The sequence below is a fragment of the Streptomyces sp. Je 1-79 genome (assembly GCF_025195125.1).
Lineage (GTDB): Bacteria > Actinomycetota > Actinomycetes > Streptomycetales > Streptomycetaceae > Streptomyces.
In genome coordinates, this window is sequence record NZ_JAMGSL010000010.1 from 184,334 (window position 1) to 239,187 (window position 54,854).

60 protein-coding genes and 4 tRNA genes (1 of these 64 cut by a window edge) are annotated in these 54,854 nt (G+C 69.4%); 40 read left to right on the forward strand and 24 right to left on the reverse strand.

Annotated elements, in window-relative coordinates; translation table 11 throughout:
* The first annotated feature begins 121 nt into the window (after positions 1 to 121).
* Together M5362_RS22105 and M5362_RS22110 are read left to right on the forward strand one after the other, a co-directional pair.
* Positions 122 to 412: a hypothetical protein gene (locus tag M5362_RS22105; RefSeq protein ID WP_260229420.1), complete on the forward strand. Its 291-nt coding sequence runs from the start codon at positions 122 to 124 to the stop codon at positions 410 to 412.
* Positions 413 to 477: 65 nt separating this feature from the next.
* Positions 478 to 840 carry a DUF5361 domain-containing protein gene (locus M5362_RS22110; RefSeq protein WP_260229421.1) on the forward strand — a complete coding sequence of 121 codons (363 nt, stop codon included), beginning with the start codon at positions 478 to 480 and terminating at the stop codon, positions 838 to 840.
* A 21-nt stretch (positions 841 to 861) separates the two neighbouring features.
* Here the strand turns inward: M5362_RS22110 and M5362_RS22115 are convergent, their stop codons facing one another.
* Positions 862 to 1,200, reverse strand: a complete 339-nt coding sequence (locus tag M5362_RS22115) for a hypothetical protein (protein ID WP_260229422.1) — start codon at positions 1,198 to 1,200, stop codon at positions 862 to 864.
* Positions 1,201 to 1,361: 161 nt separating this feature from the next.
* On the opposite strand from M5362_RS22115, the gene M5362_RS33035 reads away from it, so the two are divergent.
* The 11 genes from M5362_RS33035 (at position 1,362) to M5362_RS22170 (ending at position 11,859) form a co-directional block, all read left to right on the forward strand.
* On the forward strand, positions 1,362 to 2,129 hold the full coding sequence (locus M5362_RS33035; RefSeq protein WP_261366272.1) for a hypothetical protein: 768 nt from the start codon (positions 1,362 to 1,364) through the stop codon (positions 2,127 to 2,129).
* A 21-nt stretch (positions 2,130 to 2,150) separates the two neighbouring features.
* A complete protein-coding gene (locus tag M5362_RS22125; RefSeq protein ID WP_260229423.1) occupies positions 2,151 to 3,350 on the forward strand; it encodes a phage tail protein in 1,200 nt (399 codons plus the stop codon).
* Entirely contained in the window at positions 3,347 to 4,636 is a 1,290-nt protein-coding gene (locus M5362_RS22130) for a tape-measure protein (RefSeq protein ID WP_260229424.1), read from the forward strand. The genes M5362_RS22125 and M5362_RS22130 overlap by 4 nt, the downstream gene beginning before the upstream one ends.
* Positions 4,637 to 4,659: 23 nt before the next feature.
* Positions 4,660 to 5,595, forward strand: coding sequence for a phage tail family protein (locus M5362_RS22135; RefSeq protein ID WP_260229425.1), 936 nt, complete (start codon positions 4,660 to 4,662; stop codon positions 5,593 to 5,595).
* A gap of 49 nt (positions 5,596 to 5,644) precedes the next feature.
* On the forward strand, positions 5,645 to 6,847 hold the full coding sequence (locus tag M5362_RS22140) for a hypothetical protein (protein WP_260229426.1): 1,203 nt from the start codon (positions 5,645 to 5,647) through the stop codon (positions 6,845 to 6,847).
* An 8-nt stretch (positions 6,848 to 6,855) separates the two neighbouring features.
* The gene (locus M5362_RS22145; protein ID WP_260229427.1) at positions 6,856 to 7,962 is read left to right on the forward strand and encodes a hypothetical protein; all 1,107 of its coding nucleotides are present in this window, start codon (positions 6,856 to 6,858) and stop codon (positions 7,960 to 7,962) included.
* Between the two features lie 3 nt (positions 7,963 to 7,965).
* Positions 7,966 to 8,685: a hypothetical protein gene (locus tag M5362_RS22150; RefSeq protein WP_260229428.1), complete on the forward strand. Its 720-nt coding sequence runs from the start codon at positions 7,966 to 7,968 to the stop codon at positions 8,683 to 8,685.
* Positions 8,686 to 8,856: 171 nt separating this feature from the next.
* Positions 8,857 to 10,302 carry a phage tail protein gene (locus M5362_RS22155; protein WP_260229429.1) on the forward strand — a complete coding sequence of 482 codons (1,446 nt, stop codon included), beginning with the start codon at positions 8,857 to 8,859 and terminating at the stop codon, positions 10,300 to 10,302.
* 109 nt (positions 10,303 to 10,411) lie between these two features.
* Positions 10,412 to 11,362 carry a peptidoglycan-binding protein gene (locus M5362_RS22160; protein WP_260229430.1) on the forward strand — a complete coding sequence of 317 codons (951 nt, stop codon included), beginning with the start codon at positions 10,412 to 10,414 and terminating at the stop codon, positions 11,360 to 11,362.
* Between the two features lie 13 nt (positions 11,363 to 11,375).
* Positions 11,376 to 11,609 (forward strand): hypothetical protein, encoded by a 234-nt coding sequence (locus M5362_RS22165; RefSeq protein WP_260229431.1) that lies wholly within the window; start codon positions 11,376 to 11,378, stop codon positions 11,607 to 11,609.
* Positions 11,596 to 11,859 carry a hypothetical protein gene (locus tag M5362_RS22170; protein WP_260229432.1) on the forward strand — a complete coding sequence of 88 codons (264 nt, stop codon included), beginning with the start codon at positions 11,596 to 11,598 and terminating at the stop codon, positions 11,857 to 11,859. The genes M5362_RS22165 and M5362_RS22170 overlap by 14 nt, the downstream gene beginning before the upstream one ends.
* Positions 11,860 to 12,149: 290 nt before the next feature.
* Here M5362_RS22170 and M5362_RS22175 read toward each other — a convergent pair whose 3' ends face one another.
* From M5362_RS22175 to M5362_RS22215, 9 genes are all read right to left on the reverse strand, one after another.
* Positions 12,150 to 16,049 carry a DNA-directed RNA polymerase subunit beta' gene (locus tag M5362_RS22175; protein WP_260229433.1) on the reverse strand — a complete coding sequence of 1,300 codons (3,900 nt, stop codon included), beginning with the start codon at positions 16,047 to 16,049 and terminating at the stop codon, positions 12,150 to 12,152.
* Between the two features lie 107 nt (positions 16,050 to 16,156).
* Positions 16,157 to 19,639, reverse strand: a complete 3,483-nt coding sequence (rpoB, locus tag M5362_RS22180) for a DNA-directed RNA polymerase subunit beta (RefSeq protein WP_260229434.1) — start codon at positions 19,637 to 19,639, stop codon at positions 16,157 to 16,159.
* Positions 19,640 to 20,182: 543 nt separating this feature from the next.
* Positions 20,183 to 20,563 carry a 50S ribosomal protein L7/L12 gene (gene rplL / locus M5362_RS22185; protein WP_260229435.1) on the reverse strand — a complete coding sequence of 127 codons (381 nt, stop codon included), beginning with the start codon at positions 20,561 to 20,563 and terminating at the stop codon, positions 20,183 to 20,185.
* A 111-nt stretch (positions 20,564 to 20,674) separates the two neighbouring features.
* Complete coding sequence (gene rplJ / locus M5362_RS22190) at positions 20,675 to 21,205, reverse strand: 50S ribosomal protein L10 (RefSeq protein WP_260229436.1); 531 nt, start codon at positions 21,203 to 21,205, stop codon at positions 20,675 to 20,677.
* A 389-nt stretch (positions 21,206 to 21,594) separates the two neighbouring features.
* The gene (rplA, locus tag M5362_RS22195) at positions 21,595 to 22,323 is read right to left on the reverse strand and encodes a 50S ribosomal protein L1 (protein ID WP_260229437.1); all 729 of its coding nucleotides are present in this window, start codon (positions 22,321 to 22,323) and stop codon (positions 21,595 to 21,597) included.
* Positions 22,324 to 22,401: 78 nt separating this feature from the next.
* Positions 22,402 to 22,836: a 50S ribosomal protein L11 gene (gene rplK / locus M5362_RS22200; protein ID WP_260229438.1), complete on the reverse strand. Its 435-nt coding sequence runs from the start codon at positions 22,834 to 22,836 to the stop codon at positions 22,402 to 22,404.
* Positions 22,837 to 23,012: 176 nt separating this feature from the next.
* Positions 23,013 to 23,930, reverse strand: coding sequence for a transcription termination/antitermination protein NusG (nusG, locus tag M5362_RS22205; protein WP_260229439.1), 918 nt, complete (start codon positions 23,928 to 23,930; stop codon positions 23,013 to 23,015).
* A 43-nt stretch (positions 23,931 to 23,973) separates the two neighbouring features.
* Complete coding sequence (gene secE, locus M5362_RS22210) at positions 23,974 to 24,261, reverse strand: preprotein translocase subunit SecE (protein ID WP_137993978.1); 288 nt, start codon at positions 24,259 to 24,261, stop codon at positions 23,974 to 23,976.
* A 103-nt stretch (positions 24,262 to 24,364) separates the two neighbouring features.
* Positions 24,365 to 24,437 (reverse strand) — tRNA-Trp (locus tag M5362_RS22215).
* 203 nt (positions 24,438 to 24,640) lie between these two features.
* Between M5362_RS22215 and M5362_RS22220 the strand changes: the two genes are divergently transcribed.
* Positions 24,641 to 25,867, forward strand: coding sequence for a pyridoxal phosphate-dependent aminotransferase (locus M5362_RS22220; protein WP_260229440.1), 1,227 nt, complete (start codon positions 24,641 to 24,643; stop codon positions 25,865 to 25,867).
* A 121-nt stretch (positions 25,868 to 25,988) separates the two neighbouring features.
* Positions 25,989 to 27,032 (forward strand): adenosine deaminase, encoded by a 1,044-nt coding sequence (locus M5362_RS22225; protein ID WP_260229442.1) that lies wholly within the window; start codon positions 25,989 to 25,991, stop codon positions 27,030 to 27,032.
* Here the strand turns inward: M5362_RS22225 and M5362_RS22230 are convergent.
* Positions 26,977 to 27,696, reverse strand: coding sequence for a hypothetical protein (locus tag M5362_RS22230; protein ID WP_260229445.1), 720 nt, complete (start codon positions 27,694 to 27,696; stop codon positions 26,977 to 26,979). The genes M5362_RS22225 and M5362_RS22230 overlap by 56 nt on opposite strands.
* 72 nt (positions 27,697 to 27,768) lie before the next feature.
* Positions 27,769 to 28,374, reverse strand: a complete 606-nt coding sequence (locus tag M5362_RS22235; RefSeq protein ID WP_260229447.1) for a TetR/AcrR family transcriptional regulator — start codon at positions 28,372 to 28,374, stop codon at positions 27,769 to 27,771.
* Between the two features lie 88 nt (positions 28,375 to 28,462).
* Here M5362_RS22235 and M5362_RS22240 point away from each other — a divergent pair, with 88 nt between their 5' ends.
* Positions 28,463 to 29,095 carry an NAD(P)-dependent oxidoreductase gene (locus tag M5362_RS22240; protein WP_260229448.1) on the forward strand — a complete coding sequence of 211 codons (633 nt, stop codon included), beginning with the start codon at positions 28,463 to 28,465 and terminating at the stop codon, positions 29,093 to 29,095.
* A gap of 97 nt (positions 29,096 to 29,192) precedes the next feature.
* Here the strand turns inward: M5362_RS22240 and M5362_RS22245 are convergent, their stop codons facing one another.
* The 8 genes from M5362_RS22245 to M5362_RS22280 form a co-directional block, all read right to left on the reverse strand.
* On the reverse strand, positions 29,193 to 30,251 hold the full coding sequence (locus tag M5362_RS22245) for a UDP-N-acetylmuramate dehydrogenase (protein ID WP_260229449.1): 1,059 nt from the start codon (positions 30,249 to 30,251) through the stop codon (positions 29,193 to 29,195).
* A 262-nt stretch (positions 30,252 to 30,513) separates the two neighbouring features.
* The gene (locus tag M5362_RS22250) at positions 30,514 to 31,947 is read right to left on the reverse strand and encodes an MFS transporter (RefSeq protein WP_260229450.1); all 1,434 of its coding nucleotides are present in this window, start codon (positions 31,945 to 31,947) and stop codon (positions 30,514 to 30,516) included.
* Between the two features lie 90 nt (positions 31,948 to 32,037).
* A complete protein-coding gene (locus tag M5362_RS22255; RefSeq protein WP_260229451.1) occupies positions 32,038 to 32,607 on the reverse strand; it encodes a TetR/AcrR family transcriptional regulator in 570 nt (189 codons plus the stop codon).
* Positions 32,608 to 32,727: 120 nt separating this feature from the next.
* Positions 32,728 to 33,156, reverse strand: coding sequence for a MaoC family dehydratase (locus M5362_RS22260; RefSeq protein ID WP_260229452.1), 429 nt, complete (start codon positions 33,154 to 33,156; stop codon positions 32,728 to 32,730).
* 3 nt (positions 33,157 to 33,159) lie between these two features.
* On the reverse strand, positions 33,160 to 33,612 hold the full coding sequence (locus M5362_RS22265) for a MaoC family dehydratase N-terminal domain-containing protein (RefSeq protein ID WP_260229453.1): 453 nt from the start codon (positions 33,610 to 33,612) through the stop codon (positions 33,160 to 33,162).
* A gap of 82 nt (positions 33,613 to 33,694) precedes the next feature.
* Positions 33,695 to 33,859 (reverse strand): 50S ribosomal protein L33, encoded by a 165-nt coding sequence (gene rpmG / locus M5362_RS22270; protein ID WP_003956487.1) that lies wholly within the window; start codon positions 33,857 to 33,859, stop codon positions 33,695 to 33,697.
* 85 nt (positions 33,860 to 33,944) lie between these two features.
* Positions 33,945 to 34,017: transfer RNA gene (locus tag M5362_RS22275), tRNA-Met, on the reverse strand.
* 44 nt (positions 34,018 to 34,061) lie between these two features.
* Positions 34,062 to 34,134, reverse strand: a tRNA-Thr gene (locus tag M5362_RS22280).
* Between the two features lie 310 nt (positions 34,135 to 34,444).
* On the opposite strand from M5362_RS22280, the gene M5362_RS22285 reads away from it, so the two are divergent.
* From M5362_RS22285 to M5362_RS22315, 7 genes are all read left to right on the forward strand, one after another.
* Positions 34,445 to 35,722: an amidohydrolase family protein gene (locus M5362_RS22285; protein WP_260229454.1), complete on the forward strand. Its 1,278-nt coding sequence runs from the start codon at positions 34,445 to 34,447 to the stop codon at positions 35,720 to 35,722.
* A gap of 2 nt (positions 35,723 to 35,724) precedes the next feature.
* Positions 35,725 to 36,381, forward strand: a complete 657-nt coding sequence (locus M5362_RS22290) for an NAD(P)H-binding protein (protein WP_260229455.1) — start codon at positions 35,725 to 35,727, stop codon at positions 36,379 to 36,381.
* A gap of 373 nt (positions 36,382 to 36,754) precedes the next feature.
* A complete protein-coding gene (locus tag M5362_RS22295; RefSeq protein WP_260229456.1) occupies positions 36,755 to 37,396 on the forward strand; it encodes a DUF4433 domain-containing protein in 642 nt (213 codons plus the stop codon).
* Positions 37,397 to 37,437: 41 nt separating this feature from the next.
* A complete protein-coding gene (locus M5362_RS22300; protein ID WP_260229457.1) occupies positions 37,438 to 38,517 on the forward strand; it encodes a macro domain-containing protein in 1,080 nt (359 codons plus the stop codon).
* A 224-nt stretch (positions 38,518 to 38,741) separates the two neighbouring features.
* Positions 38,742 to 39,662, forward strand: a complete 921-nt coding sequence (locus M5362_RS22305) for a DUF4365 domain-containing protein (protein ID WP_260229458.1) — start codon at positions 38,742 to 38,744, stop codon at positions 39,660 to 39,662.
* Positions 39,663 to 39,801: 139 nt separating this feature from the next.
* A complete protein-coding gene (locus M5362_RS22310) occupies positions 39,802 to 40,245 on the forward strand; it encodes a winged helix-turn-helix domain-containing protein (protein WP_260229460.1) in 444 nt (147 codons plus the stop codon).
* Between the two features lie 17 nt (positions 40,246 to 40,262).
* Entirely contained in the window at positions 40,263 to 40,826 is a 564-nt protein-coding gene (locus tag M5362_RS22315) for an HD domain-containing protein (protein WP_260229461.1), read from the forward strand.
* Here the strand turns inward: M5362_RS22315 and M5362_RS22320 are convergent.
* Both M5362_RS22320 and M5362_RS22325 read right to left on the reverse strand, forming a co-directional pair.
* Positions 40,814 to 41,287 (reverse strand): NUDIX domain-containing protein, encoded by a 474-nt coding sequence (locus tag M5362_RS22320; RefSeq protein WP_260229462.1) that lies wholly within the window; start codon positions 41,285 to 41,287, stop codon positions 40,814 to 40,816. The two genes, M5362_RS22315 and M5362_RS22320, sit on opposite strands and share 13 nt — an antisense overlap.
* Entirely contained in the window at positions 41,284 to 42,054 is a 771-nt protein-coding gene (locus M5362_RS22325; RefSeq protein ID WP_260229463.1) for an XRE family transcriptional regulator, read from the reverse strand. Before M5362_RS22325 ends, M5362_RS22320 begins: the two co-directional genes overlap by 4 nt.
* Before the next feature lie 651 nt (positions 42,055 to 42,705).
* On the opposite strand from M5362_RS22325, the gene M5362_RS22330 reads away from it, so the two are divergent.
* Together M5362_RS22330 and M5362_RS22335 are read left to right on the forward strand one after the other, a co-directional pair.
* Positions 42,706 to 42,972 carry a DUF6284 family protein gene (locus tag M5362_RS22330; protein ID WP_260229464.1) on the forward strand — a complete coding sequence of 89 codons (267 nt, stop codon included), beginning with the start codon at positions 42,706 to 42,708 and terminating at the stop codon, positions 42,970 to 42,972.
* Positions 42,969 to 43,829 (forward strand): protein spdB, encoded by an 861-nt coding sequence (locus tag M5362_RS22335; protein ID WP_260229465.1) that lies wholly within the window; start codon positions 42,969 to 42,971, stop codon positions 43,827 to 43,829. Before M5362_RS22330 ends, M5362_RS22335 begins: the two co-directional genes overlap by 4 nt.
* Positions 43,830 to 43,836: 7 nt before the next feature.
* Here the strand turns inward: M5362_RS22335 and M5362_RS22340 are convergent, their stop codons facing one another.
* Positions 43,837 to 43,998, reverse strand: coding sequence for a hypothetical protein (locus tag M5362_RS22340; RefSeq protein ID WP_260229466.1), 162 nt, complete (start codon positions 43,996 to 43,998; stop codon positions 43,837 to 43,839).
* A 39-nt stretch (positions 43,999 to 44,037) separates the two neighbouring features.
* On the opposite strand from M5362_RS22340, the gene M5362_RS22345 reads away from it, so the two are divergent.
* The 12 genes from M5362_RS22345 to M5362_RS22400 all read left to right on the forward strand — a co-directional run bounded on the left by M5362_RS22345 (position 44,038) and on the right by M5362_RS22400 (position 52,928).
* Positions 44,038 to 44,418, forward strand: coding sequence for a DUF6251 family protein (locus M5362_RS22345; RefSeq protein ID WP_260229468.1), 381 nt, complete (start codon positions 44,038 to 44,040; stop codon positions 44,416 to 44,418).
* Positions 44,419 to 44,420: 2 nt separating this feature from the next.
* Positions 44,421 to 44,612, forward strand: a complete 192-nt coding sequence (locus tag M5362_RS22350) for a hypothetical protein (RefSeq protein ID WP_260229559.1) — start codon at positions 44,421 to 44,423, stop codon at positions 44,610 to 44,612.
* A 75-nt stretch (positions 44,613 to 44,687) separates the two neighbouring features.
* Positions 44,688 to 44,849, forward strand: coding sequence for a hypothetical protein (locus M5362_RS22355; protein WP_260229469.1), 162 nt, complete (start codon positions 44,688 to 44,690; stop codon positions 44,847 to 44,849).
* 41 nt (positions 44,850 to 44,890) lie between these two features.
* Positions 44,891 to 45,322 (forward strand): NUDIX hydrolase, encoded by a 432-nt coding sequence (locus M5362_RS22360; protein WP_260229470.1) that lies wholly within the window; start codon positions 44,891 to 44,893, stop codon positions 45,320 to 45,322.
* Entirely contained in the window at positions 45,312 to 45,488 is a 177-nt protein-coding gene (locus M5362_RS22365; RefSeq protein WP_260229471.1) for a DUF6257 family protein, read from the forward strand. The genes M5362_RS22360 and M5362_RS22365 overlap by 11 nt, the downstream gene beginning before the upstream one ends.
* 89 nt (positions 45,489 to 45,577) lie before the next feature.
* Complete coding sequence (locus tag M5362_RS22370) at positions 45,578 to 47,653, forward strand: cell division protein FtsK (RefSeq protein WP_260229472.1); 2,076 nt, start codon at positions 45,578 to 45,580, stop codon at positions 47,651 to 47,653.
* Positions 47,654 to 47,801: 148 nt separating this feature from the next.
* Positions 47,802 to 48,047: a hypothetical protein gene (locus M5362_RS22375; protein WP_260229473.1), complete on the forward strand. Its 246-nt coding sequence runs from the start codon at positions 47,802 to 47,804 to the stop codon at positions 48,045 to 48,047.
* A gap of 163 nt (positions 48,048 to 48,210) precedes the next feature.
* Complete coding sequence (locus M5362_RS22380) at positions 48,211 to 48,399, forward strand: hypothetical protein (protein ID WP_260229474.1); 189 nt, start codon at positions 48,211 to 48,213, stop codon at positions 48,397 to 48,399.
* 88 nt (positions 48,400 to 48,487) lie between these two features.
* Positions 48,488 to 49,360, forward strand: a complete 873-nt coding sequence (locus M5362_RS22385) for a DNA primase (protein WP_260229476.1) — start codon at positions 48,488 to 48,490, stop codon at positions 49,358 to 49,360.
* A 3-nt stretch (positions 49,361 to 49,363) separates the two neighbouring features.
* Positions 49,364 to 50,842 carry an ATP-binding protein gene (locus tag M5362_RS22390; RefSeq protein WP_260229477.1) on the forward strand — a complete coding sequence of 493 codons (1,479 nt, stop codon included), beginning with the start codon at positions 49,364 to 49,366 and terminating at the stop codon, positions 50,840 to 50,842.
* A 497-nt stretch (positions 50,843 to 51,339) separates the two neighbouring features.
* The gene (locus M5362_RS22395; RefSeq protein WP_260229478.1) at positions 51,340 to 51,546 is read left to right on the forward strand and encodes an AlpA family transcriptional regulator; all 207 of its coding nucleotides are present in this window, start codon (positions 51,340 to 51,342) and stop codon (positions 51,544 to 51,546) included.
* Positions 51,543 to 52,928, forward strand: a complete 1,386-nt coding sequence (locus M5362_RS22400) for a tyrosine-type recombinase/integrase (RefSeq protein ID WP_260229479.1) — start codon at positions 51,543 to 51,545, stop codon at positions 52,926 to 52,928. Before M5362_RS22395 ends, M5362_RS22400 begins: the two co-directional genes overlap by 4 nt.
* Before the next feature lie 179 nt (positions 52,929 to 53,107).
* Here M5362_RS22400 and M5362_RS22405 read toward each other — a convergent pair.
* Positions 53,108 to 53,189 (reverse strand) — tRNA-Tyr (locus M5362_RS22405).
* A 182-nt stretch (positions 53,190 to 53,371) separates the two neighbouring features.
* Between M5362_RS22405 and M5362_RS22410 the strand changes: the two genes are divergently transcribed.
* The 3 genes from M5362_RS22410 to M5362_RS22420 all read left to right on the forward strand — a co-directional run.
* Positions 53,372 to 53,863 (forward strand): YajQ family cyclic di-GMP-binding protein, encoded by a 492-nt coding sequence (locus M5362_RS22410; protein ID WP_260229481.1) that lies wholly within the window; start codon positions 53,372 to 53,374, stop codon positions 53,861 to 53,863.
* Positions 53,864 to 53,955: 92 nt separating this feature from the next.
* A complete protein-coding gene (locus M5362_RS22415) occupies positions 53,956 to 54,450 on the forward strand; it encodes a methylated-DNA--[protein]-cysteine S-methyltransferase (protein WP_260229482.1) in 495 nt (164 codons plus the stop codon).
* Positions 54,450 to 54,854: the 5' portion of an alpha-ketoglutarate-dependent dioxygenase AlkB gene (locus tag M5362_RS22420; RefSeq protein ID WP_260229483.1), read on the forward strand. It continues 222 nt past the right edge of the window; only the first 405 of its 627 coding nucleotides appear in the window; it begins with the start codon at positions 54,450 to 54,452; its stop codon lies beyond the right edge, outside the window. Before M5362_RS22415 ends, M5362_RS22420 begins: the two co-directional genes overlap by 1 nt.

Genomic DNA, 54,854 nt, shown 5'->3' on the forward strand with positions numbered 1-54,854 from the left:
CCCGGCGTACGCCCTCCCCGCGAAACCCCGGGCGCCGGGCGGGAGCGGCCCGCCCGCTCCCGCCCGGCGCACACCCCCACACACCTTCTCGTACTTCCTACGTTTCTACGGAGAGACACCCATGGCCTCGTTCAACGTCAACGCCGCCCGCGCCCAGCGCATGGAGGCCCTCGGCAAGTCCTGGTCCTTCGACCTGGACGACGACACCTTCGAGCTCCCCACCGAACTCACGCGCGCGACGGCCAAGGCGCTGCGCGGCCTCGCCGACGACGACGTGGACGGGCTGCTGAAGCTGCTCATGGGCGAGAAGCAGTTCGCCCGCTTCGAGCAGCACAGCGTCACGATGCAGGACATCGCGGCGATCCTGAACGCCTACGGCCAGGAGACGGGGCTGGCCCTGGGGGAAGGCTGAGCCTCGACGAGTTCGTCGAGGAACACGCCGAGGCACTCGAGGCCGACCTGCTCCGTCACTACGGAGTGGACCTCCTGGACTGGCACCGCGACCGGCTCTCGGCCCGCCGACTGGCGGTGCTGATCAAGCACATGCCGCGGGACAGCGCACTGCTGAGCGAGACGGACGGCGAGGCAGCCGAGTGGAGCACGACGGACTACCTGCTGGCCGCGGTGGTGGACCACCTGGCGGTTTCCAACTGGATGTTCTCGACCGTCAATTCGGGCGAGGACTCCGAGCCCATGGACCCGCCGAAGCCGGTGCCTCGCCCTGGAGACAGGGCGAACGCCGCCATGGCCGCCACCGAGACGTCGGCCGCACCGGAGCCGCCCGCCGACGCCGGGTCGGAGCCGCTCAGCCCTGCTGAGCTGGCGCGCTTCTTCAGCTGACGTAGCGCGTTCGTCCCCGGGTCAGCCGACGACGAACGTCAGCACCGCGGCGGTGCCCGCTGCCAGAGCAAGTCCGGCCTGGCAGAAGTATCCGAACTGCGGCCCCTTCGACGCGAGGTACTGGGCGGGGACCACCGCGGACGGCTTCGCCGGGTCGACCACCACCGGGAAGACCTGGCCGAGCTCCGGGGCCGGCGTCGGGCTGCTGACCGTCGCCCGGCGCCGCCGCCCGTCGCCGTCCTGATAGCTGCAACGGATGTGGACGACGTTGGCGCCTTCCCGGCGGATGCGTTCCTCGCAGACCGCGTCGGTCGTGACGCCCCGCCGCCTCAGTCGGCGGTCACGCAGTTGGTGCGGCATCGACAGGAGGCTGAGCACGACGAGCGGGACGCAGATGAGCCACAAGAAGGCCGAGATGTCCGCAACGCGGATCGCCAGTTGCACAGAACCCCCCAGGTTGCACGGCTACCACAGAAGTCCGCGCAGTCTACAACTCACCCCGCACAGAGGAGGAATCCGAGGTGGCCGAGGACTACATCACCCCGAAAGAGCTGGAGACGGCCCTCGAGGCGGAGCGGAAGAAGGCGGAGGAGGGCGAGAAGAAGAAGAAACTCGCCAGTACCGCCGACGTCACGGCCGCGATCGAGGCCTACGACAAGAAGAAGGACGAGGAAGACAAAAAAGAGTGGGTCAAGGAGTGGGACCACTGGGTCGCGACAGAACTCAACTCCATCAAGAGCGAGTTCACCGTCTTCAAGATGGAATGGGTCCCCATTCTCGCGACGCTGCCCTCGCTGTTCAGCTTCGAAGAGCTTCTCATGCAGAAGTACAACCTGACGTACCACAACGGTTTTCTGCAGACCGAGGGCATGGTCGAACGGCGGCAGGAGCGGGCCTACAACCGGGCGCGGGACGAAGCGTACGCGGAGAACGAGCGCCGCAACGCGGAGGAGTCCAGGCGTAACCAGCCGCCGGCGGACGGCACCCCGCCGCCCGGCACCCGGCCGCCCGGCACGCAGCCCCCCGGGGACGGCACCCGCCCTCCCGGCACCACGCCCCCTGGCGGCCGGCCGACCCCCACCCCGCCCCCGCGCCCCCAGCCACCCCCCAACCAGCCGCCCGCCCCCGGCCCGCGCACACGGACCCCCGCGCCCCGCCCCGACCCCGTCGCGCCCGTAGGGAACTCCTTGAACCAGGCCCGGCCCGAGATCCGGGGCGGCACCGGTGATCTCAACGGCCTCCAGCAGGGCCTGCGCGGGGCTTCCAACGCCGCCGACGGCGGCTCCTGACACGCAGAAAGCGGGTGGCTCATGTCTCTCGTACGCTCTCTCGGCAGAGCATCCAGTTCCCTGAAGGATTTCCAGTCCAAGTCCACCGCCACCGACCGGGCGATGAACGGCCTCCGTTCGAGCGCGACCCGGGGCGAACAGGGCCTCAAGAACATCCGGACCGCCGCGCAGGGCTCCACACGCGAACTGAACAACCTCAAGTCGGCGGCGGACAAGGCGGACAAGTCTCTCAGCAAGGCGGGGAAGACCGGCACCACCGCCGGAACCCAGGTCGGCAATTTCAAGAAGGGCGCCGACAACGCCTCCAAGGGCATGAACGGCCTCAACAAGTCCATGAAGGGCAACTTCATCGCCCGGCTCATGGAACTGTTCATGCCGCTCATCGAGAAGGTGGTCGACATGGCCACCCGCTCGAAGACGATGCAGAAGGTGCTCAAGACCGCCTTCGACGCCATCAAGAAGGTCATCAGCTCGGTCATGAAGGTCGTCGGACCGATCATGACGAAGGCCGGCGCGCTGATCAAGAAGGTCTGGGACGGCATCAAGAGAGCCATCTCGGTCGTTGTCTCCGCCGTACAGACGGTCATCACGAAGTACTTCAACGCCTGGAAGAAGATCATCACCACGGTAATGAACGCCGTGAAGTCGGTCATCTCCGGCGTCTGGAACGGCATCAAGCGCATCATCATGCCGGTCGTGAACTGGATCAAGGACGTCGTCCCGCGGGCTTTCAGCGCCGTCAAGGACAAGCTCTCCAGCATCTGGGGCGGCCTCAAGGACATCGCCGGCCGGGCCTTCGACAAGATCAAGGGCGCCGTGAAGGGCCCGATCAACGCCGTGATCGGCCTGATCAACAGCGCGATCGGCAAACTGAACGGCATCAAGGTCTCGATCCCCGGCTGGGTCCCGCTCGTCGGCGGCAAGACCTTCGGCGTCAACCTGCCGAAGATCCCGCAGCTCGCCCAGGGCGGCGTCGTCCAGCCCCGCCGCGGCGGCGTGCACGCCATCGTCGCCGAGGCCGGTGAGGCCGAGGCCGTCCTGCCGCTGTCCAAGCTGGACCGGCTGCTGCGGCACACCGCCCGCGCGAGCCGCGCCCAGGCGATGAACGCGGGCGCAGGTGCCACCCACGGATTCCAGATCGAGAACTACTACGAAGCGGCCGGCAACGACCTCCAGCAGACCGCGCACGCCCTGCTGTTCCTGTCCAAGGCCCGCGGATGAGTGCCGCTCTGGCCGCACAGGCCAACGGGATCATGATGCAGATCCGGGGTCTCCCCGGAGCGATGAAGGGCTTCCGCGGCCAGGTCCAGGCCACCAACCGTGTCCTGGACAAGCTGCGCGGCGGCCTCACCCAGAGCGCCTCCGCCGTCGACCGGATCAAGAACGCCGCCACCCCGGCCGCCACGCAGGTCCAGCAGGTCAAGGCCCGCACCGACGCCTCCGCCCAGTCCTTGGCCCGGGTCGGCCGCACCGCCACCACCACCGCCCCCCGGCTCAAGTCCGTCGGCACCAAGGCCAAAGGCAGCTCCGCGCCCCTGAAGTCGATCGCCTCCGGCGGGTCGGTCTTCGGCACCGTCGCCGGCCTCCTCGGCAAGGCCTCCGGCGCCCTCTCCCGGATCATGGGCGTCCTCGGCAAGGGGCTCTCCGTCGCCGCCGGTGTCATGACCGGCGTCAACGTGGCCATGCGCGCCAACCCGCTCGGCTTCCTCGCCGGGCTGATCGTCCCGCTGCTGGCCGCGCTCATCACGTACGCCATGAACACCGAGACCGGTCAGCGGATCATGAAACAGGTCTTCGACCAGGTCCAGAAGACCTTCCAGGACATCTTCAAGTTCCTCGGACCGGTCGTCAGCGCGTACGGAACCGTGGTCGCCCAGTACTTCAAGGCCGTCCAGACCATCATCGACGCCGCCCTGAAGGTCATCGGCGCCGCCGTCTCCGGTGACTTCGGCAAGGCCAGGGACGCCATCTCCGGTGCCACCAGGGCCCTCAGCGATCTCGTCCGACGCCCCTGGAACTCCTTCAGGACCGCGATCCAGCCCACGCTGGACTGGATCACCAAGAAGATCCCCGACATGTTCACCCGGGTGAAGGACGCCACGTCCCGCACCCTCGGCGGCATCGGCGACTTCATGTCCACCGGGCTCCAGACCCTGGCGGGCGTCATCACCGGACCGATCAAGGGGCTCATCGCCTTCGCCAACTGGGTCATCGACGGCCTGAACAGCCTCAGTTTCTCCCTCCTCGGCAAGAAGTTCGGCGTCGATCTCTCCAAGATCCCGCAGCTCGCCGAGGGTGGCGTCGTCCACCCCTCGCCCGGCGGCGGGGCCTCCGCCGTACGCCCGCTCTCCTCACTGGAGCGGCTCCGACCGGCCGAGGCCGGCCACCGCGCCGCGGCCGCCCCGCACGGGGAGCGCGCCCGGCTGCACACCTATCGCGAACCGGCGGGCCGCAGCGCCCACGCCATCGCCGAGGACCTGCTGTTCCTGCACAGGACCGCAGCCTGACGAAAGGGAGGTGACGGCCCGTCATGGCCGAGACCACCATCGCATACACGGACGAGACGGCACCCGGCTCACTGATCACCCGCGACGGGCAGATCCAGTGGGCCGGACTGCTGATGGGGCCCGGTACTCCGTACCAGATCGACCGCTCCGGCCTGAGCGGCTGGGACGACCTGCCCACCCTGGACACCGGCGACGTACCCCGCCCCGACCAGCACGGAGCCTGGCCCGGCGCCGTCTGGGCGCAGCCCCGGCTGGTCGGCGCCACCGTCTGGCTGGTCCCGCCGACGGCCGACCGGTCCCTGGACACCAGCACCACCTTCAGGGCCGCCACCGGACCCGAGGGCGGCGAGCGCTGGCTCGCGGTGCGGCTGCACGGCGAGACCCTCGCCGTGCGCGCCCGGGTCAGCCGCCGGGTCGTCCCGCAGGACCGTACGTACGTACGCCAGGGCATGGCCAAGGCCTCGCTCCAGTGGACGGCGACCGACCCGCGCCGCTTCGGCGCCGCCCTGCGCCAGGGCCAGGCCACCCTGCCGGTCTCCGAGCCCGGCCTGGTCTGGCAGAGCGACGCCGGCAGCGGCCTGACCTGGCCGCTGGACTGGGGCGGCGCCGGTGTCGCGGGCAGCTTCACCGCCGTCAACGAGGGCGGCGCGCCCGCGCACCCCGTCGTCGAGTTCCGCGGCCCGATCCGCAGGCCGACGCTGACCCGGATGAGCGACGGCCGGCAGCTCCAGTACGACATCGCCCTCGGCGTCGGCGACATCCTCACCGTCGACACCGAGGCGGGCACGGTCCTCCTCAACGGCACCGCGTCCCGGCTCTACACGGCCACCCCCGCCTCCACTCCCGAGCAGCTGTTCCGCCTGGAGCCCGGCAGCACGGCGCTGGCCTTCCGCTCCAACGACGCGACCCCCGACCCCCGGGCCTCGGCCACCGTCCGCTGGCGCGACTCCCACTGGTGACCGGCCCGACCGGACCACCCCTTCCGCAACCCGCATTCCAGGAGGAACCATGCCCGTACGCAGCGCTTGGCTGATCAACCGCACGGAGACCGAGTCCGGCCAGTCCCGCTCCGACACCCGGCTCTCCCCCACCGGCACCATGGCACCGACCGGCGCGCTGACCACCGCCTCCGGCATCATCCCGGGCGCCAAGGACGGCCTCTACATCATGGACGCCCTGTACGTGTACGGGGACACCGTCGGCATGACGGCGAACGTCGCCCCGGGCCGCGCCGTCATCCAGGGCCCGGCCGCGGCCGGCGCGTACCCGGTCGTGCTCACCGACTACACCCAGGTCACCTTCGACGACGGCGACGCCAACAACCCGCGGATCGACCTCGTCGTGCTGCGCGTGTACGACGCCCAGTACGACCCGGTCACCGGCCGCACCGAAGCCGTACTGGAGATCCTCAAGGGCGCCCCGAAGGCCGATCCGGAGCCGCCGCAGGTCCCCGAGGGCGCCCTGGGGCTGGCGCGCGTCACCGTCCCGGCCGGCGCGTCCGTCGGCACCGGCGGCCTCGACTGGAGCACCGCCGTCTACGACCTGCGTCACCCCAGCGTCGCCGTCGGCGGCATCCTCCCCGAGTCCTGGAACCGCGACGTGAAGGGCGGCTACCCGGGCCAGTACCGCGACAACGCCGCGCTGCTCCAGCGCTGGGACTCCACCCGCTGGGTCTCGTACCCCAAGCAGGTCGGCGGCGTCGCCCCGCAGGGCGCGCTGGCCACCGGTGAGTACACCGGCCAGTACCGCGACGAGGGCGGCCGGCTCCAGCGCTGGGACGGCACGGTCTGGCGTCCGATCGTCCCGGCCAGCGGCTGGGCCGCCAACACCGACGGCGGCTACTGCAAGGCCACCGGCTGGGTCGAGGTCATCACCGACACCGCCGCGCCCGGCATCTCCACCTCCTTCACCACCCCGGTCTCCGGCGCGGTGCTGGTCTCCCTCGGCTACTACGGCGGCAACGCCGTGGACGGCACCTACTGCCGCATGTCGGTGAACATCCGGCAGGGCAGCACCCTCGTCGTCGGCGCGGACGAGATCCGCGCGGCCACCGTGTCGGGGCGGGGCCACTCCTCCGTCTCGACCATGTTCCGGGTCACCGGCCTCAAGCCGCACACCGTCTACAACGCGGTCGGCGCGTACCTGTCCTCGGCCACGAGCAACAACGCGTGGATCGACAACCGGTACGTCCGCGTCGACCCGGTGCTGTGAGCCGCCCGATGACACGCGCGGTCACCACACCCGTCTACCGGGCCCTCTTCTGCGATCTGCGGACCGACCAGGTCCTCGACGTGCTTCCGCTGACGGAGGCCAAGTTCGACGACTTCATCGGCAAGTCCGGATCGCTGTCCGCGACCGTCCCGCTGCCCAACCCCGCCCTGGCGGTCCGGGCCAGGGCAGCGCTCCAGCCCGGCCGCACCGCCGTCTGGCTGGAGCGCGACGGCGACATCTGGTGGGGCGGGGTGCTCTGGACGTGCACCCCGTCCACCGACGACCGGGGCCGCAGCCAGGTCCAGTTCCAGGCCGGCACGTTCGACTCGTACCTGGACCACCGGATCCTCTCGGGGGACCTGGTGGGAGCCTCCACCGACCAGTTCGACATCGCGCGCGCCCTGGTCGACCACGCCCAGAAGCAGGTCGGCGGCGACATCGGGATCAGCCTGGGCGCCGAGATGTCGGGCATCCGCCGGGACTTCTCGTACGGGTACACCGCACTGGCCCGGGTCCGTGAACTCCTCGACAAACTCGCCCAGCTCGCCGACGGGTTCGAGTGGCGGGTGCACTGCTACCGGGACGCGCAGGGCCGCCGGGTCAAGCGTCTCCAGCTCGGCCACCCGACGATCCGGACGAGCCACGCGGACATCGTCCTGGACCACCCGGGCCAGGTCCTGACCTACAGCCTGCCCACGGACTCCACGGTGCAGGCGAACGTGTGGGTCGCCCGCGGCGAGTCGGACAACACCGACCAGTCGCAGGAGTCCAAGCCGCTGACCGTCAGCGCGAGCGCGGAGGCGGACCTGGCGGCCGGCTGGCCCCGGCTGGAGCTCAGCTCCGACCACAGCGGCGTCAAGGACGGGGCGACCCTGGCCTCGCTGGCCCAGGCCGAACTGGCCCGCCAGCGGCGCCCGGAGCAGATCCCGGAGCTCACCGTACGCGTCGACGGGCGGATCACCCCGGCGCTGCTCGGCGCCCTGGTCCGGCTCCGGATCAGGGACCTGTGGCACCCCGAGGGGCTCGACAAGCAGTACCGGATCGTCGGCATCGCGGTCGAACCGCCGCAGCGCACGAAGCCCGAGACGGCCACGCTCTACCTGGAAGGGGTGTAACCCTTGGCGATCATTCCCACCGACCTGCTGGACCGGATCCGCACCCTGGAGCGGCAGATCCGCGACCTGATGGGCAGCGCCAACACCAATCCGGCGCTCAACGAGATCATGGGCGGCGAGGTCGTCATCGGCGACGGCGGCCGGCTGCGGGTCCGCACCGCCGGCGGCGAGGACCTCCTCTACCTGGGCCGGGTCGAGCCCGACCGGAAGCCGGACGTCCCGCAGCAGGGTCTGGTCGTCCGCCGCGACGACGGCTCGCTGGCCCTGACCGTCTGGACGGGCAGCCCCGACACGCTGCCCACCCAGCCGGTGCAGATCCTCGACCGCAAGGGCAACGTGGTGGTCGCCGACGACGCCGCCCACCACGGCCTCGCCCGCCCGTACATCCCGTACCCGCTGCCGGAACCGGTCGACACGGCCCGCTGGGAATCCACCGGCGCCACCGACTGGGCCACCCTCTACCGCGGGCCCGGCATCGCCCAGCACCCCCGGCTGTACTGCCGGATAGGCGTCCAGGGCACGGCCGGCGCCCAGATCCGCGTGCTCGTGAACGGCTCCCCCCTCGGCCCGGTGGCCACCACCCCGGAGCCCGAGCTGGTCTTCACCGAACCGCTGACCGCCGAGTTCGGTGCCACGGTCACGTTCGAGGTGCAGGCGAAGGTCGCCACCGCGGGCGACACCGTCCGCTGCCGCCCGCTGGCGCTGTACGGCGTCCAGTCCTGACCCGACCCCCGGAGCCGGGCCGACACCCCGAACCAGGCCGACGGCCCGGACCACGCGTCCGCCCGCCCTCAGCCGGCGCCCCGTCCTGAACCGGCTCGTCCGGGCGGGCGCCGCCCCGGCGTCCCGCCCGGACCGCCCAGGACCCCACGACCCGAGCAAGGAGGCACATCCGTGCTGCCCATCACCATCCCCACGGTGCGCGTCACCGCCCGCTACCTGACCCCGGACGGCAGTCCGATGACCGGGACCGTCGAGTTCCGCCCGCCGTCCCTGCTCACCCACGCCGAGGCCGACGTCTTCGTCGGCGGGCCGACCCGGGCCGCCCTCGACGCCGAGGGCCGGATCAGCGTCGTCCTGCCGGCCACCGACACCCCCGGCTGGAACCCCGTCGACTGGACGTACCAGGTCACCGAGAAGCTCGGCGGGCTCGGCGCCGCACGGGCGTACCAGATCGCGCTGCCCATCGCCCGGCCGACCGTCGATCTCGCCGACATCGCCCCGGCGGACCCGAGCACCCCGCAGTACGTCGCCGTCCCGGGCCCGCCCGGACCGCAGGGCGAACTCGGCCCGCAGGGCCCGGCCGGACCGGTCCGCTCGGTCAACGGGCGCACCACCCCGGACATCACGCTCGGCGCCGCCGACGTGTCCGCGATCGCGGCCTCCCAGGCGGGCGCGGCGGGCGGCGTGGCGCAGCTCGGCCCGGACGGCAAGGTCCCGGCCGCCCAGCTGCCCGCCACCGGCGGCGCGGTCTCCTCGGTCAACGGCCAGACCGGCGCCGTCGTGCTCGCCGCCACCGACCTGGGCGCGCTGACCCCGGCCGCCGGCGACGCCCGCTACCTGGGCCTCAACAACGCCCCGGTCAAGTCCGTCAACGGTCAGGTCGGCACGGTCGCGCTGACCGCCGCCGACGTCTCCGCGGTCGCGGCCGGCGACGCCGTCCTGCTCACCGGCGACCAGGCCGTGGCCGGCGCGAAGACCTTCGCCGTCCCGCCCTCGGCCACCGCCGATCCTGCCAGCGCCAACCAGCTGGCCCGCCGTGGCTACGTCGACGCGGTTGCCTCCGCGGGCACCTTCTCGCCGGCCTCGATGGGCTTCTCCGGCTGGGCGTACGACCCCGCGGCGTCCTCGGCCAACTCGGCGCAGTACTGCATCAACGGCTGGCTGTATCTGATCGGCGTGCCGCTGCACGCGCAGACCACCGTCAAGAACGTCGTCTTCTACATCCCGGGGTACGTCGGCGGCACCCTCAGCGCCAGCTCCTTCGCCGGCCTCTACACCAGCAGCGGCACCAAGGTCGGCACCACCGCCGCGCTCTCCACGCTGCTCACCGCCACCGAGGGCAAGACGGCGGTGCTGCCGCTGACCGCGCAGTACAACGCCGCCCCGGGCAACTACTGGGTCGCCCTGCTCGTCAACGGCCCGAGCCCCAACACCAACGGCCCGGCGTTCATGCGGGCCGCCAGCATGGGCGCCTCTCCCGGCGGCAGCGCCCGGATGCCCGGCGCGTTCGTCCGCCACGGCCGGCTCTCCACCACCGGACAGACCTCGCTGCCCGCGTCGTTCCCCACCTCGTCCGTGGTCGCCGACTCCAATGCGATCTGGGCGGCGCTGGCCTGAGCCACCCGGGCCGCCCGGCCTCGCCCGGCCCACCCGGGCCGCCGGGACCACCCGGACCGCCGGGACCACCCGGGCCCGCCCGGCCCACCCGCCACAGAAAGGACCCACCATGGCCACTCCCCTCACCGCGGACCAACTCGTCGCCGCGCTCCGCGCCGAAGGCGTCACCGTCGTCGAGCACCGCGCATGGCGCACCCACAACCGCAACCACGTCGGCGCCTGGGGCCCGCTGAACGGCGTGATGATCCACCACACCGTCTCCAGCGGCACCTCAGGCTCGGTGGAGCTCTGCTACGACGGTTACGACGCGCTGCCCGGCCCGCTCTGCCACGGCGTCATCGCCAAGGACGGCACGGTGTACCTCGTCGGCAACGGCCGGGCCAACCACGCGGGCGGCGGCGACCCGGACGTGCTGGCGGCGGTGATCGCCGAGAACTACGGCACGAAGCCGCCGGCCACCGACGAGCACCAGGGAAGCGCCGGCGCCGTCGACGGCAACGCCCGCTTCTACGGCTTCGAGTGCGTCAACCTCGGCGACGGCGCCGACCCCTGGCCCGCCGCCCAGCTCGACGCCATCGAGCGGGCCTCGGCCGCGATCTGCCGCGCCCACGGCTGGAGCGCGAAGTCCGTCATCGGCCACCTGGAGTGGTCCGACCACAAGAGCGACCCGCGCGGCTTCACCATGCCCGACCTGCGGTCCCGCATCGCCACCCGGCTCGCCTCCGCCCCGGACAAGACCCCGTCCAAGACCCCGTCCAAGACGCCCGGCGCCAAGCCGACCACCCCCGCCAAGGACACCGCCGCCCCCCGCTACCAGCCCTTCCCCGGCACCGCGTTCTTCAGGAACAACCCCAGCTCCCCGATCGTCACCGCGATGGGCCGCCGGCTGGTCGCCGAGGGCTGTTCCGCGTACGCCGTCGGCCCCTCCCCCCGTTGGGGCGAGGCGGACCGGCGCAGCTACGCGAAGTGGCAGCGCAAGCTCGGCTTCAGCGGCTCCGACGCCGACGGCTGGCCGGGCGTCATGTCCTGGAACGCCCTCAAGGTCCCGTACAGCACGTAAGGAGAACCCCCACATGTCCGATGCCGCCAAGCGCACGGCTCGTACCGTCCTGCAGGCCGCCGTCGGCATCGCCGTCGTGCTTCCCGCGATCGTCGACGCCTCCGGCCTCCCGGAGACCCTCCCCTGGGTCGCCGGGGCGCTGGCGGTGGCCGGCGCGCTGACCCGGATCATGGCCGTCCCCGGCGTGCAGAACCTGCTGCCGGCCTGGCTGCGCAGCTCCCCGGGGGCGGCCGATGACCGAGTCTGAACAGCACGACCCGGTCACCGTCGCCGTCGAGCTGGAACGGCTCCGGGGCACCCTCGAAGCCGGGTTCGCCCGCGTCGACGGCTCCCTCGCCCTGCTCGTGCAGCGCAGTGACCAGACCGACAAACAGCTCGCCGACATGGAGACCCGGCTCGACGCCCTGGAACGCTCCCGTTGGCCGCTGACGAGCATCGCGGCGCTGACCGCGAGCGCCGGCCTGATGCTCGCGGTCTGGGAGCTGGCCGGCCGCTAGGGCGTGTTTCGGAAGTAGCGTCGTCCGCCCGAAGGGCGGGGCCGGGGGCGTCTGGTGCGTGCGATCGCAAGGCGGAGGGAGGAGAGCGCAGCGGGCTGCGCCGACGACCGACAACGCGGCGTGGGGGCACCTCCCGTGCCCGAAGGGCTACGGGGGAGTGCGTGCCAGGCGTTCCCGGCCAGACGGGACTTTCGAAACACGCCCTAGGGCCTTCCTGCTCCCCACATGCCGCAGGGCGGCCACCCCGTACGAAACGGGGTGACCGCCCTGCGGTACTTCAGGCGACTCGCTTACTGGTTGTACGGACCGTAGTCGTAGTCCTCCAGCGGAACGGCCTGGCCGGAGCCGGTGCCGAACGGCGAGTAGTCGATGTCGTCGTAGCCGACGGCCGAGTACATCGCGGCCTTGGCCTCCTCGGTCGGCTCGACCCGGATGTTGCGGTAGCGGGACAGACCCGTACCGGCCGGGATGAGCTTACCGATGATGACGTTCTCCTTGAGGCCGATGAGGCTGTCGGACTTGGCGTTGATCGCCGCATCCGTCAGGACTCGGGTCGTCTCCTGGAAGGAGGCGGCCGACAGCCAGGACTCCGTCGCCAGCGAGGCCTTGGTGATACCCATCAGCTGCGGACGGCCGGAGGCGGGGTGACCACCCTCGGTGACCACACGACGGTTCTCGGTCTCGAACTTCGAGCGCTCGACGAGCTCGCCCGGCAGCAGCTCCGCGTCGCCGGACTCGATGATCGTCACACGGCGCAGCATCTGCCGGATGATGATCTCGATGTGCTTGTCGTGGATCGACACACCCTGCGAGTTGTAGACCTTCTGGACTTCGCCGACCAGGTGGACCTGGACCGCGCGCTGACCGAGGATCCGCAGCACGTCGTGCGGGTTGGTGGCACCCACGGTGAGCTTCTGGCCCACCTCGACGTGGTCGCCCTCGCCCACCAGCAGACGGGCACGCTTCGAGATCGGGAACGCCGTCTCGTCGCTGCCGTCGTCCGGGGTGACGACGATCTTCTTGGTCTTCTCGGTCTCCTCGATACGGACGCGGCCGGCCGCCTCCGAGATCGGGGCGACACCCTTGGGCTGACGAGCCTCGAAGAGCTCGACGACACGGGGCAGACCCTGGGTGATGTCGTCACCGGCCACACCACCGGTGTGGAAGGTACGCATCGTCAGCTGGGTACCGGGCTCACCGATGGACTGGGCGGCGATGATGCCGACCGCCTCACCGATGTCGACCAGCTTGCCGGTGGCCAGCGAACGGCCGTAGCAGAAGGCACAGGTACCGACGGCGGACTCACAGGTCAGGACCGAGCGGGTCTTGACCTCCTCCACGCCGGCGCCCACGAGGGCGTCGATGAGCACGTCACCCAGGTCGACGTTGGCCGGCGCGATGACCTTGCCGTCCACGACGACGTCCTCGGCGAGCATCCGCGCGTACACGGAGGTCTCGACGTCGTCCGTCTTCCGCAGGACGCCGTCCGCACCGCGCTCGGCGATCTTCAGCTTCAGACCGCGCTCGGTGCCACAGTCCTCCTCGCGGATGATCACGTCCTGCGAGACGTCCACCAGACGACGGGTCAGGTAACCCGAGTCGGCGGTACGCAGAGCGGTGTCGGCGAGACCCTTACGGGCACCGTGCGTCGAGATGAAGTACTCGAGGACGGTGAGGCCCTCACGGAAGGACGCCTTGATGGGACGCGGGATCGTCTCGTTCTTGGCATTCGACACCAGACCACGCATACCGGCGATCTGACGCATCTGCATCATGTTTCCTCGGGCACCCGAGTCAACCATCATGAAGATGGGGTTCGTCTTGGGGAAGTTCTCGTTCATGGCCTCGGCAACCTCGTTGGTCGCCTTGGTCCAGATCGCGATGAGCTCCTGAGTGCGCTCTTCCTTGGTGATGAGACCGCGCTCGTACTGCTTCTGGACCTTCTCGTCCTGCTCCTCGTAGCCCTTGACGATGGCCTTCTTGGCCTCGGGCACGACGACGTCGGAGATGGCCACGGTGACGCCGGAACGGGTCGCCCAGTAGAAGCCCGCCGCCTTCAGGTTGTCGAGCGTCGCCGCCACGATGACCTTGGGGTAGCGCTCGGCGAGGTCGTTGACGATCTCGGAGAGCTGCTTCTTGCCGACCGAGTAGTCGACGAAGGGGTAGTCCTCGGGCAGCAGCTCGTTGAAGAGCGCGCGGCCCAGCGACGTACGCAGACGGAACGAGTCACCCTGCTGCCACTCCGGCTCGCCCTCCTCGGCGACCGGGGGAACCCAGCCGCGCGGGGGAACGGTGCCGATCGGGAAGCGGATGTCGACCGAGGACTGCAGCGCGAGCTCGCCGGCGTCGAAGGCCATGGTGGCCTCCGCGGTGGAGCCGAACGCACGGCCCTCGCCCTTGGTGTCGCGCAGCTCACCGTCGGTGGTCAGGAAGAACAGACCGAGGACCATGTCCTGGGTCGGCATCGTGACCGGACGGCCGTCGGCCGGCTTGAGGATGTTGTTCGAGGACAGCATCAGGATGCGGGCCTCGGCCTGCGCCTCCGCGGAGAGCGGCAGGTGGACGGCCATCTGGTCACCGTCGAAGTCCGCGTTGAACGCGGTGCAGACGAGCGGGTGGATCTGGATGGCCTTGCCCTCGACCAGCTGGGGCTCGAAGGCCTGGATGCCGAGGCGGTGCAGCGTGGGCGCACGGTTCAGCAGAACCGGGTGCTCGGCGATGACCTCTTCGAGGACGTCGTACACGACCGTGCGGCCGCGCTCGACCATCCGCTTGGCGCTCTTGATGTTCTGCGCGTGGTTCAGGTCGACCAGGCGCTTCATCACGAACGGCTTGAAGAGCTCCAGCGCCATGGCCTTCGGCAGACCGCACTGGTGCAGCTTCAGCTGCGGACCGACGACGATGACGGAACGCGCGGAGTAGTCCACACGCTTACCGAGCAGGTTCTGACGGAATCGACCCTGCTTGCCCTTCAGCATGTCGCTGAGGGACTTCAGCGGACGGTTGCCGGGGCCCGTGACCGGGCGACCACGACGGCCGTTGTCGAAGAGGGCGTCGACCGCCTCCTGGAGCATCCGCTTCTCGTTGTTCACGATGATCTCGGGGGCACCGAGGTCGAGCAGACGCTTCAGACGGTTGTTGCGGTTGATCACACGGCGGTACAGGTCGTTCAGGTCGGAGGTCGCGAAGCGGCCACCGTCCAGCTGCACCATCGGACGCAGGTCCGGCGGGATCACCGGCACGCAGTCGAGAACCATGCCCTTGGGGCTGTTCGCGGTCTGCAGGAACGCGGAGACGACCTTGAGGCGCTTGAGCGCACGGGTCTTCTTCTGGCCCTTGCCGGTACGGATGATCTCGCGGAGGCGCTCGGCCTCCTCCTCCAGGTCGAAGGACTCCAGGCGCTTCTGCAGCGCCGCGGCACCCATCGAACCGTCGAAGTACGTGCCGAAGCGGTCACGCAGCTCGCGGTAGAGGAGCTCGTCGCCCTCCAGGTCCTGGACCTTGAGGTTCTTGAAGCGGTTCCAGACCTCGTCGAGACGGTCGATCTCGCGCTGCGCACGGTCGCGCAGCTGCTTCATCTCACGCTCGGCACCCTCGCGCACCTTGCGGCGCACGTCGGCCTTGGCGCCCTCGGCCTCGAGCTCGGCCAGGTCGGTCTCGAGCTTCTTGGCGCGGGCCTCCAGGTCGGAGTCGCGACGGTTCTCGATCTGCTGACGCTCGACGGAGACGTGCGCCTCCAGCGAGGGCAGGTCACGCGTACGACGCTCGTCGTCGACGAACGTGATCATGTACGCGGCGAAGTAGATGACCTTCTCGAGGTCCTTCGGCGCGAGGTCGAGCAGGTATCCGAGGCGCGACGGGACGCCCTTGAAGTACCAGATGTGGGTGACGGGAGCGGCGAGCTCGATGTGGCCCATCCGCTCACGGCGCACCTTGGCGCGGGTGACCTCGACGCCACACCGCTCACAGATGATGCCCTTGAAGCGGACACGCTTGTACTTGCCGCAGTAGCACTCCCAGTCCCGGGTCGGACCGAAGATCTTCTCGCAGAAGAGTCCGTCCTTCTCGGGCTTGAGCGTGCGGTAGTTGATGGTCTCAGGCTTCTTGACCTCGCCGTGGCTCCACTGACGGATGTCGTCAGCGGTGGCCAGACCGATCCGGAGCTCATCGAAGAAGTTGACGTCGAGCACTATGCGTCAATCCCTCTCAGGGTTGTAAGTCTTGGGGTCTGAAACGGGGGTCCTGGGGCCGGCCGGGGACTCAGTGACGTGCACCGAGCCCCCGTACCGGACTCCCGTCAGACCTCTTCGACGCTGCTCGGCTCGCGCCGGGACAGGTCGATACCGAGCTCCTCCGCTGCGCGGAAGACGTCCTCGTCGGTGTCGCGCATCTCGATGGACATGCCGTCCGAGGACAGCACCTCCACGTTGAGGCACAGGGACTGCATCTCCTTGATGAGCACCTTGAAGGACTCGGGGATGCCGGGCTCAGGGATGTTCTCGCCCTTGACGATGGCCTCGTAGACCTTCACGCGGCCGGTCACGTCGTCGGACTTGATCGTCAGCAGCTCCTGGAGGGCGTAGGCGGCGCCGTATGCCTCCAGCGCCCACACCTCCATCTCACCGAAGCGCTGGCCACCGAACTGGGCCTTACCACCCAGCGGCTGCTGGGTGATCATCGAGTACGGACCGGTCGACCGGGCGTGCAGCTTGTCGTCGACCAGGTGGTGGAGCTTGAGGATGTACATGTACCCGACCGAGATCGGGTCCGGGAACGGCTCGCCGGAGCGGCCGTCGAACAGACGCGCCTTGCCGGAGGGGAGCACCATGCGCTCGCCGTCGCGGTTCGGGATCGTGTGCTGCAGCAGACCCGCGAGCTCGTCCTCACGCGCACCGTCGAAGACGGGGGTGGCGACGTTGGTGCCCGGGGCGACCTGGTCGGCACCGATGGCCTGCAGGCGCTGCGCCCAGTCGTCCGCGAGGCCGGAGACGTCCCAGCCGCGGCTGGCGAGCCAGCCGAGGTGGATCTCCAGGACCTGTCCCGGGTTCATTCGGGACGGGACACCCAGCGGGTTGAGGATGATGTCGACCGGAGTTCCGTCCTCGAGGAACGGCATGTCCTCGATCGGAAGGATCTTCGAGATGACACCCTTGTTGCCGTGACGGCCGGCGAGCTTGTCACCATCGGTGATCTTGCGCTTCTGGGCGACGTAGACGCGGACCAGCTGGTTCACGCCCGGGGGAAGCTCGTCGCCCTCCTCGCGGTCGAAGACGCGGACGCCGATGACCTTGCCGGTCTCGCCGTGCGGCACCTTCAGCGAGGTGTCACGGACCTCACGCGCCTTCTCGCCGAAGATCGCGCGGAGCAGACGCTCCTCCGGGGTCAGCTCGGTCTCACCCTTGGGCGTGACCTTGCCGACGAGGATGTCGCCGGCGACGACCTCGGCACCGATACGGATGATGCCGCGCTCGTCGAGGTCGGCGAGGACCTCCTCGGAGACGTTCGGGATGTCCCGGGTGATCTCCTCCGGGCCGAGCTTGGTGTCACGGGCGTCGACCTCGTGCTCCTCGATGTGGATCGAGGAGAGGACGTCGTCCTGCACGAGGCGCTGCGACAGGATGATCGCGTCCTCGTAGTTGTGACCCTCCCACGGCATGAACGCCACGAGCAGGTTCTTGCCGAGCGCCATCTCACCGTTCTCGGTGGCCGGACCGTCGGCGAGGACCTGGCCCTCGATGACCCGATCGCCCTCGGAGACGACGACCTTCTGGTTGACCGAGGTGCCCTGGTTCGAGCGGGAGAACTTGGCCATCCGGTACGTGGTGTACGTGCCGTCGTCGTTGGCGACGGTGATGTAGTCGGCCGAGACCTCCTGGACGACACCGTCCTTGTCGGCCTTCGGCACGTCACCGGCGTCGGTGGCGCAGCGGTACTCCATGCCGGTGCCGACGAGCGGGGCCTCGGACTTGATGAGCGGCACCGCCTGACGCATCATGTTCGCGCCCATGAGGGCACGGTTGGCGTCGTCGTGCTCGAGGAAGGGGATCATGGCCGTCGCGACCGACACCATCTGGCGCGGCGAGACGTCCATGTAGTCGACCTCGGTCGGCGGGACGTAGTCGACCTCGCCACCACGGCGGCGGACCAGGACGCGCGGCTCGGTGAAGCGGAGCTCGTCGTTCAGGGTCGCGTTCGCCTGGGCGATGACGAAGCGGTCCTCCTCGTCGGCGGTGATGTAGTCGACCTCGTCGGTGACCTGACCGTCGACGACCTTGCGGTACGGCGTCTCGATGAAGCCGAACGCGTTGACGCGGCCGTACGAGGCGAGCGAACCGATCAGACCGATGTTCGGGCCTTCGGGGGTCTCGATCGGGCACATGCGTCCGTAGTGGGACGGGTGCACGTCTCGGACCTCGAAGCCGGCCCGCTCACGGGACAGACCACCGGGACCCAGCGCCGAGAGACGACGCTTGTGCGTCAGACCCGACAGCGGGTTGTTCTGGTCCATGAACTGCGACAGCTGGCTGGTGCCGAAGAACTCCTTGATGGAGGCGACGACCGGCCGGATGTTGATCAGGGTCTGCGGCGTGATCGCCTCGACGTCCTGCGTGGTCATGCGCTCACGCACGACGCGCTCCATACGAGCCAGACCCGTGCGGACCTGGTTCTGGATGAGCTCGCCGACGTTGCGCAGACGACGGTTGCCGAAGTGGTCGATGTCGTCGGTCTCGACGACGATCTCCCGGCCCGACTCGCCGATCGTCTCCTGCTCGCCCGCGTGGAGCTTCACGAGGTACTTGATCGTGGCGATGATGTCGTCGGTGGTCAGGACACCGGCGTCCAGCGGCTCGTCCGCGCCGAGCTTCTTGTTCACCTTGTAGCGGCCGACCTTCGCGAGGTCGTAGCGCTTCGGGTTGAAGTAGAGGTTCTCGAGCAGCGTCTGAGCGGCCTCACGGGTCGGCGGCTCGCCCGGACGCAGCTTGCGGTAGATGTCGAGCAGCGCGTCGTCCTGGCCCTGGGTGTGGTCCTTCTCCAGGGTGGCGCGCATGGACTCGTACTCGCCGAACTCCTGCAGGATCTGCTCGGTGGTCCAGCCGAGCGCCTTCAGGAGGACGGTGACGGACTGCTTGCGCTTGCGGTCGATGCGGACACCGACCATGTCGCGCTTGTCGATCTCCATCTCCAGCCAGGCACCCCGGGACGGGATGATCTTGGCGGAGAAGATGTCCTTGTCGGACGTCTTGTCGATCGAGGAGTCGAAGTAGACGCCCGGCGAACGGACCAGCTGGGAGACGACGACACGCTCGGTGCCGTTGATGACGAAGGTGCCCTTGTTCGTCATGAGCGGGAAGTCGCCCATGAAGACCGTCTGGGACTTGATCTCGCCGGTCTCGTTGTTCGTGAACTCGGCCGTGACGAAGAGCGGGGCGCCGTACGTGAAGTCACGGTCCTTGCACTCGTCGATCGAGTTCTTCGGGGGCTCGAAGCGGTGGTCGCGGAAGGTCAGCGACATCGACCCGGAGAAGTCCTCGATCGGAGAGATCTCCTCGAAGATCTCTTCCAGACCCGACTTCCTGGGGACGTCCTGTCCCGACTCGAGAGCTGCCTCGACGCGAGCCTTCCAGGCGGCGTTGCCGAGCAGCCAGTCAAAGCTCTCGGTCTGCAGCGCGAGGAGGTTCGGAACCTCGAGGGGCTCCTTGATCTTTGCAAAGGAGATGCGCAGCGGGGCGGTGCTGGCGCCGTTGTTCGTATTGGTCGAGGCGTTGCGCGAGGCGGCCAAGAGGGGGTCCTTCCGAGGGCTCGGACTCACTACGCGCGTACCGGTCCCCAGCGATGCAGCGGGACAGACGATTCCTGATGTGGCCAAAGGCCCAGGTCAGGTCAGGTCTGCCGACAATGCTCTCGCGAGGGTATGCCCCGGGTGACGGGCAGGGGGCAGCTAACAGGCAGCGCAAAGGGTCAGTGTAGCCACTTGGCCCACTGATGTCCAGGGCGAAAATTTCGCAACCCTCGTTGTTCTCAACTCCGCGGTACCTCGCGCCGTGCGGCGCACCTCGATACTGCCCGTTCCGCCGTCGATCCATGCCTCGGATACGGATCGTTGTGACGACGCGTCCTGAGAATTGCGCGCTGCGTGCGGTTCGTCAAGGCCCCCCGGTCAGCGGGGCGCACGGCGAAGATCACCATACTCCGCTCTCCACGGCCCGCACGACCCCCGCCACGCCCGTCCCGGGGTACGCCGAAGGGCGACCACCCGGATGGGTGATCGCCCTTGGCGAGGCGCCTGAGCGGCGCCTGAGCGAGTCAGGAGACTCGCAGGGTCTTACTTGACCGTGACGGAGGCGCCGGCGGCCTTGAGGGACTCGGCAGCCTTCTCCGCGGCCTCCTTGGCGACCTTCTCGAGGACCGGCTTCGGGGTGCCGTCGACGAGGTCCTTGGCCTCCTTCAGGCCCAGGGAGGTGAGCTCACGCACGACCTTGATGACCTGGATCTTCTTGTCGCCAGCACCCTCGAGGATGACGTCGAACTCGTCCTGCTCCTCGACGGTCTCGGCAACGGCGCCCGGGCCGGCCGGGGCGGCGGCGACGGCCGCGGCGGCGGTGACGTCGAACTTCTCCTCGAAGGCCTTCACGAACTCGGAGAGCTCGATGAGGGTCATCTCCTCGAACTGCGCGAGCAGGTCGTCCTGGGACAGCTTCGCCATGATGGCGTCCTTCCACTAATTCGGCAGGTGCCGGATGTACATGTAGGCGGGCGTACGTTCGGCCCGCTGCGACCGTCGCCCTAGCGGGCGGCGGTCATTGCGCGAGCCGAGTTACTCGGCACCGCCCTGCTCTTCGAGCTTGACGCGAAGCGCCTCCGCAGTGCGGACGAACTTCGACGGCAGCGCCTGGAAGAGGGAGGCAGCCTGAGACTGCTTGCCCTTGAAGGCACCGGCCAGCTTGGAGAGCAGAACCTCGCGGGACTCGAGGTCCGCAAGCTTCTTGATCTCATCGGCGGACAGCGCCTTGCCATCAAGGACACCGCCCTTGATGATGAGGTTCGGGTTGTCCTTGGCGAAGTCACGAAGACCCTTGGCCGACTCCACCGGGTCACCGGTGATGAAGGCAGCGCCCGTCGGACCGTTGAACTGGTCGTCGAGCGAGGTGATCCCGGCCTCGTTGGCCGCAATCTTGGTCAGCGTGTTCTTCACCACGGCGTACTGGGCGTTCTCACCGAGCGAACGGCGCAGCGTCTTGAGCTGAGCCACGGTGAGACCCCGGTACTCGGTCAGCACGACGGCGCTCGAGCTCTGGAACTTGTCCTTGAGCTCGGCTACCGCGGCAGCCTTGTCGGGCCTTGCCATAGAGCGTCGGCCTCCTTCCGGGTGATGAGGACCGCTCAGAAGGGGCTGAACAAAAGAAAACGCCCCGGCGCAGGCGCACGGGGCTCAGCTCGACCGGCTCGGAACGAACCGGGAACTCTTCCACGATCACCTGCGCGGGCCGTTCGCATCTCAGCGAACCTTCGGCCACCGGACCCTCTTGCGAGAGCACGGCAACGACCAGCGGTCTTTGGCTTCTCCGGAAGAGTACGCGACGGCCACCCCGGGGAGCAAATCCGCCCGTACGGCTCAGCTCGCGCCGAGGCCGGGGCGGTGTGGCCGCGGGTACCGCCGTACGAAGAAGCCGGCCCCCTCAGCCGCTCCGAGGAGGGCTGAGGGGGCCGGCTGACCACTCAGTGAGCCGTGTGGGCTCAGACCGCGGCCGGGTCCTCCTCGACGAGGAGGTTGCGGGTGCGGTTGGAGTCCAGCGGGATGCCGGGGCCCATCGTCGTCGTCAGGGTCGCCTTCTTGATGTAGCGGCCCTTGGCGGCGGACGGCTTCAGACGGAGGATCTCCTCCAGAGCCGCGGCGTAGTTCTCGACCAGCTTCGTCTCGTCGAAGGAGACCTTGCCGATGATGAAGTGCAGGTTCGAGTGCTTGTCGACGCGGAACTCGATCTTGCCGCCCTTGATCTCGTTGACGGCCTTCGCGACGTCGGGGGTCACGGTGCCGGTCTTCGGGTTCGGCATGAGACCACGCGGGCCGAGGACGCGGCCGAGGCGGCCGACCTTGCCCATGAGGTCCGGGGTGGCCACAACGGCGTCGAACTCGTTCAGGCGCTGGCCCTTGGAGATCTCGTCGATGAGCTCGTCGGAACCGACGATGTCGGCGCCAGCGGCGATCGCGGCCTCGGCACGGTCACCGGTCGCGAAGACCAGGACCCGGGCGGTCTTACCGGTGCCGTGCGGGAGGTTCACGGTGCCACGGACCATCTGGTCGGCCTTGCGCGGGTCGACACCCAGGCGGAAGGCGACCTCGACGGTCCCGTCGAACTTGGTGGCGGCGGTGTCCTTGGCGATACGGACGGCCTCGAGGGGGGCGTAGTTACGCTCCCGGTCGATCTTGGCGTCCGCGCTGCGGAGTGCCTTGCTGCGCTTCACTGCTTCTCCTGTTGGTTCAGGTGTGGAGTCGTGGTGCGGGCCGCGCCGGCCCTACCACTGAGGTCACAAGGGGGCTGATCAGCCCTCGACCGTGATGCCCATGGAACGGGCGGTGCCGGCGATGATCTTCTCGGCGGCGTCGAGGTCGCTGGTGTTCAGGTCGGGGAGCTTGGTCGAGGCGATGTCGCGGACCTGGGCGCTCGTGATCTTGGCGACCTTGGTCTTGTGCGGCTCGCCCGAGCCCTTGTTCACACCCGCGGCCTTGAGGATCAGCTTGGCGGCCGGCGGAGTCTTGGTGATGAAGGTGAAGGAACGGTCCTCGTAGACCGTGATCTCCACCGGCACGACCATGCCACGCTGCGACTCGGTCGCGGCGTTGTAGGCCTTGCAGAACTCCATGATGTTGACGCCGTGCTGGCCCAGCGCGGGACCGACCGGCGGGGCCGGGTTGGCCGCACCAGCGTTGATCTGGAGCTTGATAAGCCCCGTGACCTTCTTCTTCTTGGGAGGCATTGCTCTCTCCGGGTCCTAGTGAGAGTGTTCAGCCGCCATCCGGTCGTCCGGATGGAGGCATACCGCACCACGATAACGGGTATAGACGTGCGGCTAAAAACCGAGCAGGTCAGAGCGGCTGCGAGAGCCACTCTGACCTGGGTCGGAAACCTGTGACCTGTGGGGGTCCGGGAGGGTCAGTTCTTCTGGATCTGGTCGAAGCTGAGCTCGACCGGGGTCTCGCGACCGAAGATCTCGACCAGGCCCTTGACCTTCTTGGAGTCGGCGTTGATCTCGTTGATCGTGGCCTGGAGGGTGGCGAAGGGGCCGTCGGTGACGGTGACCGAGTCGCCGACCTCGAAGTCCAGGACCTCGACGGTGACCTTGCGGGCCGGAGCCGGCTTGCCCTCGGCCTCGGCGGCCTCGCGGGCGGCCTTCTCCTCGGCCTCGGGGGCGAGCATCTTGACGATCTCGTCCAGGGTCAGCGGGTACGGGTCGTAGGCGTTGCCCACGAAGCCGGTGACGCCGGGGGTGTTGCGGACGACGCCCCAGGACTCGTTCGTCAGATCCATGCGGACGAGCACGTAGCCGGGCAGCTTGTTCTGCCGGACGTTCTTGCGCTCGCCGTTCTTGATCTGGACGATCTCTTCCTCGGGCACCTCGGCCTGGTAGATGAACTCCTCGACGTTCAGCGAGACGGCACGCTGCTCGAGGTTGGCCTTCACGCGCTTCTCGTAGCCCGCGTAGGTGTGGATCACGTACCACTCGCCGGGCAGGCCGCGGAGCTCGTCACGCAGGGCCTGGATCGGGTCGACGGGAGCGGCGGGCTCCTCCTCGGCCTCCTCGGCCTCTTCCAGCTCGGCCTCGACGTCGGTGTCCTCGTCGGACTCGTCCTCGTCGGAGTCGTCGGACCCGTCCTCGTCGGAGTCGTCCTCGACGTCGGACTCGGCCTCGACATCGTCGGACTCCTCGGAGTCGTCCTCGATGTTCAGGGCGGCCTCTTCGGCAGCCTCGCCCGCAGCGGCGTCAGCAGCCTCAGCCTGGTCCTCGTCGGCCGCCTCGAGGATGTCGAGCTCGTCCTCAGAAACGGACTCGTTCAGGTTCGGGTCAGACACGGTGGCTGCTTCTTCCTGGATACAGATGGGGTGGAACAAGAAGTCAGCCGAAGACGTACTTGACTGCTTCCTGGAAGCCATAGTCAATCACGGTCACAAGGCCGATCATGATGACAACGAAGACAATCACTACCGTGGTGTACGTCGTCAGCTGGCTGCGAGTGGGCCAGACGACCTTGCGAAGCTCCGCGACGATCTGGCGATAGAAGAGCGCGAGACGGCCCAGGGGGCCCTTCTTTCCGCGCTTGCCGCCCTTGCGGGCCTTCTTCTTCGAGTCCGGCGCCTCGTCCTCGGCATCAGGCATGTCGATGGAGCCCACGGCGTCCGTCACGCTTCTCACCTGATCCCGGGTCATGGCAGTGCCGTGCCGGGTGGATCCGCACGGCGGTGCATTGAAGTACGTACATGCGCACACATCCTGGCGGTGTGTGTAGCAGGGCCGGAGGGACTTGAACCCCCAACCGCCGGTTTTGGAGACCGGTGCTCTACCAATTGAGCTACGACCCTTTGTGGCTTCCCCAACCTACCGCATCGTGAGACGTGGTCGGTGAGGGCCAACGAGCAGTGAGTGTACGTGTTCATGGGCGCCGCGTCGAACAGAAAGCACGTGGGAGCCCTCGCGAACCCTCGTACGACCAGGAATGACCGTTCCTGTCCGCTCCCTGAAACCTGTGTGCCGGGCGGGAAGGCGGTCTGGGAGCATGGGCCGTATGAGCGCTGCTACCCCTCCGACCGAGCGCCGGGTCTCCGCCCGCGTCGGTGCGATCTCCGAGTCCGCGACCCTCGCCGTCGACGCCAAGGCCAAGGCCCTCAAGGCCGCCGGGCGCCCGGTGATCGGGTTCGGCGCGGGTGAGCCCGACTTCCCGACCCCGGACTACATCGTCGACGCCGCCGTCGAGGCGTGCAAGAACCCGAAGTACCACCGCTACACACCGGCCGGCGGTCTGCCCGAGCTGAAGGCCGCGATCGCCGCCAAGACGCTGCGCGACTCCGGCTACGAGGTCGACGCCTCCCAGGTCCTGGTGACCAACGGCGGCAAGCAGGCGATCTACGAGGCGTTCGCCGCGATCCTCGACCCGGGCGACGAGGTCATCGTCCCGGCCCCGTACTGGACGACGTACCCCGAGTCGATCCGGCTCGCGGGCGGTGTCCCGGTCGAGGTCGTCGCCGACGAGACCACCGGCTACCGCGTCTCGGTGGAGCAGCTGGAGGCGGCGCGCACGGAGAAGACCAAGGTCGTCCTCTTCGTCTCCCCGTCCAACCCGACCGGCGCCGTCTACAGCGAGACCGAGACCGAGGCGATCGGCCGCTGGGCCGTCGAGCACGGTCTGTGGGTGCTGACGGACGAGATCTACGAGCACCTGGTCTACGGCGGCGCGTCCGCCGTCTCCCTGCCGTCGGTCATGCCCGAGCTGCGCGACAAGTGCATCGTCGTCAACGGTGTCGCGAAGACGTACGCGATGACCGGCTGGCGCGTGGGGTGGATCATCGGCCCGAAGGACGTCGTGAAGGCCGCGACGAACCTGCAGTCGCACGCCACGTCCAACGTGAGCAATGTGGCGCAGGTGGCCGCGCTCGCCGCCGTCTCCGGTGACCTGGACGCCGTCGCCGAGATGGGCCGCGCCTTCGACCGGCGCCGCCAGACCATCGTGCGGATGCTCAACGAGATCGAGGGCGTCCTCTGCCCGACGCCCGAGGGCGCGTTCTACGTGTACCCGTCGGTGAAGGCGCTGCTCGGCAAGGAGATCCGCGGCAGGCGCCCGCAGGACTCGGTCGAGCTGGCCGCGCTGATCCTGGACGAGGCCGAGGTCGCGGTCGTCCCGGGCGAGGCCTTCGGCACCCCCGGCTACCTGCGGCTCTCGTACGCGCTGGGCGACGAGGACCTGGTGGAGGGCGTGTCCCGGATCCAGAAGCTGCTCGCGGAGGCCCGCGACTAGTCGCGCCGTCCCGCTCGGGCCCCTGGTTCTCCGGAACCGGGGGCCCGTTTTTACGTTCGGGCAAGGTCCCGATCGGGGAAAGGGGCTGTGTTCCGCCATTCGGGTGCGGCAAGATCCTTCAATGGAGCACGTTTCCGAGCACGTTTTCCGCGACATCAACCTGCTGCCCAAGGCGCATCTGCACCTGCACTTCACCGGGTCGATGCGGCCCACGACGCTCATCGAGCTGGCGGACAAGTACGGCGTCCACCTCCCGGAGGCGTTGAGCAGCGGCACACCGCCGAAGCTGCGGGCCACCGACGAGCGCGGCTGGTTCCGCTTCCAGCGGCTGTACGACATCGCCCGGTCCTGTCTGCGGGAGCCCGAGGACATCCAGCGCCTGGTCCGCGAGGCGGCCCAGGAGGACGTGCGGGACGGTTCGGGTTGGCTGGAGATCCAGGTCGACCCGACCTCGTACGCCCCTCTGCTCGGCGGTCTGATCCCGGCGATGGAGATCATCCTCGACGCCGTCGACTCGGCCGCCCGTGAGACCGGCCTCGGGATGCGGGTCCTGGTGGCCGCCAACCGTATGAAGCACCCGCTGGAGGCCCGTACGCTCGCACGGCTCGCCGTCCGGTACGCGGACCGGGGGGTGGTCGGCTTCGGGCTCTCCAACGACGAGCGCCGGGGCATGGCCCGCGACTTCGACCGCGCCTTCTCCATCGCCCGCGAGGGCGGTCTGCTCGCGGCCCCGCACGGCGGCGAGCTGACGGGGCCCTCGTCCGTACGGGACTGCCTGGACGACCTCCGGGCGGCACGGATCGGCCACGGCGTCCGGGCCGCGGAAGACCCCCGGGTGCTGCGCAAGCTCGCCGAGCGGGGCGTGACCTGCGAGGTCTGTCCCGCCTCGAACGTGGCGCTGGGGGTCTACGAGAAGCACGAGGACGTCCCGCTGCGCACGCTCTTCGACGCCGGCGTGCCGATGGCGCTGGGTGCGGACGACCCGCTCCTCTTCGGCTCCCGGCTGGCCGCCCAGTACGAGATCGCCCGCCGCCATCACGCCTTCACGGACGCGGAACTGGCCGATCTGGCCCGCCAGTCGATCCGCGGCTCGGCGGCGCCGGAGGACGTCAGGCAGAAGCTGCTCTCGGGCGTCGACGACTGGCTGGGCGCCCCGGCGGCGTGAAGCGGTGCAGGGGCGGGCGGGCCTGGAAACCGATGTCGATCTCGGGCCGGTCCCACCGGTGGTCGGGCTCCAGATAAGGGGTGAACGAGGCGACGAGCGCGTCGTGCCCCTGCCGGGCGCGTTTCTCCAGGGGGCCGAAGCCGGCCGCCGTCTCCAGGGCGGTGGCCGCGGCGGCGAAGACGTCCCGGCCGCCGTGGAGGAAGAGCGTGTGGGCGTGCACGGCGGGCCGGAGCCATTCCGTCGCGCGCCAGTGGCGCCGTTCCCACTCCGCGTGCCAGCCGGCCGCGTGGGCGGCGGTGCGTTCCTCGTTCGTACCGACGGTCAGCGGCCGGCCGTCCCCGAGGCGGGCCCTCAGCCGCGGCCAGGCGGAAGGACGCAGGCCGGCCGAGGGGTGGACGAGGACGAGGTCGACCGGCACCCCGGGGGCGAAGGTGCGCGGGAGGCTCTCGCGCAGCGGCACGTGGACGATCGTGTGCCGGGAGAAGGCGGCGAAGGAGAACAGGGCGGCGAGCCGGGACAGCCCGTCGTGGTCTCCCAGGAGATACCCCCAGCGGTCGCCCAGCGGGTCGTTCAGCGTGGTGTGCCGCAGCGGGTGCCGGGGCTGCACGACGCGGTGCTCCAACAGGCCGGTACGGGGCCTGAATTCACGGACTCGTAGACGCATGGGCGACAGCGTGGCGCGGCCGGGCCCCGCCCGGCAACGTCATTCCGGTGCGGCGATCCCGGCGCGGCAACGTCATTCCGGTGCGGCGATCCCCGCCATCAGGGTGCGGGCGAGGGAGCTCGCGAAGGTGTCGAGGTCCTGCGGGGGCTCCTTGCCGAGCTTCGCGTCGTAGGCGAACGCCCGCTGGACGCAGGCGCCGAGCAGCAGCGAGGCCGCCGCGAAGGTGTCCGCGCCGGGACTGACGCGGCCCGCCCGCTGCTCGGTGCGCAGGTAGGCGTCGAGGCTCTCGATGGGGCGGTGGGGGCCGGTGTCCAGGCGGCGCAGGGCCGCGTCGTGCCGGGCCTTGAGCCGGGTCTCGGCGTAGAGCGAGGCGCCGATCGGGAAGCTCTGGGCGTAGAAGAGCGCTGCCTGACGGGCGATCTCGGTGAGGTTCTCCTCGACCCCGCGCTCCCCCGGGTCGGCGGCCAGCCGGTCGAGCAGGGGGGCGAGCCGGGGCAGCCGTTCGGAGAGGACGGCGACGAAGAGCTCCTCCTTTCCGGCGAAGTACTTGTACAGCGCCGCCTCCGAGCATCCCGCGCCCCGCGCGATCTCCTTGGTGGTCGTGCGGGCGAGGCCCACCGTGGTCCACAGCTCGTGTGCCGCGTCGAGGATCCGTTCCCGGGTGGGCTTCTTCTCCATGGCTGCTCCGACCGCGCTTGACGAGGGGGTGAGTACGCACTCACTCTAGGGGGTGAGTGAACACTTACCCACCCCAGGAGGGTGCGACATGAAGCTCACTGTCTTCGGCGCGACCGGCGGCATCGGCCGGGAGATCGTCCGCCAGGCACTGGCCGCGGGCCATGACGTGACGGCCGTCGTACGGGACCCCGCGCGGTTCGCCGTCACCGGCGAGCGGCTGGAGGTGTACCGCGCGGATCTCACGGACCCCGCCGCGCTGCGCGGAGCGGTCGCCGGCAAGGACGCCGTGCTCTCGGGCCTCGGCGCCCGCAGCCGCGCGGACGCCGGAGTCACCGCGAAGCTGACCCGCTCGGTCGTCGCCGCGATGGACGCCGAGAGCGTCCGGCGGCTGCTGGTGGTCAGCGCGAGCCCGCTGGGCCCGGTCCCGGACGGTGAGCCGCTGCTCGGCAAGGCGATCACCGCGATCGTGGGCTCCGTCCTGAAGGACGTCTACGCCGACCTGCGGGTGATGGAGGCCGAACTGGCGGCGAGCGCCACGGACTGGACGTCCGTACGCCCGCCCAAACTCACGAACGCCCCGGTCACCGGCCGCTACCGCACCGTCGTCGACGGCAATCCCCGCGGCGGCCGCTCCCTCGCCCGCGCCGATGTCGCGCACGCGATGCTGGCGATGATCGACGACCCGGCGACGGTCGGGCGGGGCGTGGGGGTGGCGTACTGACGCGGGACGGCGGTCGGGGGGCGTACGAGGCGGAGAGACGGCCGGGGCCTGTCGCCCACCCGACGACCTGGGGAACCCGGAGGGTTCCGCGGAACGCTCAGATGCTGACGCCGACCGTCACCGGCTCGTTGACGAGCGTGATCCCGAAGGCGTCCCGTACGCCCGCGACGACCTCACGGGCGAGCGCGAGGAGGTCCTCCGTGGTGGCCTCGCCGCGGTTGGTCAGCGCGAGGGTGTGCTTGGTGGAGATACGGGCGGGGCCGGAGCCGTAGCCCTTGGTGAAGCCGGCCTTGTCGATCAGCCAGGCCGCGGAGGTCTTGACCGCGCCGTCGTCCCCGGCGGGGAAGGCCGGCGGGGTCACGTCCGCGCCGAGCCGCTCGGCCGCGCGGGCGCGGAAGGCCGCGTACTCCTCGGCCGTCAGGATCGGGTTCGTGAAGAAGGAGCCCGCCGACCAGGTGTCGTGGTCGTCGGGGTCCAGGACCATGCCCTTGCCGGCCCGCAGCCTCAGCACGGTCTCCCGGGCCTGCGCGAGCGGGACGCGGTCACCGGCCTCGACGCCGAGCGCACGGGCGGTCTCGGCGTACTTGATCGGCGCGGAGAGGCCGTCCGCGTCCTCCAGTTCGAAGCGGACGCGCAGCACGACGTAGCGGTCCGGATCGGCCTTGAAGCGGCTGTGGCGGTACGAGAAGGAGCACTCGGCGTTGGCGAGGGTGACGGTCTCGTCGGCGCGCCGGTCGTAGGCGACGACCTCCGTGACGGTGGCGGAGACCTCCTGGCCGTACGCCCCGACGTTCTGGATCGGGGTGGCGCCCGCCGAGCCGGGGATCCCGGCCAGGCACTCGATCCCGGCGAGCCCGGCCTCGACGGTACGGGCCACGGCGTCCGTCCAGACCTCGCCGGCCGCGAGCTCCAGCGTGGTGCCGTCGAGCGTGAAGCCGGTGGTGGCGATGCGCAGGGCGGTCCCGTCGAAGCCCTTGTCACCGATGACCAGGTTGGAACCCCCGCCGATGACGAGCAGCGGGGTCCCCGCGGCGTCGGCCGCACGGACGGCGGCGATCACCTCGTCGTCGGTGACAGCCGTGACGAGCCGACCGGCGGGTCCGCCGAGCCGGAAGGTGGTCAGGGGGGCAAGGGGGGCGTCGTGGAGTTCCTGCACGCGCTCAAGAGTACGGGGCCGTGGCGGGGCCCAGGGAAGCGTGGGCGGCGGCCGGGGACACGCCCGCGGCTACGGGGCCGTGCGCAGAGCAGCCGGACGCCACCGGGTCTCCCCGGCGGCGTCCGGTCCTACGGTGCGTCGCGCACCGGTCCTGCGATGCGGGGCGCGCGGGGCCGATGCCCACAGGCCAGGCAGGGGCGCCGGGCAGGCAGGGGCGCCCGGCAGGAAGGGGCGCCAGGCAGGCGTGCCGTAGCGCCACCGTTCAGACCGTCGCGAGGGGACGCTCGGCCTCCTCCGTGGCGTCGGCCCGGCGCCCCGGCGACCGCCGGCCCGGGATGAAGAGGGAGGCCAGCGCCCCCAGGCCCACCATCCCCGCGCCGACCCACAGCGCGGGCACCAGGCCGTCCACGAACTGCTGCGCCGATCCGTAGCCGCCCTGCGCGGCGAAGATCGAGGCCATCACCGCGACGCCCAGCGCGCCGCCGACCTCGCGCAGGGCGTTGTTGGCGCCGGACGCGATGCCCTGTTCGGACGGGCGGACGCTCGACATCACGATGTTGGCCGCCGGCGCGAAGTACAGCGCCATGCCGACGCCGCTGACGATCAGCGCCGGGAGCTGGGCGGCGTACGAGACGTCGGGCGTGACGACGATCGCGAACCAGGCCAGGCCGATCGCCTGGAGCGCGAGGCCCGCGGCGACGACCGGGCGGCCCCCGATCCGGTCGGAGAGGAGGCCGGCGAGCGGCGCGACGAGCATCGGCATGCCGGTCCAGGGCAGCATCCGCAGGCCCGCCTCGGTCGGCGAGTAGCCGAGGACCCCCTGCATGTACTGGCTGAGCAGGAAGATCGAGCCGAACATGCCGAGGAACATGAGCAGGCTCGCCGCGTTGATCCCGGAGAAGGCGCGGTCGCGGAAGAGCCGCATGGGCAGCATCGGCGCCTTGCCGTTGATCCCGTGGTGGACGAAGCCGCCGATGAGCGCGGCGCCCGCGATCAGCCCGGTGAGCACGGTGGCCGAGGTCCAGCCGTCGATCGGGCCGCGGATCAGCCCGTACACGATGCCGAAGAGGCCGCCGCTGGCGAGGAGCGTGCCGGCGAGGTCGAGCCGGGCACCGGTGCCGTACGACTCGGCGAGGCGCAGCCGGGCGAGCGGCAGGAGGGCGAGGCCCAGCGGGACGTTCAGCCAGAAGATCCACTGCCAGGAGATGTGCTCGGTGAGGGTGCCGCCGATGAGGGGGCCCGCGGCGACCGCGAGGCCGTTGACGGCGCCCCATATCCCGAACGCCATCCCACGCCTGGCGGCCGGGACCGCTGCCGTCAGCAGGGTGAGGGTGAGCGGCATCATGATCGCCGCGCCGACGCCCTGGACGGCACGGGCGGCGATCAGCGCGTCGATGCCGGGGGCGAGCGCGGCCGCGGCGGAGGCGCCGGTGAAGACGGCGAGGCCGATGCCGAAGAGCCGGCGGCGGCCGAAGCGGTCGCCGAGGGCGGCGCCGAACATCAGCAGGACGGCGAAGGTGAGCGTGTACGCGCTCACGGTCCATTCGAGGTCGTGCAGCGCGCCCCCGAGGTCCTCGCGGATGGAGGGCAGGGCGGTGGTGACGACGAGGTTGTCGAGGGCCGCCATGAAGCCGGCGACGCTGGTGATGACGAGGGCCCAGGCGGCGGAACCGCGGCGGGCTGCTGGCTGGTTCATTGCTGCGTCCCTAGAGTCAGGAGAGTCAGGTTAGTTATTGCTGACTAACTTTCACGGGCAGGGGAATCCGGCGGCACGGCGCCGGTCGCGCTACTCCTCCAGGCGTCCGAGGCGGCGGGCCGAGGGGTAGAACCCCTCCCAGACCCGGTGCTCGGACGGAAAGCCCATGGCGACAAGGGTGTTGATGAGCATCCCGTACGCCAGGAAGGTCGTGGTCTCGTCGACGTCCGCGCCGAGCGCCAGGTGGACGGTCTCCCAGAGCCTCATCCAGCCCGCCCGAACGGTCTCGCCGAACTCGTGGTCGCCGGCCGCCTCGGCGGCGGCGACCGTGACGTACACCTGCATCTGCATCAGGAGACGGTCCGGGTCCTCCGCGATGATCCTGCTGTACGCGTCGGCCATGGCATGCAGGGCCTCTTCGCCCGACAGACCCTCCGCCGCCTCCTCGAAGACACGGACGGTGTCGCCGATGCAGCGCTCGGAGGCCGCGAGGAACATGGCCTTCTTGCCGGGGAAGAGCCGGAAGAGGTACGGCTGCGAGACGCCGACGCGCTTGGCGATCGCCTCGGTCGACGTGCCGTAGTACCCACCGCGGCTGAACTCGCTCACCGCGGCACGGATCACGCTCTCGCGTCGCTCCTCCGCACTCATCCTGACCATGAAGCTAAGTTAGTACTCAATCACTAACTTGGTCAAGGGCGGAAAAGGGCGGCCGCTTCCCGCGACCGCCCTTCCCGATGTCGGATGCCCCGAGGCGCTTCTCGAAGAGCCGTGCGGGCGCTACGCGAGCCTGACCACGGCCCGGGACATGCCCAGGACCTTCTGGCCCGCCGACATCGCGGTCAGGTCCACCCGGACCAGGCCGTCGTCCAGCTTCGCCGCGACCTTGGCGCCGACCTCGATCAGCGCGCCCTCGTCGTCGTTGGGCACGATCACCGGCTTGGTGAAGCGCACGCCGTACTCGACGACGGCCGCCGGGTCGCCGGCCCAGTCCGTCACGACGCGGATCGCCTCGGCCATGGTGAACATGCCGTGCGCGATGACATCCGGAAGGCCGACCTCGCGGGCGAACTTCTCGTTCCAGTGGATCGGGTTGAAGTCCCCGGATGCGCCGGCGTACTGCACCAGTGTGGCGCGCTTCACCGGGAAGGACTGCGCCGGCAGCTCGGTGCCGACCTCGACCTCGTCGTAAGCGATCTTCGCAGCCATGACTCAGGCCTCCTCGGGCGCGCGCGAGACGAGCTTGGTCCAGGCGGTCACGACGTGCTCGCCGGTCGCGTCGTGCACCTCACCGCGGATGTCCAGGATGTCGTTGCCCGCCAGCGACTTGATCGCCTCGATGGTCGAGGTGACCGAGAGCCGGTCCCCCGCCCGCACCGGCCGGGTGTACACGAACTTCTGGTCACCGTGGACGACACGGCTGTAGTCCAGGCCCAGCTGCGGGTCCTCGACGACCTGTCCGGCCGCCTTGAACGTGATCGCGAACACGAAGGTCGGCGGGGCGATCACATCGGGGTGACCGAGCGCCTTCACCGCTTCCTGATCGACATAGGCGGGATTCGCGTCACCGATCGCCTCGGCGAACTCGCGGATCTTCTCGCGGCCGACCTCGTAGGGCGCGGTGGGCGGATAGGTCCGGCCCACGAAGGACTGGTCGAGCGCCATGGACTCGATACCTCCTGGATTTGTTGCCGACAAACGACACGAGGCCGCCCCCTGGTGGGGACGGCCTCGTGTACGAGCCTGATTAGCGCGTCTCGCGGTGCGCAGTGTGCGAGTTGCAGCGAGGGCAGTGCTTCTTCATCTCAAGACGGTCCGGGTTGTTACGCCGGTTCTTCTTGGTGATGTAGTTCCGCTCCTTGCACTCCACGCAGGCCAGCGTGATCTTCGGGCGGACGTCGGTGGCAGCCACGTGAGTGCTCCTTGGACGGATGGACGGATGAACGCATAAAAGAGTAGCCGATCGAAGGACCGACCCCACAATCGGCTACCGTGTGTAGCGGTGACCGGACTTGAACCGGTGACACAGCGATTATGAGCCGCTTGCTCTACCGACTGAGCTACACCGCTTTGATGATCGGGTTCCCGCCCGGAGGCGGGTTCCTTCTCACCAGAGCCCCAATACGGAATCGAACCGTAGACCTTCTCCTTACCATGGAGACGCTCTACCGACTGAGCTATTGGGGCGAGCGATGAAGACATTACACGGTCCTGCACCGATCGCCCAAATCCGTTTCCCGGCCCTCGCGAGCGGGCATGCGCGCGTCCTTCGGACAGGCACGCGCGCGCTCCTCGGACGGGCTCGCGCGCGGCCCTCGGGCGGGCACACGCCGGTACGCGCGCGTACCCGCCACGCCCGTCCCGTACGCCACACGTGGCCTCATCAGTACGACTATTGCGCTCCTCCTCGAAGGGACGGCCGGACCGCCCCTAGGCTCTCCCCCACGCTGCGTGATCTTGATCTTGAGCTTGAACTTGAGGAGCCTTGAGGAGCCCGATGTCAGCCGACAGCAAGCAGCCCCAGCCGCCCGACGACCGGTCCGCTGACACCGCCGACTCCACCTCGCTCCTGCTGTCCAACGCCCGTCTCACCGACGGACGTACGGTCGACGTCCGGCTCTTCGGCGGCCGGATCGAGGCCGTCGGCACGGCGGGCAGCCTCACCGCCGTCGGCGCCCGCGTCGACCTCGCCGGCTATCTGCTGCTCCCCGCCCCCGCGGAGCCGCACGCGCACGCCGACACCGCCCTCAGCGCCGACATCCCCGGCCCCGTCTCGTACGCCCCCGACGAGGTGCAGCGGCGCGCCACCGAGGCCGCGCTGCTCCAGCGCGGCCACGGCGCCACCGCGCAGCGCGCGCACGTACGGATCGGCGACGTCCACGGTCTCGGCCCCCTCGAAGCGGTCCTCCAGGCCCGGCGCTCCCTGCGCGGCCTGGTGGATCTGACCACGGTCGCGGTGCCCCGGCTGCTGACCGGAGTGGCGGGCGCGGACGGGCTCGCGATGCTGCGGGACGCGGTGAAGATGGGCGCGAGCGTGGTGGGCGGCTGCCCGGACCTCGACCCCGACCCGACCGGGTACGTGGAGGCGGTCCTGGAGGTGGCGGCCGAGCAGGGCTGCCCGGTCGACCTGCACACCGACGCGGACGACCCGGCGCGGCTCGCCCGGTTCGCGGCGATGGCGGGCGGGCTGCGGCCGGGGGTGACGATCGGACCGTGCGCGGGGCTCTCCCGGCTTCCCCCGGACGCGGCGCGGCGGGCCGCGGACCAGCTGGCGGCGGCCGGCGTGACGGTGGTCTGCCTGCCGCAGGGCGGCTGCGAGGCGACGGAGCTGCGCGGCGCGGCGCCGGCACGGCTGCTGCGGGCGGCCGGCGTACGGCTCGCGGCGGGCGGCGGGGCGCTGCGGGACGTCTCCAACCCGGTGGGGCGCGGGGACCCGCTGGAGGCCGCGTACCTGCTGGCCTCGCTCGGCGGGCTGCCGGTCGAGGACGCGTACGCGGCGGTGAGCTCGGCGGCGCGTACGGCGCTGGGGCTGGGCGAGGTCCGGGTCGAGGCCGGGTTCCCCGCCGAACTGCTCGCCGTGCGCGGCGAACGGCTCTCGGGCGTGCTGTCCCTCGCGTACAGCCGGATCGTCGTGCACCGGGGGCGGGTGGTGGCCCGGACGAGCGCGGTCCGGGAGTACTGCGACTCGGCGGCGGCGCTCGACCTGCCGCGCCAGGCCCGACCGGAACGCCCCGAGCCGGGAAGCCCTCCGGCCGGTCCCGTCGTACGGTCGTGAGTATGCGCATTGTCATTGCTGGAGGACATGGTCAGATCGCCCTGCGCCTGGAGCGGCTGCTCTCGGCGGCGGGGCACGAGCCGGCCGGGCTCATCCGCAACCCGGAACAGGCCGACGACCTACGCGCCGCGGGCGCGGAACCGGTCGTGATGGACCTGGAGTCGGCCACGGTGGAGATGGTCGCGGCGGCCCTGCAGGGCGCCGACGCGGCGGTCTTCGCGGCGGGCGCGGGCCCGGGCAGCAGCGTGGGCCGCAAGGACACCGTGGACCGCGCCGCGGCGGTCCTGTTCGCCGACGCGGCCGAACGCGCGGGCGTACGCCGCTACATCGTGGTCTCCTCGATGGGCGCCGACTCCACGCACCAGGGCGACGAGGTCTTCGACGCCTACCTCCGCGCCAAGGGCGCGGCGGACGACTCGGTACGCGCCCGCGAGGGCCTGGACTGGACGGTCCTGCGCCCGGGCATGCTGACGAACGACGCGGGCAAGGGCCTGGTCAGCCTGGAGGCCTCGACGGGCCGCGGCCCGATCCCCCGGGACGACGTGGCGGCGGTCCTGGCCGAACTCCTGGAGACCCCGGGGACGGCGGGCCTGACCCTGGAACTGATCGCCGGCTCGACACCGGTGACGGTGGCGACGAAGGCCGTGGCGGGCGAGTAGGACCGCCCGAGAAACGAAGAAGGTCCCCGGTGCGAACACCGGGGACCTTCTCTATCGCGTGGCGGCGCCAGGATTCGAACCTGGGTAGGCTAAGCCGACGGATTTACAGTCTCCTGGCATTTGACGCCCAGTTGACCCCCTGACCTGCCCCTCCTTGCTGTGCAGGAGATCGCAACTTATGTGTCGGCCACGCCTCGTCCACGAGGGCGTTGGGGCGCACGGCGCACACCTAACTTCCCATCAGCCAGAACAGCTCCAAAACCTGCTCCGCCGCGTCGGGGCCTCTCACGGGTCGCGCAGGTGGCCCCTGGTGAACCTCGAAGCGATCCGAACACCCTAGCCATCACAGGCAGGCCCGTGATAGTCACAGCGGGTGACGCAAACAGGGCAGCGGAGTCTCTACCACTTCACCCACGTGCGCAACCTGCCAGACGTACTGAGTGCCGGGTGCCTGGTGGCTGATACCGCCATGCAGGCACGGGGCGGCGTGCCGGTGGAGTGCGGAGATCGAGACGTGAAGAGCGAACGGCGCTCTCGCCCCGTCAAAGCGGCCCCTTACGGGGTCCCTGCTGACTATGTGCCGTTCTACTTCGCCCCAAGGTCGCCGATGCTCTACAAGATCAGCCGCGGAGGGGTCCCTTCGTACCAAGAGGGGCAGCCCCCGCTTGTCTACCTGGTGACCACCATCGACGATGCAGTGTCGACTGGCCGCCCGTACGTCTTCAGCGACGGGAACTGCGCGAACGCCATCACCAGTCACTTCAACAACCTCGATCTACTACCCAAGGTCGTGGACTGGGACATCATATCCGCCCACTACTGGGCAAACACGGCGGACGATGGCGACCGAATGCGCCGACGAATGGCAGAGTTCCTAGTGCATGACCAGTTGGAAGTTACGGCCCTCACCCAGGTGGCCGTGTTCGACCGCGGTCACGCCGATCATGTCCGTGCACTACTGAGGGCAGCTGGCATGGATCTGCCTGTGACTGTCAGACGTGAGTGGTACTACTGACGCATGCGCCGGGTAACCTAAAAGACTACGAAGGGGTCGCAATGATCACCGAAGGCAGCGGTAACTTGCTACTGGCAGACGCCGATGCCCTTGTGAACACCGTCAACACGGTAGGCGTGATGGGCAAGGGTATCGCTCTGCAATTCAAGCGGGCATACCCCGAAAACTTCACCGACTACAAGGCGGCGTGCGACCGTGGCGAGGTCATCCCGGGACGCATGCATGTGCACTCCACGAATCAAATGACGCCACGCTTCATTATCAATTTCCCGACGAAGCGCCACTGGCGATCTCCTTCCCGCCTGGACGACGTTGCTTCCGGGCTAGTCGCACTCCGCGACGAGATCATTAAGCGGGACATCAAGTCCATCGCTATCCCTCCACTCGGATGCGGCAACGGAGGCCTTGACTGGCTCGACGTCGAACCGATGATCCGGCAAGTCTTGGGCACGATCCCGGGCGTGGAGATCCGCGTCTGGCAGCCAGCTGGTAGTCCGAAGCCAGAGGCCATGCCCAACGCAACACCTCCCCCGGCGATGACGCATGAGCGAGCTGCATTTCTGGCGGCCCTAAACCGCTACACCCGTAGCGCCGTTAGCAAAGGTCTCGCGTTCGAGCCGCGGGTCTCACTGGTGGAAGCTCACAAGGTGACCTACTTCCTGCAACGTCTCGGGCTCCCCATGGGATTGAGCTTCGAAAAGGGAGTCTACGGACCTTACGCACCCGCTCTGGATCGAGCCGTCTCCTCCATGGAGGGACACTTCCTGCTGGGCTTCGGCGACGGCACGAGTGGGTCTCAGGCAATTCTCGAGCTAAACAAAGATGCCGTATTCGAGGCTGAAAGCCTGCTCGCATCTTCCGAGAAGTTTCAATCGACTGTAGCTGACCTACTTCGAGTTGCCGATGGGTTTGAGGATGCGTTCGGCATGGAACTCCTCAGCACAGTGCTCTATGCAGCCGAGGAACTGGTTGATCCGCCAGCCGACCCCATGAAGGTAATCCAGTGCATCCGAGGATGGAATCACCGGAAGCACCGACTCTTCACTGACGCGCATGTGGAGACCGCCTGGCAACGCCTCGCCGAATCAGGCCTCGTGGGCGCTTCAGTTACCTCCCGCTAGCATGCACTGGGCGCAGCCTTGCCGTCCGGTGAAATCACGCTTCCAACGTGGTCCTTAGCGCAGCTAGGGTGCGGCCGCCGTCCGCGCCACCACAGCAGCCGCCAGCATAGCCACGCCGAGTGCTACTTGCGTCCTCAGCAGGGAAGTAGCTTGGCGCAGCCCGCCGGCCGCATTGCCGAACACCGCGATCGCGGCTCGGACGACGGACCTGGGGAGGGGCAACTATGCAGGTAAGACCCACACAGAAAGTCGAACGCCTCGGCGTTTCTTGGATCGAGCACATTGTCAATGGTGAACTAGGGTGGCTTTTTCGAGAACAAGCAACTGCCGATTTCGGGATCGATGCGCAGATCGAGATCGTCGACGCTGAAACTTTCGAAGCCACGGGACGACTGATAGGCGTCCAGATCAAGTCCGGCCTGAGCTACTTCGGGAAACCCGCAGAGGATGGCTGGTGGTTCGGCTGTAGCACCGACCACACCTCGTATTGGCTTGGGCATTCACTCCCCGTCGTCGTAATGCTCTATCACCCCGAGGAGAAAACTGCCTACTGGCAGCACGTAAACCGGCAGACTGTGCATTCCACGGGGAAGGGTGCGAAGATCCACATCCCTCGCAGCCACAGACTCGCCAGCACCTCCACGGAAGCTCTTCGTCCGCTCGCACTCTCGGTTTCCGAGGCGCCCGCCATCGAGGACTGGACAGCTTCGCCTCCGGAAGGTCTCGCACAGCGGGATGCCTATTTCAGGCACCTAGTATCCGCCCGCCTGTGCGCCAAAATCCCTGGCGCGCACGTAGAGGCAGAACAGTTCGATCGCCTCTGGGACATGAATTTGTGGGTGCACGACAATTCCATGGATCCCGGAAGTGAGCTGGGCGTACATCTCGCTCTTCCCCAGTCGCCAGCCGCTGTGGAAAACATCCAGTCCCAGTACAGAGGAAGTATATTTCCGCTCGTAATCTTTTACACAGGAACCCAGGATCTCGACAGTCGAGACCGGAATGCCAACACCGACAATCGGGTCGCTCCGATATTTTTGGTCGAATGGCGAGGCAGTGCCGCCGGAAAGTCACTGGACGTCGCAGTCGCCGAGGCGCTGGACTGGGCAGGTCGGTTTGAAGCATTTGGTAAGCCGGAGAAGTAGCTCTGCCCCGCAGGTTTCCGCGAACTGCCTCGCACCATCTGGTGCGAGGTCGCCGCTTTTGATCCCGCCCCTTAGTTCCCACTCCGGTCGGCAGATGGCAGTCTTCGCACCGTAGTCGACAGTCACCGAGGGAGACACCGTGTCCCACCAGGCCAGCCCGCGCGGAACCTACCTGGTCGTCGCCGAGGCACTTCGCCAGCACCTTCAGGGAAGCGCGACTGGCTCTGCGCTGCCTTCGGAAGCCGAACTCATGCTCACCCACAAGGTCTCCCGCAACACGATCCGCCGCGCGCTCAAGACGCTCGAAGCCGACGGAATGGTCGAACCGGTTCCCGGGGTCGGCTGGCGCATGGCTGGCGCCAGGGAGCAGCGGTCGCTCCTCGAACTCCTGACTGCCGTGATTAGCGAAGACTCACTGGCCGTCGGCGACACCTTTCCCTCTGAGGCCACGCTCTGCCAGCGCTTCCACACCTCTCGCACTGCCGTCCGGCGTGCGCTCGCACAGATGGAGGGCATGGGTCTGCTCGACACCGTTCACGGCAGGGGACGCACCGTGCGCGCTCTCCCGGCTTCCCCGGCCTAGCCGTAGCCTTTGCCCCCATGGGGCTTACTGAGTGGGCGTACTCGCTCTCCGAATCGATGTTGTCCGAGCCATTGCCGCGCCGCTGGGCGCATTCCCTCGGAGTGGCCGGGCGGGCTCGCTCCCTGAGCCCGATCCTCGGCGGGGATGCCGAGCTGCTGGAGGCAGCCGCGGTACTCCACGATGTCGGCTACTCCCCCTCGATCGCCACAACCGGCTTCCACCCGCTCGACGGGGCACGGTTCCTCCGCGATCAGGAGGGCGCCGACGAGCGAGTCGTCCGCCTCGTGGCGCACCACTCCTGCGCGCTCCTGGAGGCCGAGGAACGAGGGCTCCGGCGTGAGTTGGAGACGGAGTTCGAGTTGGAGCGGCCCGAGTTGGTCGACGCGCTCATCGTGGCGGACATGACGACGACGCCGACGGGCGAGCACACGACGCCGGCGGCCCGCCTGGACGAGATCGTGCAGCGGTACGGCCCGGACACGATCGTCGGTCGCTTCATTCAGCGGGCTGCGCCGGAGATCTACGCTGCCAACGAGAGAGTGGAAGGCCGAATGGCCGCCGCCGGCGCTCAGCCGATGTAGGGCTCGGTCCGAGACTCGTCCAGGCCGTGCCGGATACGCAGCCGCATGGACGGATGGATGTCTAGGTCTTCGAGGTCCGCTGGGTCCACCCAGCGGACCTCTTTCGATTCACTGCTCGTACGGACGGATCCTCCGACGGGGTGGGCCAGGAAGCAGATTGAGAACTGCTGCCGCACCTCGCCGTCGTCGTACGCGAGCACGTGCTCCGGGTCGGTGTAGAGCCCCACCATGCCGTCCACCTCGACCCGGATCCCCGTCTCCTCTTCGACCTCGCGCACGGCCGTGTCGGCGATCCGCTCGCCGATGTCGTGGCCGCCTCCCGGAAGCGCCCACAGATCGTTGTCGGTCTTGTGGATGAGCAGGAGCCTCCCGGCGTCATCTCGCACGACGACCGTGACCGAGGGCACGACAGAGTTGGCTTTCGGGGCCCGGGGGTCGCGGAAGTAGTCGATCCGGCTCATGTGTCTGCCCCTCCCAGGTCCGTGGGCGAGCAGATTGGCCGGGCGCTCTCCCAGACCCGCTCGACGCTCTCAGCGTAGGCGTCAAACAGCTCACCGCCAGGCACGCGCTGAATGTGCAGGACCGGAGCCATGTACGCGCCCACGCCGTACAGGTGGCCATTGGCAAGCATCTCGTCGTCGGCCCTGTAGATGGAGTTGTAGAGCGTGGTGGAGTGGAGTCGGAACTCGACGCCGGGGAGCCCGAACAACGGCCCGTAGTTGACCAAGGCGTTGCGAATCTTGCTCGCCATCGCGCCGCCGATGCCTTCATCCGCTCCACGGACGGCGACGGCAGCGGAGTCCGGGTCACCGAGCATGAAGCGGACCGGGACGCCGGCCGCCGACTTCTCCTTGACCACCTGGTGGAAGGACGCGTCCTCGGTTAGCCAGAACCCCGAATACACGAGGACGTCGAACTGCCGCGTCGCCCCCGCGTACAGCTGCGGCCAGAGCCGGTTCGGCACGACGGAGCGGTGCGGGTACAGCTTGACCAGCTCCGCGCCGCCCGCTTCGGCGACCTCGGCAGACGTCCGCTCTTCCGGCCACAGGTACGACATCTCCCGCTGGAGGAGTGAGGCCGTTGCGTACTTAAAGCGACGGTACGGCTGGCGCCTGGGCTCATTGATCCAGCGCTCCACCGTCTTGGCTGCGACCCCGAGTCGCTCGGCGACCTGATCGAGAGTCATGCCGCTCTCGATGATGGCGCCGCGCAACCGCTCATTGGCCATGTCGTGCTCTCCCCCGACGGGACGACTTGGGACGACTTTCACCGTAGCGAGTCGTCTCGGAGCCGTACATCTACGGAGTCCAGCGTCTGCCCTGATCCGGCCACGCTAGAGGCATCAAGCGGAGCGGACTCGCGAACTCCCGAAGAACCAAGGGACTTGACGATGCGAATCCCGCTCCGCATGATGAGGAACAGGTAGTACATGTACCTCATCGGCTGGGTGCCGGTGAGAAGTGCTGCCCACGAGTAGAGGGCGGGGACGCTGCAATCCCGCTAAAGGCCAGGTGGAACAGGGCTTCGGCCCGTACTGGCGAGGTGGCCCGGTGACCGCGAGCAACGGCCGGAGTGTGGGGACACAGGTCCCCCTTGCAGTGCTTGTTCTCGTCCTGCCTACCCGAGGAGGTCTCGATGTCCCGACGAAGTACCCGGGCGCCGTTCGTGCTGGACCGGCACGCCGGCCTCGCCCCCCGCGTCCTCTGACCTCCGCAGCCCATCCGCTGCGGCCGGTTGCCTCTTCCGCCCGTCCGGCCCGCTGGTCGTACGGGCGGGGTGGAGGGGAGCCGGAGATTCCTGGTTCTAACGGCGTGAGCCCCCGGAGCGGTAACTCCGGGGGCTCGGTTCGGGCCGCTCTCTTGGAAGGGAACACGACCCAATGAAGTTCATCGCTGCACTTCAGGCCGTTGTTACGGCCGTCCCGTTCGACGGTGAGCCGTCGGATGCGGAGCTGGACGCGATCGAGAGCGAGATGCCGCTGATCCTGGCGGAGGTCGACCTGCTCGACGCGCAGATCATGACCCTCGACCGTCCGGCCAACGTGCTGGACGAGCGGCGGATCCGCCGGGCCCGCAACCGGGTCATGGCCGAGCGACGCGACCTGACCAACCGCACCAGCGACGTGATGCCGGGGGGTGCGGCATGAAGGCCAAGACCGTACTGCCGGCCGTCGCGATGACGGCGGTGTCGATGGTGCTGACCCTGGCGGTCGTCGTGATGTGGCTGGGCACGGCGATGCCGTGGCCCATCGCCCTGGTCGTCGGTCTCGGGATCGACGGCGGATGGCTGGCCACCCTCGCCTACGAACGACGCCTCGCCGCACAGGGCGACCGGTCGACCGGCGTCACCATCGTCGGCTGGTGCTTCGGCCTGATCGCGACCGGCGTCCTGGTCGCCCACGCGCTCACCGCCGAGGAGTCCACCGGCGCCTGGCTGGCCGTCGCCTGGCTGCCCATCGCCGCGAAGGCCCTCTGGCTGGTGCACGGGCTATGGGAGCAGACCGCACTCACACCCGGCGCTCTCGGAGCGATCCGCGGTATCCAGCAGGAGGCCCGGGACGAAGCGGCCGTGGCCCGCGCCCGGCTGCGGGCAGAGGCCGCCACCGAGGAGACGCGGCTGACGGCCGTGACGCAGGCCGGCGCCCGCGTCGCACGCGTCCAGGCCAAGACGGCACAGACGCTCTCACGGGCGTGGTCGACGCTGGAGACGGCCCGGGACGGCGAGGACACCGGACGGGCGCTGACCAGCGTGACGACCCGCGTCACACCCGGCGTCACACCCACCTGGGACCTGCCGGTCTGGGGCCCCACCGAGCCCGTGGCGCTCGCCCTGGACGCGGCGCCCGCGCTCACCGACGACGCGCTTGACGCGCTCGTCGACCAGATCCGCCACAGCGAGACCCCGGCACTGTCCTACCGGGAGATGGCCACCCGCTTCCGCGCGGCTGGCCACTCCGCGTCCGAGGTCCGGCTGCGGGCCGCGTGGAAGCGCGTGGCCGCCTGACCGGCACCTACACCAGTTCCAGCACGGCCCCGAAGAACTGTGCCACTCGGGATTTCACGCGGTGCCAGCGGCCGCAGTACCGCTTCGGGCGCCACCACCTCGGCTGCTCAATCAGCTTCTGGCACCAGCGGCACGGCAGCGGGTCCAGCTCGATCTCAATCGCCCCCATGGCCGCGACTCTATCGGCCCTCCTGACCTGGGAGAACCCGTGAGCAACCTTCCCGAGCCCGCACCCGTGGTGCGGCTCCCGGACGGCACCTACGCCTACGCCGACCACCTGCCCGCCATCCACCAGCCGACCGCTGCCCCTCAGGTCGTTCATCAGCACATTCACCAAGCGCCGCCGGACCGCACGGTTCAGCGCATCGCGCTCGGCTCCGGCATCGGCGCCGGCACGGTCGCCGCCGGGGTCTACTTCGGCCCCCTGCTCGTCGGCGCGCTCACCGCCATCGCCGCGAACCTCGCCCTGCTCGCGTTCCTCGCCGTCGCCCTGTCCTGGGGCGTCGTCACCGTCGTCAAGAGCGTCGGCGGGGCGGACGGCAAGGCCGCCGGGAAGGCGGTCCGCAGGGCCCGCCGGAACGGGCGGTGACGATGTTCAACGCCGGAGACAAGGTGCTCATCCTCGCTTGTGACGACGACCCCCGCGCCAAGGGCCGGACGGGCCGGATCGTCGATGAGGTCCCGCCGGGGCCGCTCACCGCCGGCCGGTGGACGGTTGCCGGGATCAGCCTCCTGATCGCCCCGGTCCTGTGCCACAGCCACGAGCTGCGGAAGACCGGCTGACGGCTGCCCGATCCGCCCGACCTGCTCGGGCGGTGAGGGGAGCCGGACAGACCGGCCCGGAAGGGACCCACCGCTGTGGACAGCACCCAGTACCGCGCCCGCGCCGAACAGCTCCTGACCAGCAAGCACCACCTCGACCTCAGCCCGGCGATCGTCGAGCAGGCCGCCGTGTGGGCGCAGCTCGCCACCGCGGCCGCGATCGTCGAGGCCGCTGAGCTGAACGACGAAGCCAAGTGATGGCGCCTCCGGCGTCCCCAACCCAGCGAAGGACACAGAACATGACCGAGACGATCGAGACCATTCGCTACACCGCCGATGTCGTCGTCACCACGACCGACGGATACGTCCTGCTGATCGAGCGCGGCTGGGACCCCTTCAAGGGCCAGTGGGCGCTGCCCGGTGGCCACGTCGACCCCGGCGAGACGAGCCGCGCCGCCGCCGCCCGTGAGCTCGCCGAAGAGGCCGGCGTGCACGCGACGTCGGAGGAGCTGACCCAAGTCGGCGTGTTCGACGAACCCAACCGTGACCCGCGCGGCCGGTACGTCACCGTCGTCTACCACCTGACCGTCATCCCCGGAACGATCGTCGAGGCCGGCGACGACGCGACCCGCGCCGAGTGGTGGCCCCTGGGCGACCTGCCCCAGCTCGCGTTCGACCACGCCGCGATCCTCCGCTCGTGCGTGACTCAGGCGGTGCGCGATGGCGAGTGACCCGAAGCTGACGGCCGGTGAGACCGCGCAGGTCGCCTGGTACGTCGCTCGTATGGCCAAGCGCTCGATCGCCGGAGAGACGGTCTATCAGGGCGACTTGGAGCGCAAGGTCGAGCGGGTCATCGACAAGGCCCGCAAGCGCGAAGAGAACGCCAAGCGCAAGTAGCTGTGCCTTGGGGCGGCCGACAGCCGCCAAGCATCCCGACCGCCCCGGGCCCAACCCACCACCCTTTCGAGCAGCAGGGGAAGACCAGCATGACTGACGACACCATGGCCGCTCACCTGCGGCCCGTGCCCGACATAGACGAGGACGATACGCCCGCGGCGCCTGTGCCGGTGGACAACCCGGCGCTTCCCGAGCCGAAGGTGACCATCGAGAAGCGCAAGCCGATCCTCGCCGGATGGCTGACCAACCGGCGTGACTTCCTCGCCACCGCCCGCCACGCGGGCGCCAACGCCGGATACGCGGCCCTGTTCCACGGGGCCCGACTGCCGGTGTACGCCGGGCGTCTGGCGCTGATGTCACCGCGGGGAGCGTGCCGGTTCATCGCGTCCACCAACCGGTGGGTGTGGGACCGCGAGGCCGCGCCCCTGCGGGACTACGCGGTGCGCACCGAGGACGTCGAGGAGTACATGCGCCTGGCGAAGCTGCGGGCCGGACGCATCCGGCTGCGCGGCCTGGTGACGCTGGTCGCGGCCGTGTTCGGGGTCGGATTTGCCCTCTGGCTCTACGTCATCGCCCCCGCCTTCCTGTACGCGTTCGCCGCCGGCGGTGTGCTGCTCCTCGGCTTCGCCGGTCAGCAGCCCGACGCCCCGGTCGTCGGACCGGCGGTGCTCAAGACCGAGATCCAGAAGCTCACCGGGTCCATCGTGCTCCGGGGCCTGGACTCGATCGGCAACGCGAAGATCTCCGCCGCCATCAAGAAGGGCGGCGACATGAACGGCCTCCGGTTCGTCTCGGAGATCGTGCGGGACGGGCCCGGATACCGGGCCGACCTCGACCTTCCCTACGGAGTGACGCCCGAGGACATCATGGAGGCCCGCAAGCCCCTCGCCTCCGGCCTGCGACGCAAGACCGGCTGTGTCTGGCCCTCCCCGGACCCCGAGCAGCACGAAGGACGACTCGTGCTGTGGGTCGGGGACAAGCCCATGAACGAGACCACCAAACCGGCCTGGCCGCTGCTGAAGACGGGCACGGTCGACCTGTTCAAGCCCGTCGTGTTCGGCAACGACCAGCGGATGCGGGACGTGACGGTGACCCTGATGTTCGCCGCGATCGTCGTCGGCTCCATCCCCCGCATGGGCAAGACGTTCCTCATGCGGCTGCTCCTCCTGATCGCCGCCCTGGACCCGCGGGCCGAGCTCCACGCTTTCGACTTCAAGGGCACCGGTGACTTCGGCGCCCTGGAGCCGGTCTGCCACCGCTACCGCGCCGGCGAGGAGGACGAGGACATCGAATACGTCGTCGCCGCCCTGCGCGAGCTGAAGGAGGAGCTGCGCAGGCGGGCGAAGGTCATCAAGTCCCTTCCCCGCTCCCGCTGCCCGGAGTCGAAGGTCACCCCGGCCCTGGCGAACGACAAGTCGCTCGGGCTGCACCCGATCGTGGTCGGATTCGACGAGTGCCAGGTGCCCTTCGAGCACGAGGAGTACGGCAAGGAGATCGAGGCCATCTGCACCGACCTCGTCAAGCGCGGTCCCGCGCTCGGGATCGTCGGCATGTTCGGCACCCAGCGCCCGGACGCCAAGTCCCTGCCGACCGGCATCTCCGCGAACGCCGTGCTGCGGTTCTGTCTGAAGGTCATGGGCCAGCCCGCCAACGACATGGTGCTCGGCACGTCGATGTACAAGTCCGGGTACCGGGCAACGATGTTCTCCCGCTCCGACCGGGGCATCTGCTGGATGGCCGGCGAGGGCGACGACCCCCGCATCGTCGCCTCAGCGTTCGTCGACGCCGTCGCCGCCGAGCAGGTCGTAGGCCGTGCCCGGCAGGCACGCGCGGAGTACGGCAACGTCACCGGCCACGCCATCGGCAAGGGCCCCGACAAGACCGCCGGCAGCGACATCCTCGCCGATGTCCGCGATGTCATCGCGGAGGGCGAGAAGGCCGTGTGGTGCGAGCGGATCGCCGCCCGCCTCGCCGAGCTCCGGCCCGAGACCTACGCGGGATGGAAGGGCGAGAACGTCACCGCCGCCCTCAAGCCCTGGGGCATCAAGCCCGGCCAGGCCTGGGGCACCACCGACGACGGCAAGGGCGCCAACCGACGCGGCATCGACCGCGCCGACATCACCGCCGCCATCACGCGCCGTAACGCCGACAGGGCCGCCGCCTGACCCAGCACCACTGCTAGACCTAGCACCCGCGCCCGCTAGGTCTAGCAGCCCCGCTAGCAACCAATCCGGGCCCTGACCTGTGCACTAGCGTCTAGCGGCCCATCTGCGAAAACCCTGGAATCCGCCCCTTCAGAGGGAGTGACCACCCATGCTCGCCGCTAGCACCCTGCTCCTGCTCGCCACCCTCGCCGGTTACACACTGTTGTGCGCCGCCTCGCCGTTCGGCACCTGCCGCACATGCCAGGGCCTCGGCTACAAGCTCAAGGTCGACCGCAAGGGCCACCCCAAGCGGGCCAAGCCCTGCCGTCGCTGCAAGGGCCAGGGCAAGCGCCTGCGCCTCGGCCGCCGCCTCGCCAATTACAGCCGCGTCGTCCACCAGGCCGGCGCCCGCTGAGTGGGGACATGAAGCGGCCGACGGTGCCCGTCATCAGACGTACCCCGCTCCGATGGTGGAGCTAGGCGGGCGCAACCGTCGGCCAAACCCCTGAGCTTGCCAGCACCCCGGGGCCCCCGCAGCCTACCCACCCGCCCCACCCAGTGATCAAGGGAGTTTCGGCATGGCCATCACGGTCTCGCTCGTCGCCCTGTTCGGGCTCGTCCTGTTCTTCCTCCTGCGCTCCCACAGCACCACTCCCGGCGCCGCGTTCACCGCCGCAGGGTTCGGGTTCTTCCTCGCCTCCACCGGCGCGGCGGAGCCCATCAACCAGCTCACCACGGCCGTCGTCCAGGCCATCCCCAACCTCTAGCAACAACAAGGGCGGCCCACGTCTCGCCAAAGCCTTGGGCCGCCCTGCTCCCCAGTCCGCTCACACAGACCTTTGGAGGTCTCCCAGCATGACCCATCCGACCCTCATCCGGCGAGAGCACGGCCACCGGCCGGCCCTCCTGGACCTGTCCCTCTCCCTTGCGACTGCCGGTGTGCCGGTACTGCCCCTGCGGGCAGGGAAGGGGCCGTTCGGCAACTGCCCCTCCTGCGCCAACAACGCGTGCGGCGGCCGGCCGAACATGAAAGCCGCGGGGCACTGCACCTGCCCTCGCCCGTGCCACGGGTGGGCCGCCGCCACGACCGACCCTCGCGTCCTTTCCTCTCCGGCCTGGACGGTCGCGTGGAGCCGGGCCGAGACGGTCGCCTACCACCCCGGCGGCGCCGGGGTGACGGTGGTCGACCTGGACGACGCCGACGCCATCGGCTGGGCCCGCGAGAACCTGCCGCCGACCCGCACCGTCCCGACGACGCGGGGCGAGCACTGGATCTACGGGGGCGCAATGCACTCCGCCAACAGCGTCCGACCCGGTGTCGACATCAAGTCGTCCATGTCCTACGCCCGCTGGCTCGGCCCCGGAACTGGCACCATGGCCGACCTCCCCGCCGCCGTTCGCGCCCTGGTCGTCAAGGCGCCCGCCATCGTCCGGCCCGTGCGATGCACCGTGTCCGCTCCGGCCGGTGGCGGGACGTGCCCCCACCGCTCGCCCGTCTACCTCGAGCGGGGCATCGCCATGGCCGAGCAGCGCATCACCGAGGCCCGCAGCCAGGTCCACACCACTGTCTACCGGACGTTCCTCGCGGTGCTCTCCGCCCACGGCCGGTGCGGCTGCCTCACCGAGACGCACATCGACCGCCTGTTCACCGCCGCGCAGACCAAGGGCGAAACGGCCCGGCACTGCACCGACGCGTGGGCCAACGCCCGCACCGCACTGGGGCTGTGAATGATGGCTGAGGAGGAGAAGACCCCGGCCCGCGAGATCATCACCGACTACGCGCAGGCCAACTTCCGGTACTTCCGCACCGCCGACGGCACCGTGTATGCCCAGAAGAACGGCCACCCCGTGGCCCGTCCCATCCGCTCCCAGGGAACGACGGGGAGCCACCGCCAGGAACTCATGGTCGGCCTGTTCAAAGACGGCTGCGGCGTATTCAACGGCACTGCACTCAAGGAGGCGTTGGATTTGATCGAGGCACTCGCGCTGACCGAGACCGTGCAGCCCGTCCACATCCGCGTCGCGCCCGGGTTCGACGGCGCGACCTGGCTCGACCTGGGCCGCAACGACGGCAAGTCCGTCCGCATCCACCCCACCGGCTGGGACATCACCACCCCAGACCCCCAGGAAGTCTGCTGGCGACGCACCCAGCTCACCGGGGAACTGCCCCTGCCGGCCAAGGACACCAACGGCAAAGGCATCGACCTCCTGCTCCGGTTGTGCAACTTCGCCGGCGCCGAGACCGAGTGCCTGGCCATCGCCTGGCTGATCGGATGCCTCGAACCCTCCGTGCCCGTCCCCGCACCGTTCCTCACCGGCCCCCAGGGCGCAGGCAAGTCCACCGGCGGACGGATGCTCGTGCGGATCATCGAGGGGATGAGCGGCGACCTTCGCCGCGCCCCGAAGGACGAGGAGAACCTGATCGCCGCCGTGGCCGCCGGATGGGTCACCGCCCTGGACAACCTCTCCCACATGACCCCGGACCTGTCCGACGCCATGTGCTGCATCGTCACCGGCGCCGAGAACGTCAAGCGCGCCCTGTTCACCGACGGCGACGTCGTCCGCTCCCGCTACCGCCGCCCCCTACTGCTCACCGGCATCGACGTCGGCGTCATCCGCCCCGACCTCGCCGAACGACTCCTGCCCCTCCGCTTGGAGCGCCCGCGGGTGCGGCGGACCGAAGCGGAACTGTGGGCGGAGTACGAAGAGGCCCTGCCCGTCATCCTCGGCTCGCTCCTCGACCTCACCGTCAAGGTCCGCGCCGCCCAGGCCGACATCCCGACCGACCTGCGGATGGCCGACTTCGCGCACCTGTGCGCGCAGCTCGACGCCGCCACCGGCCTGGGGGCACTCGCCGCCTACCGGGCAAGCCTCGACGACCTCAACGACGACGTCATCGAGGGCGACCTCCTCGCCCAGACCGTCCTCAAGCACGCGGCCGGCCTCGACCCGGGCGCGGAAGTCAGGATGACGTCGGCCGAGTGGCTGCACTGCCTCACCCAGATCTACACCGGAGAGGACTTCCGCCCCCTCCCCAAGGGTTGGCCCACCACGGGCAAGGTCCTCTCCGACCGGCTCAAGCGGCTCCAACCGACGCTCGCCGCGCGAGACGTCCTCATCGACTGGGGCCGCACCAACACCGCCCGCTACATCGAGATGACCCGCCCGCTCACCGCGCCGGCGCCCGAGCGGCAGAAGCCGATGTTCTAACCGGGGCGCCGCGACCGCTCGCGCACAAGCAAGAGGAGCACGCCACGCCCGGGCCAGGGGTGCTCCTCTTGCTGTTCGGCGGCTTGCCGCCTGAAGGACGTGCCGCATCGCGGCTCCTTCATCACGTTCTGAGGCGCGCAGAACCACAGACACCCCCACCCTCTTTTCCTAAGAGAAGAGACCCTGCGTCACGTGCGTCACGACAGCCCCGCATACGGCCCGTGGCCTGCGGCTATGGCGGTGACGCAGGCGCCAATCTCTGCGTCACCCCGCGTCACCTGCGTCACCCATGACGGAGACCAGCGTCACCGGTGACGCACCCCGAGGCCCGCTGTGTCACCGAAACCCGCAGGTCAGACGACCGAGTGACGCACGTGTCGCAGTGACGCAGAAATCCGCACCTAGGACAGACGCCGACCACCGGGCCCCCAAGCCCGGCCCGTCCCGGCAGCCCACGCACTCAACTGACTCCGAACTCTCCATTTCGAGGAGACCTGATGTCTCGTATCGCCCGCCGACGTCAGCCCGCCGACGAGCTGCTGCCCCTGACCGACGTCCTCACCGAGATCGGCATCACCCGAGCTACCTGGTACCGCTGGCGCAACCGCGGCTACGGCCCCGAGGTGAAGCGCCTTCCCAACGGGCACCTGCGGATCCGCCGCAGCGCGCTCGACGCCTTCCTGAACGAACTGGAGACTGCGTGACCGAGTGGAGCTACACCGTACGGATCTGGAGCATTCGCAAGCGGCCGTACCGCAAGCCGTACCAGCTCCGCTGGCAAGTCGGTACGAAGCCGTTCTCCGAGTCCTTCCTGACGCTCGGGCTCGCCGAGAGCCGGCGGGCGCAGTTCATCACCGCGACGCGTGAGGGTGAACCCTGGGACGTCGAAAGCGGCCTGCCCAAGTCGATGGTCCAGAAGGCCAAGGACATCTCCTGGTACCAGCACGCCAGGAACTACGTGGAGATGAAGTGGGACCACTCCCCCGCCTCCACTCGCCGGAACCTGGCGGAGGCCATGGCCACCGTGACGCTGGCGCTGGTGAAGGACACGAAGGGGATGCCCGACCACAAGGCCGTGCGCCGCGCGCTCTACACCTGGGGCTTCAACGTGAACCGCTGGAAGGAGGAGACGCCGGAGGACATCGCCGGCCTGCTCGCCTGGGTGGAGCGGAAGTCCGTCCCGACGTCCAGCCTGGCCGACCGGCTGCGCGTGCGACGGGCCCTGGACGCCTGCGCCCGTCGGCTGGACGGCAAGACGTCGTCAGGGGCGGTCATCGCCCGGAAGCGGGCCATCTTCCACCAGGCGCTCGGCCTCGCCGTGGACGCCGAGCTCCTGGCCGAGAACCCCATGACGGCGATCAAGTGGAAGGCGCCCGAGAAGGTCGAGGAGGAGGTGGACCCACAAGCCGTCCCGGATCCCCAGCAGGCCGCCGCGCTCCTGGCCGCCGTCCGGAAGCAGGGCGCCCGCGGGCGGCACTTGGAGGCGTTCTTCGGATGCATCTACTACGCCGGCGCCCGTCCCGGTGAGCTGGTCGGCGTCCGGCTCCAGGACTTCGAGCTGCCCCGGCGCGGTTGGGGACTCGTCCGGCTCCGTGAGAGCCGGGCCCGCTCAGGCAGCTCCTGGACGGACACCGGCGAGGCCCACGACCGGCGCGGCCTGAAGCACCGGACGCGGAAGGCCGTCCGGCACGTGCCGATCCCGCCCGAGCTGGTCTCGATGCTCCGATGGCACGTCACGGTGTACGGCACGCACGCGGACGGCCGACTGTTCCGCACCGCCCGGGGCGGGATGGTGCAGGAGAGCGGCTACGGGGAGGTCTGGGCGGGCGCCCGCGCGGATGCTCTCAGCCCCTCCGAACAGGAATCCAAGCTGGCCAAACGGCCCTATGACCTTCGTCACGCGGCTGTCTCCACCTGGCTCAGCTCCGGCGTGGAGCCGCAGCTCGTCGCCCAGCGGGCCGGCCACTCCGTCGCCGTGCTCTTCCGGGTGTACGCGAAGTTCCTGAAGGGCGGCGACGAGGCCGCGAACGCGAAGATCTCCGCTCGGCTGAACCAGCACCGCGCCGGCGCACCGCCCGCGCCATAAGACGCCCGTCCGGCGGTGGCCGCAGGTAGGGGCCAGGGATCCCGTCCGCATCTCGTCCAGACGTCCTGGTAGACCCCGGGATCCGGCGGGATACAGCGAGACAGTCATGCCTTGCGAGCGGGCACAGCAGAACGGCCCCTGATCAACGTTTCCGCTGATCAGGGGCCGTTCTTATCGCGTGGCGGCGCCAGGATTCGAACCTGGGTAGGCTAAGCCGACGGATTTACAGTCCGCTCCCATTGGCCACTCGGGCACACCGCCATGGGATGTCGCTGCCTGGAGCCGCTTTTCGGCGGTGCTCCGTGGCAACGACGTAAACGATACCTGATCCCCCGGGGTACTTCGCCACCGGATTGATCAGCGGTTCGGGCACGATCGGATGACTAGGCTTGGCGCCGTACGCCCACGCAACCGCATCGCATTCGAGCAAGGAGCCACACGTCATGGCCGACTCCAGTTTCGACATCGTCTCCAAGGTCGAGCGGCAGGAGGTCGACAACGCCCTCAACCAGGCCGTGAAGGAGATCTCCCAGCGCTACGACTTCAAGGGAACCAACGCCTCGATCTCCTGGTCGGGCGAGAAGATCCTGATGCAGGCCAGCGGCGAGGAGCGCGTCATGGCGATCCTCGACATCTTCCAGACCAAGCTGATCAAGCGCGGGATCTCGCTGAAGTCGCTCGACGTCGAGGGTGAGCCGCAGCTGTCCGGCAAGGAGTACAAGCTCTTCGCCTCGGTCGTCGAGGGCATCTCCCAGGAGAACGCCAAGAAGGTCTCGAAGGCCATCCGCGACGAGGGCCCCAAGGGCGTCAAGGCCCAGGTCCAGGGCGACGAACTGCGGGTCAGCTCGAAGAGCCGGGACGACCTGCAGGCCGTGCAGGCGCTGCTCAAGGGCAAGGACTTCGACTTCGCGATCCAGTTCGTGAACTACCGCTAGTCCACACCAGCTGCATGTCCGAAAACCGCCAGCCCCGGGGTGGGCAGCCCTCGCACACTGGACGGGAAGTGAGCGCGAGGAGAGGAACCGCCATGACCGTGTACGCGTACGCCGACGGGCCCGTGGGCCGGATGCTGCTCGTCGGGCGGGGCGGCGAGGACGGCGGGCGGACCGCGCTGGTCTCGCTGTCGCTGCCCGAGCAGAAGGGCGCTGCCGCCGTCGAGGACGGCTGGCGGCACGCGCCCGAGGCCTTCGAGGAGATCGGCGGGCAGCTCGACGAGTACTTCGCCGGGCGCCGGGAGCGGTTCGACATCCCGTTCGCACAGGGCGGTACGGAGTTCCAGCGGCGCGTCTGGCAGGCCCTGGAGGAGATCCCCTACGGCGCCACCGTGTCGTACGGGGACATCGCCCGTAAGGTCGGCTCCTCCGGGGCCGGGGTGCGGGCCGTCGGCACCGCGATCGGGCGCAATCCGCTGCTCGTGGTGCGGCCCTGCCACCGCGTCGTCGGCGCGGACGGAAGTCTGCGCGGCTACGCGGCCGGCCTGGAGCGCAAGGAGCGGCTGCTCGGCCTGGAGCGGGCGGTGTGATGGACGCGCTCTTCCCCCGCGAGCGGGCGGAGATCGCCCCCGGCGCCGTGCACGTCCCCGGGTGGCTCTCCGCCGACCGGCAGCGGGAGTTGGTGGCCGCCTGCCGGGAGTGGGGGCGCGGACCCGTCCCGTACCGGCACACCGTGCTGCCGGGCGGCGGGGTGATGTCGGTGCAGTCGCTCTGTCTGGGGCGGCGCTGGGTCCCGTACCGGTACCTGGACACTCTCGGGGCCGAGCTGCCCGGCTGGCTGGGCGAGTTGGGGCGGGCCGCCGTCGTCGAGGCCTACGGGGAGGACGGCGGCTACGCCCCCGACACCGCTCTCGTGAACTTCTACGACGCGGGCGCCGGCGCGAAGATGGGGCTGCACCAGGACAAGGAGGAGCGGTCCGGGGCGCCGGTGGTG

What these genes read in the sequence shown, in the direction of transcription:
- M5362_RS22105 (WP_260229420.1), top strand. Translation starts at nt 122, where the DNA reads ATGGCCTCGTTCAACGTCAACGCCGCCCGCGCCCAGCGCATGGAGGCC.
- M5362_RS22115 (WP_260229422.1), bottom strand. Translation starts at nt 1,200, where the DNA reads ATGCCGCACCAACTGCGTGACCGCCGACTGAGGCGGCGGGGCGTCACG.
- M5362_RS22125 (WP_260229423.1), top strand. Translation starts at nt 2,151, where the DNA reads ATGTCTCTCGTACGCTCTCTCGGCAGAGCATCCAGTTCCCTGAAGGAT.
- M5362_RS22130 (WP_260229424.1), top strand. Translation starts at nt 3,347, where the DNA reads ATGAGTGCCGCTCTGGCCGCACAGGCCAACGGGATCATGATGCAGATC.
- M5362_RS22135 (WP_260229425.1), top strand. Translation starts at nt 4,660, where the DNA reads ATGGCCGAGACCACCATCGCATACACGGACGAGACGGCACCCGGCTCA.
- M5362_RS22140 (WP_260229426.1), top strand. Translation starts at nt 5,645, where the DNA reads ATGCCCGTACGCAGCGCTTGGCTGATCAACCGCACGGAGACCGAGTCC.
- M5362_RS22145 (WP_260229427.1), top strand. Translation starts at nt 6,856, where the DNA reads ATGACACGCGCGGTCACCACACCCGTCTACCGGGCCCTCTTCTGCGAT.
- M5362_RS22160 (WP_260229430.1), top strand. Translation starts at nt 10,412, where the DNA reads ATGGCCACTCCCCTCACCGCGGACCAACTCGTCGCCGCGCTCCGCGCC.
- M5362_RS22165 (WP_260229431.1), top strand. Translation starts at nt 11,376, where the DNA reads ATGTCCGATGCCGCCAAGCGCACGGCTCGTACCGTCCTGCAGGCCGCC.
- M5362_RS22170 (WP_260229432.1), top strand. Translation starts at nt 11,596, where the DNA reads ATGACCGAGTCTGAACAGCACGACCCGGTCACCGTCGCCGTCGAGCTG.
- rplL (WP_260229435.1), bottom strand. Translation starts at nt 20,563, where the DNA reads ATGGCGAAGCTGTCCCAGGACGACCTGCTCGCGCAGTTCGAGGAGATG.
- rplJ (WP_260229436.1), bottom strand. Translation starts at nt 21,205, where the DNA reads ATGGCAAGGCCCGACAAGGCTGCCGCGGTAGCCGAGCTCAAGGACAAG.
- rplK (WP_260229438.1), bottom strand. Translation starts at nt 22,836, where the DNA reads ATGCCTCCCAAGAAGAAGAAGGTCACGGGGCTTATCAAGCTCCAGATC.
- M5362_RS22220 (WP_260229440.1), top strand. Translation starts at nt 24,641, where the DNA reads ATGAGCGCTGCTACCCCTCCGACCGAGCGCCGGGTCTCCGCCCGCGTC.
- M5362_RS22225 (WP_260229442.1), top strand. Translation starts at nt 25,989, where the DNA reads ATGGAGCACGTTTCCGAGCACGTTTTCCGCGACATCAACCTGCTGCCC.
- M5362_RS22230 (WP_260229445.1), bottom strand. Translation starts at nt 27,696, where the DNA reads ATGCGTCTACGAGTCCGTGAATTCAGGCCCCGTACCGGCCTGTTGGAG.
- M5362_RS22235 (WP_260229447.1), bottom strand. Translation starts at nt 28,374, where the DNA reads ATGGAGAAGAAGCCCACCCGGGAACGGATCCTCGACGCGGCACACGAG.
- M5362_RS22240 (WP_260229448.1), top strand. Translation starts at nt 28,463, where the DNA reads ATGAAGCTCACTGTCTTCGGCGCGACCGGCGGCATCGGCCGGGAGATC.
- M5362_RS22250 (WP_260229450.1), bottom strand. Translation starts at nt 31,947, where the DNA reads ATGAACCAGCCAGCAGCCCGCCGCGGTTCCGCCGCCTGGGCCCTCGTC.
- M5362_RS22255 (WP_260229451.1), bottom strand. Translation starts at nt 32,607, where the DNA reads ATGGTCAGGATGAGTGCGGAGGAGCGACGCGAGAGCGTGATCCGTGCC.
- M5362_RS22260 (WP_260229452.1), bottom strand. Translation starts at nt 33,156, where the DNA reads ATGGCTGCGAAGATCGCTTACGACGAGGTCGAGGTCGGCACCGAGCTG.
- M5362_RS22265 (WP_260229453.1), bottom strand. Translation starts at nt 33,612, where the DNA reads ATGGCGCTCGACCAGTCCTTCGTGGGCCGGACCTATCCGCCCACCGCG.
- M5362_RS22285 (WP_260229454.1), top strand. Translation starts at nt 34,445, where the DNA reads ATGTCAGCCGACAGCAAGCAGCCCCAGCCGCCCGACGACCGGTCCGCT.
- M5362_RS22290 (WP_260229455.1), top strand. Translation starts at nt 35,725, where the DNA reads ATGCGCATTGTCATTGCTGGAGGACATGGTCAGATCGCCCTGCGCCTG.
- M5362_RS22300 (WP_260229457.1), top strand. Translation starts at nt 37,438, where the DNA reads ATGATCACCGAAGGCAGCGGTAACTTGCTACTGGCAGACGCCGATGCC.
- M5362_RS22305 (WP_260229458.1), top strand. Translation starts at nt 38,742, where the DNA reads ATGCAGGTAAGACCCACACAGAAAGTCGAACGCCTCGGCGTTTCTTGG.
- M5362_RS22315 (WP_260229461.1), top strand. Translation starts at nt 40,263, where the DNA reads ATGGGGCTTACTGAGTGGGCGTACTCGCTCTCCGAATCGATGTTGTCC.
- M5362_RS22320 (WP_260229462.1), bottom strand. Translation starts at nt 41,287, where the DNA reads ATGAGCCGGATCGACTACTTCCGCGACCCCCGGGCCCCGAAAGCCAAC.
- M5362_RS22325 (WP_260229463.1), bottom strand. Translation starts at nt 42,054, where the DNA reads ATGGCCAATGAGCGGTTGCGCGGCGCCATCATCGAGAGCGGCATGACT.
- M5362_RS22330 (WP_260229464.1), top strand. Translation starts at nt 42,706, where the DNA reads ATGAAGTTCATCGCTGCACTTCAGGCCGTTGTTACGGCCGTCCCGTTC.
- M5362_RS22335 (WP_260229465.1), top strand. Translation starts at nt 42,969, where the DNA reads ATGAAGGCCAAGACCGTACTGCCGGCCGTCGCGATGACGGCGGTGTCG.
- M5362_RS22340 (WP_260229466.1), bottom strand. Translation starts at nt 43,998, where the DNA reads ATGGGGGCGATTGAGATCGAGCTGGACCCGCTGCCGTGCCGCTGGTGC.
- M5362_RS22350 (WP_260229559.1), top strand. Translation starts at nt 44,421, where the DNA reads ATGTTCAACGCCGGAGACAAGGTGCTCATCCTCGCTTGTGACGACGAC.
- M5362_RS22360 (WP_260229470.1), top strand. Translation starts at nt 44,891, where the DNA reads ATGACCGAGACGATCGAGACCATTCGCTACACCGCCGATGTCGTCGTC.
- M5362_RS22365 (WP_260229471.1), top strand. Translation starts at nt 45,312, where the DNA reads ATGGCGAGTGACCCGAAGCTGACGGCCGGTGAGACCGCGCAGGTCGCC.
- M5362_RS22370 (WP_260229472.1), top strand. Translation starts at nt 45,578, where the DNA reads ATGACTGACGACACCATGGCCGCTCACCTGCGGCCCGTGCCCGACATA.
- M5362_RS22375 (WP_260229473.1), top strand. Translation starts at nt 47,802, where the DNA reads ATGCTCGCCGCTAGCACCCTGCTCCTGCTCGCCACCCTCGCCGGTTAC.
- M5362_RS22380 (WP_260229474.1), top strand. Translation starts at nt 48,211, where the DNA reads ATGGCCATCACGGTCTCGCTCGTCGCCCTGTTCGGGCTCGTCCTGTTC.
- M5362_RS22385 (WP_260229476.1), top strand. Translation starts at nt 48,488, where the DNA reads ATGACCCATCCGACCCTCATCCGGCGAGAGCACGGCCACCGGCCGGCC.
- M5362_RS22390 (WP_260229477.1), top strand. Translation starts at nt 49,364, where the DNA reads ATGGCTGAGGAGGAGAAGACCCCGGCCCGCGAGATCATCACCGACTAC.
- M5362_RS22395 (WP_260229478.1), top strand. Translation starts at nt 51,340, where the DNA reads ATGTCTCGTATCGCCCGCCGACGTCAGCCCGCCGACGAGCTGCTGCCC.
- M5362_RS22410 (WP_260229481.1), top strand. Translation starts at nt 53,372, where the DNA reads ATGGCCGACTCCAGTTTCGACATCGTCTCCAAGGTCGAGCGGCAGGAG.
- M5362_RS22415 (WP_260229482.1), top strand. Translation starts at nt 53,956, where the DNA reads ATGACCGTGTACGCGTACGCCGACGGGCCCGTGGGCCGGATGCTGCTC.